This is a genomic window from Sphingomonas sp. NFR15 (assembly GCF_900103265.1).
Lineage (GTDB): Bacteria > Pseudomonadota > Alphaproteobacteria > Sphingomonadales > Sphingomonadaceae > Sphingomonas > Sphingomonas pollutisoli.
Genome location: NZ_FMWX01000001.1, coordinates 857,582 through 914,902, shown reverse-complemented (window position 1 = coordinate 914,902; position 57,321 = coordinate 857,582). Strand labels below are relative to the sequence as shown.

Annotated in this window: 48 protein-coding genes and 1 tRNA gene (2 of these 49 only partly in view); 28 read left to right on the top strand and 21 right to left on the bottom strand. The window is 66.6% G+C overall.

What is annotated here, in order from left to right:
• The 4 genes from BLS81_RS04255 to BLS81_RS04240 all read right to left on the bottom strand — a co-directional run.
• A protein-coding gene (locus BLS81_RS04255) for an amidohydrolase family protein (protein ID WP_093221066.1) crosses the window boundary here: on the bottom strand, positions 1 to 1,318 show its 5' portion. Its footprint begins 53 nt before the window's first position; only the first 1,318 of its 1,371 coding nucleotides appear in the window; the start codon lies at positions 1,316 to 1,318; its stop codon lies off the left edge, out of view.
• A 90-nt stretch (positions 1,319 to 1,408) separates the two neighbouring features.
• Complete coding sequence (locus tag BLS81_RS04250; RefSeq protein WP_093221065.1) at positions 1,409 to 2,755, bottom strand: AtzE family amidohydrolase; 1,347 nt, start codon at positions 2,753 to 2,755, stop codon at positions 1,409 to 1,411.
• Between the two features lie 2 nt (positions 2,756 to 2,757).
• Positions 2,758 to 2,958, bottom strand: coding sequence for a hypothetical protein (locus BLS81_RS04245; protein WP_093221063.1), 201 nt, complete (start codon positions 2,956 to 2,958; stop codon positions 2,758 to 2,760).
• 88 nt (positions 2,959 to 3,046) lie between these two features.
• On the bottom strand, positions 3,047 to 3,889 hold the full coding sequence (locus BLS81_RS04240) for a DODA-type extradiol aromatic ring-opening family dioxygenase (protein WP_093221059.1): 843 nt from the start codon (positions 3,887 to 3,889) through the stop codon (positions 3,047 to 3,049).
• Between the two features lie 178 nt (positions 3,890 to 4,067).
• Between BLS81_RS04240 and BLS81_RS04235 the strand changes: the two genes are divergently transcribed.
• Positions 4,068 to 5,318 carry an MFS transporter gene (locus BLS81_RS04235; RefSeq protein WP_256326054.1) on the top strand — a complete coding sequence of 417 codons (1,251 nt, stop codon included), beginning with the start codon at positions 4,068 to 4,070 and terminating at the stop codon, positions 5,316 to 5,318.
• 104 nt (positions 5,319 to 5,422) lie between these two features.
• Here BLS81_RS04235 and BLS81_RS04230 read toward each other — a convergent pair whose 3' ends face one another.
• On the bottom strand, positions 5,423 to 6,514 hold the full coding sequence (locus tag BLS81_RS04230; RefSeq protein ID WP_093221054.1) for an acetamidase/formamidase family protein: 1,092 nt from the start codon (positions 6,512 to 6,514) through the stop codon (positions 5,423 to 5,425).
• A 220-nt stretch (positions 6,515 to 6,734) separates the two neighbouring features.
• Here BLS81_RS04230 and BLS81_RS04225 point away from each other — a divergent pair, with 220 nt between their 5' ends.
• The 3 genes from BLS81_RS04225 (at position 6,735) to BLS81_RS04215 (ending at position 10,906) form a co-directional block, all read left to right on the top strand.
• A complete protein-coding gene (locus BLS81_RS04225; protein WP_093221834.1) occupies positions 6,735 to 7,220 on the top strand; it encodes a VOC family protein in 486 nt (161 codons plus the stop codon).
• Positions 7,221 to 7,311: 91 nt separating this feature from the next.
• Entirely contained in the window at positions 7,312 to 8,502 is a 1,191-nt protein-coding gene (locus tag BLS81_RS04220) for an aromatic ring-hydroxylating oxygenase subunit alpha (protein WP_093221051.1), read from the top strand.
• Between the two features lie 97 nt (positions 8,503 to 8,599).
• Positions 8,600 to 10,906 carry an acetamidase/formamidase family protein gene (locus tag BLS81_RS04215; RefSeq protein WP_176787022.1) on the top strand — a complete coding sequence of 769 codons (2,307 nt, stop codon included), beginning with the start codon at positions 8,600 to 8,602 and terminating at the stop codon, positions 10,904 to 10,906.
• A gap of 252 nt (positions 10,907 to 11,158) precedes the next feature.
• Here the strand turns inward: BLS81_RS04215 and BLS81_RS04210 are convergent, their stop codons facing one another.
• Genes BLS81_RS04210 through BLS81_RS04200 form a run of 3 tightly spaced genes read right to left on the bottom strand, consistent with a single transcriptional unit; the run spans position 11,159 to position 14,061 of the window.
• Positions 11,159 to 12,505 (bottom strand): MFS transporter, encoded by a 1,347-nt coding sequence (locus tag BLS81_RS04210; protein WP_093221049.1) that lies wholly within the window; start codon positions 12,503 to 12,505, stop codon positions 11,159 to 11,161.
• A gap of 19 nt (positions 12,506 to 12,524) precedes the next feature.
• A complete protein-coding gene (locus BLS81_RS04205) occupies positions 12,525 to 13,544 on the bottom strand; it encodes a FecR family protein (RefSeq protein WP_256326053.1) in 1,020 nt (339 codons plus the stop codon).
• Positions 13,474 to 14,061 (bottom strand): sigma-70 family RNA polymerase sigma factor, encoded by a 588-nt coding sequence (locus tag BLS81_RS04200; protein WP_256326052.1) that lies wholly within the window; start codon positions 14,059 to 14,061, stop codon positions 13,474 to 13,476. The genes BLS81_RS04205 and BLS81_RS04200 overlap by 71 nt, the downstream gene beginning before the upstream one ends.
• Before the next feature lie 224 nt (positions 14,062 to 14,285).
• On the opposite strand from BLS81_RS04200, the gene BLS81_RS04195 reads away from it, so the two are divergent.
• The 7 genes from BLS81_RS04195 (at position 14,286) to BLS81_RS04165 (ending at position 23,512) form a co-directional block, all read left to right on the top strand.
• On the top strand, positions 14,286 to 17,144 hold the full coding sequence (locus BLS81_RS04195) for a TonB-dependent receptor plug domain-containing protein (protein ID WP_093221041.1): 2,859 nt from the start codon (positions 14,286 to 14,288) through the stop codon (positions 17,142 to 17,144).
• A gap of 16 nt (positions 17,145 to 17,160) precedes the next feature.
• Complete coding sequence (locus BLS81_RS04190; protein WP_093221037.1) at positions 17,161 to 19,269, top strand: penicillin acylase family protein; 2,109 nt, start codon at positions 17,161 to 17,163, stop codon at positions 19,267 to 19,269.
• Positions 19,270 to 19,292: 23 nt separating this feature from the next.
• Positions 19,293 to 19,763, top strand: a complete 471-nt coding sequence (locus BLS81_RS04185) for a hypothetical protein (RefSeq protein WP_093221034.1) — start codon at positions 19,293 to 19,295, stop codon at positions 19,761 to 19,763.
• Positions 19,760 to 21,019, top strand: a complete 1,260-nt coding sequence (locus BLS81_RS04180) for a dipeptidase (protein ID WP_093221032.1) — start codon at positions 19,760 to 19,762, stop codon at positions 21,017 to 21,019. Before BLS81_RS04185 ends, BLS81_RS04180 begins: the two co-directional genes overlap by 4 nt.
• 38 nt (positions 21,020 to 21,057) lie before the next feature.
• Entirely contained in the window at positions 21,058 to 22,590 is a 1,533-nt protein-coding gene (locus tag BLS81_RS04175; RefSeq protein ID WP_093221029.1) for a CRTAC1 family protein, read from the top strand.
• A 182-nt stretch (positions 22,591 to 22,772) separates the two neighbouring features.
• A complete protein-coding gene (locus BLS81_RS04170; protein WP_256326051.1) occupies positions 22,773 to 23,132 on the top strand; it encodes a type II toxin-antitoxin system Phd/YefM family antitoxin in 360 nt (119 codons plus the stop codon).
• On the top strand, positions 23,129 to 23,512 hold the full coding sequence (locus BLS81_RS04165) for a type II toxin-antitoxin system VapC family toxin (protein WP_093221026.1): 384 nt from the start codon (positions 23,129 to 23,131) through the stop codon (positions 23,510 to 23,512). Before BLS81_RS04170 ends, BLS81_RS04165 begins: the two co-directional genes overlap by 4 nt.
• A gap of 78 nt (positions 23,513 to 23,590) precedes the next feature.
• On the opposite strand, the gene BLS81_RS04160 is transcribed toward BLS81_RS04165, so the two are convergent.
• Complete coding sequence (locus BLS81_RS04160; protein WP_093221024.1) at positions 23,591 to 24,421, bottom strand: oxidoreductase; 831 nt, start codon at positions 24,419 to 24,421, stop codon at positions 23,591 to 23,593.
• 289 nt (positions 24,422 to 24,710) lie between these two features.
• Here BLS81_RS04160 and BLS81_RS04155 point away from each other — a divergent pair, with 289 nt between their 5' ends.
• From BLS81_RS04155 to BLS81_RS04140, 4 genes are read left to right on the top strand one after another with little or no spacing between them, the layout of a single operon-like run.
• Positions 24,711 to 25,766 carry an LLM class flavin-dependent oxidoreductase gene (locus BLS81_RS04155; RefSeq protein WP_093221827.1) on the top strand — a complete coding sequence of 352 codons (1,056 nt, stop codon included), beginning with the start codon at positions 24,711 to 24,713 and terminating at the stop codon, positions 25,764 to 25,766.
• A complete protein-coding gene (locus BLS81_RS04150; protein WP_093221021.1) occupies positions 25,759 to 26,403 on the top strand; it encodes a cysteine hydrolase family protein in 645 nt (214 codons plus the stop codon). The genes BLS81_RS04155 and BLS81_RS04150 overlap by 8 nt, the downstream gene beginning before the upstream one ends.
• Positions 26,404 to 26,459: 56 nt before the next feature.
• A complete protein-coding gene (locus BLS81_RS04145) occupies positions 26,460 to 27,803 on the top strand; it encodes an amidohydrolase family protein (protein WP_093221825.1) in 1,344 nt (447 codons plus the stop codon).
• A 45-nt stretch (positions 27,804 to 27,848) separates the two neighbouring features.
• On the top strand, positions 27,849 to 29,093 hold the full coding sequence (locus BLS81_RS04140) for an MFS transporter (RefSeq protein WP_093221019.1): 1,245 nt from the start codon (positions 27,849 to 27,851) through the stop codon (positions 29,091 to 29,093).
• Positions 29,094 to 29,156: 63 nt separating this feature from the next.
• Here the strand turns inward: BLS81_RS04140 and BLS81_RS04135 are convergent, their stop codons facing one another.
• From BLS81_RS04135 to BLS81_RS04125, 3 genes are all read right to left on the bottom strand, one after another.
• Positions 29,157 to 30,008, bottom strand: coding sequence for a TauD/TfdA dioxygenase family protein (locus BLS81_RS04135; RefSeq protein WP_093221823.1), 852 nt, complete (start codon positions 30,006 to 30,008; stop codon positions 29,157 to 29,159).
• 4 nt (positions 30,009 to 30,012) lie between these two features.
• Positions 30,013 to 30,951 (bottom strand): ribokinase, encoded by a 939-nt coding sequence (locus BLS81_RS04130; RefSeq protein WP_093221016.1) that lies wholly within the window; start codon positions 30,949 to 30,951, stop codon positions 30,013 to 30,015.
• A 192-nt stretch (positions 30,952 to 31,143) separates the two neighbouring features.
• Positions 31,144 to 33,522, bottom strand: coding sequence for a TonB-dependent receptor (locus tag BLS81_RS04125; protein WP_176787019.1), 2,379 nt, complete (start codon positions 33,520 to 33,522; stop codon positions 31,144 to 31,146).
• 572 nt (positions 33,523 to 34,094) lie between these two features.
• Here BLS81_RS04125 and BLS81_RS04120 point away from each other — a divergent pair.
• Complete coding sequence (locus tag BLS81_RS04120; protein WP_093221820.1) at positions 34,095 to 35,174, top strand: TauD/TfdA family dioxygenase; 1,080 nt, start codon at positions 34,095 to 34,097, stop codon at positions 35,172 to 35,174.
• A 426-nt stretch (positions 35,175 to 35,600) separates the two neighbouring features.
• Here the strand turns inward: BLS81_RS04120 and BLS81_RS04115 are convergent.
• The 5 genes from BLS81_RS04115 to BLS81_RS04095 all read right to left on the bottom strand — a co-directional run bounded on the left by BLS81_RS04115 (position 35,601) and on the right by BLS81_RS04095 (position 41,054).
• Positions 35,601 to 35,675 (bottom strand) — tRNA-Glu (locus BLS81_RS04115).
• Positions 35,676 to 35,737: 62 nt separating this feature from the next.
• Positions 35,738 to 37,324, bottom strand: a complete 1,587-nt coding sequence (locus tag BLS81_RS04110; protein ID WP_093221012.1) for a class II 3-deoxy-7-phosphoheptulonate synthase — start codon at positions 37,322 to 37,324, stop codon at positions 35,738 to 35,740.
• A gap of 241 nt (positions 37,325 to 37,565) precedes the next feature.
• Positions 37,566 to 38,999 carry a cysteine--tRNA ligase gene (gene cysS, locus BLS81_RS04105; RefSeq protein WP_093221009.1) on the bottom strand — a complete coding sequence of 478 codons (1,434 nt, stop codon included), beginning with the start codon at positions 38,997 to 38,999 and terminating at the stop codon, positions 37,566 to 37,568.
• 37 nt (positions 39,000 to 39,036) lie between these two features.
• On the bottom strand, positions 39,037 to 39,843 hold the full coding sequence (locus BLS81_RS04100) for a hypothetical protein (protein WP_093221007.1): 807 nt from the start codon (positions 39,841 to 39,843) through the stop codon (positions 39,037 to 39,039).
• Positions 39,816 to 41,054: a TIGR04063 family PEP-CTERM/XrtA system glycosyltransferase gene (locus tag BLS81_RS04095; protein ID WP_093221818.1), complete on the bottom strand. Its 1,239-nt coding sequence runs from the start codon at positions 41,052 to 41,054 to the stop codon at positions 39,816 to 39,818. Before BLS81_RS04095 ends, BLS81_RS04100 begins: the two co-directional genes overlap by 28 nt.
• Positions 41,055 to 41,154: 100 nt before the next feature.
• Between BLS81_RS04095 and BLS81_RS20675 the strand changes: the two genes are divergently transcribed.
• The gene (locus BLS81_RS20675; protein WP_176787018.1) at positions 41,155 to 41,322 is read left to right on the top strand and encodes a hypothetical protein; all 168 of its coding nucleotides are present in this window, start codon (positions 41,155 to 41,157) and stop codon (positions 41,320 to 41,322) included.
• Positions 41,315 to 42,679 (top strand): putative O-glycosylation ligase, exosortase A system-associated, encoded by a 1,365-nt coding sequence (locus tag BLS81_RS04090; protein ID WP_093221815.1) that lies wholly within the window; start codon positions 41,315 to 41,317, stop codon positions 42,677 to 42,679. Before BLS81_RS20675 ends, BLS81_RS04090 begins: the two co-directional genes overlap by 8 nt.
• 447 nt (positions 42,680 to 43,126) lie before the next feature.
• On the opposite strand, the gene BLS81_RS04085 is transcribed toward BLS81_RS04090, so the two are convergent.
• On the bottom strand, positions 43,127 to 43,678 hold the full coding sequence (locus tag BLS81_RS04085) for a type 1 glutamine amidotransferase domain-containing protein (RefSeq protein WP_093221004.1): 552 nt from the start codon (positions 43,676 to 43,678) through the stop codon (positions 43,127 to 43,129).
• A 117-nt stretch (positions 43,679 to 43,795) separates the two neighbouring features.
• On the opposite strand from BLS81_RS04085, the gene BLS81_RS04080 reads away from it, so the two are divergent.
• The 3 genes from BLS81_RS04080 to BLS81_RS04070 all read left to right on the top strand — a co-directional run bounded on the left by BLS81_RS04080 (position 43,796) and on the right by BLS81_RS04070 (position 46,545).
• A complete protein-coding gene (locus BLS81_RS04080; RefSeq protein ID WP_093221002.1) occupies positions 43,796 to 44,800 on the top strand; it encodes a DNA topoisomerase IB in 1,005 nt (334 codons plus the stop codon).
• Between the two features lie 5 nt (positions 44,801 to 44,805).
• Positions 44,806 to 45,987 (top strand): mechanosensitive ion channel family protein, encoded by a 1,182-nt coding sequence (locus tag BLS81_RS04075; RefSeq protein ID WP_093220999.1) that lies wholly within the window; start codon positions 44,806 to 44,808, stop codon positions 45,985 to 45,987.
• 78 nt (positions 45,988 to 46,065) lie between these two features.
• The gene (locus BLS81_RS04070; protein WP_093221813.1) at positions 46,066 to 46,545 is read left to right on the top strand and encodes a pyridoxamine 5'-phosphate oxidase family protein; all 480 of its coding nucleotides are present in this window, start codon (positions 46,066 to 46,068) and stop codon (positions 46,543 to 46,545) included.
• Between the two features lie 162 nt (positions 46,546 to 46,707).
• Here the strand turns inward: BLS81_RS04070 and BLS81_RS04065 are convergent, their stop codons facing one another.
• A complete protein-coding gene (locus tag BLS81_RS04065; RefSeq protein WP_093220997.1) occupies positions 46,708 to 47,922 on the bottom strand; it encodes a polyhydroxyalkanoate depolymerase in 1,215 nt (404 codons plus the stop codon).
• A 141-nt stretch (positions 47,923 to 48,063) separates the two neighbouring features.
• Here BLS81_RS04065 and BLS81_RS04060 point away from each other — a divergent pair, with 141 nt between their 5' ends.
• The 4 genes from BLS81_RS04060 (at position 48,064) to BLS81_RS04045 (ending at position 53,127) form a co-directional block, all read left to right on the top strand.
• The gene (locus BLS81_RS04060; protein ID WP_093220995.1) at positions 48,064 to 49,845 is read left to right on the top strand and encodes an ABC transporter transmembrane domain-containing protein; all 1,782 of its coding nucleotides are present in this window, start codon (positions 48,064 to 48,066) and stop codon (positions 49,843 to 49,845) included.
• A gap of 214 nt (positions 49,846 to 50,059) precedes the next feature.
• Positions 50,060 to 50,977 carry a 4-hydroxybenzoate octaprenyltransferase gene (ubiA, locus tag BLS81_RS04055; RefSeq protein ID WP_093220992.1) on the top strand — a complete coding sequence of 306 codons (918 nt, stop codon included), beginning with the start codon at positions 50,060 to 50,062 and terminating at the stop codon, positions 50,975 to 50,977.
• A 31-nt stretch (positions 50,978 to 51,008) separates the two neighbouring features.
• A complete protein-coding gene (locus tag BLS81_RS04050) occupies positions 51,009 to 52,355 on the top strand; it encodes a TldD/PmbA family protein (protein ID WP_093220990.1) in 1,347 nt (448 codons plus the stop codon).
• Entirely contained in the window at positions 52,348 to 53,127 is a 780-nt protein-coding gene (locus BLS81_RS04045) for an inositol monophosphatase family protein (protein ID WP_093220987.1), read from the top strand. The genes BLS81_RS04050 and BLS81_RS04045 overlap by 8 nt, the downstream gene beginning before the upstream one ends.
• Positions 53,128 to 53,327: 200 nt before the next feature.
• On the opposite strand, the gene BLS81_RS04040 is transcribed toward BLS81_RS04045, so the two are convergent.
• On the bottom strand, positions 53,328 to 54,194 hold the full coding sequence (locus BLS81_RS04040) for an acyl-CoA thioesterase (RefSeq protein WP_093220985.1): 867 nt from the start codon (positions 54,192 to 54,194) through the stop codon (positions 53,328 to 53,330).
• Between the two features lie 130 nt (positions 54,195 to 54,324).
• Here BLS81_RS04040 and BLS81_RS04035 point away from each other — a divergent pair, with 130 nt between their 5' ends.
• The 3 genes from BLS81_RS04035 to BLS81_RS04025 all read left to right on the top strand — a co-directional run bounded on the left by BLS81_RS04035 (position 54,325) and on the right by BLS81_RS04025 (position 56,528).
• A complete protein-coding gene (locus BLS81_RS04035) occupies positions 54,325 to 55,674 on the top strand; it encodes a hypothetical protein (protein WP_093220982.1) in 1,350 nt (449 codons plus the stop codon).
• 80 nt (positions 55,675 to 55,754) lie between these two features.
• On the top strand, positions 55,755 to 56,018 hold the full coding sequence (locus tag BLS81_RS04030) for a hypothetical protein (protein ID WP_093220980.1): 264 nt from the start codon (positions 55,755 to 55,757) through the stop codon (positions 56,016 to 56,018).
• Between the two features lie 168 nt (positions 56,019 to 56,186).
• Positions 56,187 to 56,528 (top strand): hypothetical protein, encoded by a 342-nt coding sequence (locus tag BLS81_RS04025; protein ID WP_093220977.1) that lies wholly within the window; start codon positions 56,187 to 56,189, stop codon positions 56,526 to 56,528.
• 250 nt (positions 56,529 to 56,778) lie between these two features.
• Here the strand turns inward: BLS81_RS04025 and BLS81_RS04020 are convergent, their stop codons facing one another.
• Positions 56,779 to 57,321, bottom strand: partial view of an NAD(P)/FAD-dependent oxidoreductase gene (locus BLS81_RS04020; protein ID WP_093220974.1) — the final stretch only. It continues 1,080 nt past the right edge of the window; 543 of the gene's 1,623 nt are visible here — the last part of the coding sequence; its start codon lies beyond the right edge, outside the window — the gene reads right to left on this strand; the stop codon is at positions 56,779 to 56,781.

Genomic DNA, 57,321 nt, shown 5'->3' with positions numbered 1-57,321 from the left:
CGGCGGCGGCGGCCCGCCCCTCGGCGTACAAAGCTTCCTCGTCGATCGTCGTGCAGCGGAAGCCGTCGACGACGCGGCGGCCGCCGACCCATACCGAATGCACGCCGCGCCCGTCGGCGGACCACACGAGCTGCCGCACCGGATCGTTGACCGGCTGCCATTCGGGCCGGAAACTGTCATGCGCGACGATATCCGCCTGCATGCCGACCGCGATGCTGCCGATCGAACCGGCGCGGCCCACCGCCTTCGCGGCGTTGATCGTCGCCATCTCCAGCACCTCATGTGCCGGAAAGATCTCGCGATCTTCGCGAGCATCCTTGAACAGCCCGGCCATCAGCATCATCACGCGCATCATGTCGTGATTGGCGGCGCCGTCGGTGCCGAGCAGCAGGTTGATCCCCGCCTTCGCCATTTCGGGGAACAGACCGTGCGCGGTCGTGCCAATCCCGGTTCGGATGGCAGCGCCGGGGCAATGCGTGACGTTAGTGCCGGTCGCCGCCAGCAGCGCGATCTCCTCAGCATCGACATGCACCATATGCACCAGATTGAGATGCGGGCCGAGCACGCCGAGCGCATCGAGATGCACGATCGGCCGCTTGCCGGTGTTCGCGAGGTACCACTTCGCATCGTCGGCGACCGGGCTCATATGCGCGGAGACGCCGCACCCCGTCTCACGCGCCAGCGCGCTCGCCCGCTGCCACAAGGCATCGGACGCGGTGTTGTGGCCAATCAGGATCGGCCACGCCGCGATCAGCCGGCCGTCCTGCGGATAGCGGACGAGGTCGGCCGCCAGCGCGGCGGCGGCGGTTTCGGTCAGAGCGATCTGGTCGGCATTGGGATCGAACGCGCGGTCCATCGTCCAGCGCCCGGTGATGCCACGGATGCCGCTGTCGGCGATCGCGTCCATCACATCGTCGAACGCGATGATCGTGCCCGCTTCGAGGAAGGTGGTGGTGCCCGATCGCAGCATCGCCGCGATCGCGAGCTTGGTGCTGACGATCTGCTCGGCCGCGGTGTGCGCTTCGTACAGCGGGATCACCCAGCGGCCGATCTCCTCGTCGAACGGTAGCGCTTCGGGCAGGAACCCGCGGATCAGCGTTTCGGTGACATGGACATGGCCGTTGATGAAGCCGGGCGTCAGCACGAAGCGTCGGCCGTCCACGGTCTCGCGCGCCTGCACCTGCGCCGCGACATCGGCGCGTTTGCCGACCGCGACGATCGTGTCGTCGACGATCGCCACCGCACCGTCGGCGATGACACGGCGTTCGGCATCGACCGTGATGACGGTCGCGCCGCTGATGAGCGTATCCACGTGCATTCGCGCCCCCAAAGCCGCCGGTCGATGTCGTACCTTAGCGACCGACCGCCACGACGCTTGAGCACGAGCGGCCCAATAGTTGATCGGCGATCACCGCGCCGGCAGGCCCGGCACCGCGCACAGCCCCTGGTCGATCAGCTCGCGCGCCGCACGGAACAGCACCGGCTCGTTGCCCGCCGCGCTGATCAACTGGATGCCGAGCGGCATCGGAAAGTCCCCGGCGAGCGGCAGCACCAGCGCGGGCAGCCCCATCAGACTGATCGGTTGGGTATAGATGCCGAGATGGCTGCGCGCCGGGATCGGCTCGCCCCCGAACAGCATCACCGGATCGGCGATGGTTGGCGCGTAGCCTGGCGCCGCCGGCGTGAACAGCACGTCGCACAGCTCGAACTGGCGCCGCAGCCGTTCCTGGATCCACGCGCGGAAGCGCTGCGCGCGCAGATAATCCTCGCTCGGCAGCAGTATGCCCGCCAGCATGCGACCGCGCACCGGCGCCTCGAACGCCATCGGGTCTTGCTCGATCCCCGGTCGGTGCAGGCTCCCGCCCTCGGCGGCGATGATGACCGAGGCGGCGGCGCGCGCGATCTCGGAATGTTCGAGTTCGAAGGTGATGCGGCCGAGCCGGTTCCAGAAGGCGTGCAGCGGCGCGCGCATCTCCTCGGCGATATTGTCGTCGAACCAGCTCATCAGCCGGCCGAAGCGGACCGGCTCGCGGCCGGCCTCGCGCTCGGACGCGCCGTCGCGGAGGATGGCGTAAACCAAAGCGAGATCGTCGAGATCGCGGGCGAGTGCGCCCACCACATCGAGGCTTTCGACGAAGGGAAAACAGCCGCCGCGCGGCAAAGCGCCATAGGTCGGTTTCAGCCCGATCACACCGCACAGCGCCGCCGGCACGCGTAGCGACCCGTTGGTGTCGAACGCGAGCGAGAACGGTACCACCTGCGTCGCTACCGCCACGGCGGATCCGCCCGCAGCACCGCCTGCGACCCGCGTGGGATCGTGCGGGTTGCGGGTCGTGCCGAAATGCGCGTTCATCGTGACGAAGCCGTAGCCAAATTCGTCCATGTTCTGCGTGCCGATCAGCACGGCGCCCGCCGCCTCCAGCAGCCGGATCGCGGTGGCGTCGCGGCTGGCGAACGGGGCATCGTGGCGTGTGCCCGAACCGGCGGTGGTGATCTCGCCCGAGACGTCGAACAAATCCGCGGCGCCGAATGGCACCCCAGCCAGCGGCCCGGGATCGAGCCCCGCCTCCACCAGCTTGTCGACCGCTTCGGCGCGCAGCATCGCGCGCCGCCGCAACAGCCGGGTGAAGCCGCTTCGGTCGCCACCGAGCGCCTCCGCATGGTCGAGCGCCTGTCGGCACAGATCGGCGGCCTTGACCCGGCCGTCGCGAACCGCCTGCGCGTGCGTGACCGCGGTGGGCGGCTGCGTCTCCATGCTCACGCCTCGAAGCGCAACGCGCTCGCACTGCGCGGATCGAGCGGAAACGCGCGCAGCGTCGCGACGTGATCCTGCAACACGAGCAGATTGGCCAGCGTTTCGGTAACGCACGGGTCGGGCACGTCGAGGCCGGCTTCGGCGAGGCGCGTCCTTACGCTCGCCTCGGTGGGACGGGCCGCGTTGGGCTTGGTTTCGGCCATCGGGCGCCCTCCTGACTGCAAGCTGTTGGCACACTGGCGCCCACCTCTTACAACCTTGGCGCGCGGCGGCAAGCCACCGGAAGGGGGGTCAGCCGAAGCGGAACGCGGAGATATCAGCCATCATCACGTTGTCGGTAAACACTCTGGCACCCGACGAGTCCGCGCCCGCGCCAGCCGCGACCATCAACGGCAGGAGATGCTCCTCGCGCGGATGCGATTCGCGACCCGCCGGTGCGTCGGCCCATTGCACCAGGGCGGCATCGCGCTCGGCGACCGGCGCCTCGATGACCTGCGTCAGCCACTGATCGAATGCCGCTGAGGGCCGTGTCGCGGCGGGCGTGCGGAAGGCACGCATATTGTGATAGCTCATGCCCGACCCGACGATCAGAATGCCCTCGTCGCGCAGCGGCGCGAGCGCGCGGCCGGCGGCGAGATGCTCGGCCGGATCAAGATCGGCCTTGAGCGACAGCGGCACCACCGGGATCGTCGCGTCGGGATCGACGACGAGCAGCGGCACGAACACGCCATGATCGAAGCCGCGTGCCGGATCGGTACGCGCCGGCAGCCCCGCCTGCTGGAGCAACGCGACCACGCGCGCCGCGAGCGCCGGGTTGCCCGGTGCCGGATATTGCAGTTGGTAGGTGTGCGGCGGGAAGCCGTAATAATCATATATCATGCCGGGATCGACTGCGGTCGATGCGGTGAAGGCCGGCTCCTCCCAATGGCCCGAGATTATAACGATCCCCTTAGGCCGCTCGGGCAGGGTCGAGACCAGCGCGCGCAGCCACGCCTCGGTCTTGTCCCAGGTGTCGGCGGGACCACCCATCATCGCGCTCCAGTCCATGAAGAAACACGGACCACCGCCGTGGGGGATGAACAGGGTCGGCATCGTGGATGCCGGATTACGCGTCGCGCTGGTTTGTGCGGTCATGATATCGGTCCCTTCGCGCGATCTCGCATCTGGTACGCTTACCCTTCGGTGGACGCGCGTTCGCGTGCAAGTCCACAGACTTGACAGCGCGCGAAGGAAATCTTGCGGGCCGCGTTATTCGCTTGGGATCGCCGCCGATCGGGGATGTACTTGTCGCCTGGACAACGGAGGACGCGCCTTGCAGACTGTCGCTCGGGATAGAGCCGCGACCCGGCTCGCCATTGCCGCCACGACCGGCAACTTGGTGTGCATCACCGCCGCTATCAGCGCGACGTTCGGCACCTTTCTCGTACCGATCTCGCAAGAATTCGGCTGGCCGCGCGCGGCGGTGTCGGGCGTGCTCGGGTTGATCGCGATCCTGTCGGCGCTGAGTTATCCGCTGATCGGGCGGGCGATGGACCGCGTCGGCGCACGGCCGATCATCCTTACCGGTAACGCGCTGCTGGCGCTGTCGGTCGCACTCCTCGCGCTCACCAACGGCAACATCTGGCTGTTCTATTTCCAGTTCGGCATCGTCGGCCTCGCCGGCGCGATGTGCGCGTCGCCGATGATCGCCAAGGTCGTCTCCAACTGGTTCGACGAAAGGCGGGGGCTGATGTTGGGCGTAACCGCCGGCGTCGGCAACGGTGTCGGTGCGACGGTCGTGCCGATCGTCGCTGGCGTGCTGTTGCCGCTGCTCGGCTGGCGCGGCACCTATGTGGCGATCGGGGCGATCGTGCTGGTGGTGGGTGCGCCGGTGCTGTGGCTGTGGCTGCGCGACAGCCCGGATGTCGAGCGCCACCGCGTCGAGAAGTCCCAGACGCTGGCGAAAGGCATGACGCCGGCCGAGGCGGCGCGAACCGCGCGCTTCTGGCTGCTGCTGATCGCGGTGGCGAGCGGCGCCGGCGCGATGACCGCGGTCTTCACCCATGTCGTGCCGATGATGATGGACCGCGGCTTCGGACTCGGCGAGGCGACCGGAATCGTCGTGATCTTCGCGCTGGTGACGGCGGCTTGGCAGGTCGTGACCGGCGGTCTGCTCGACACGTTCCGATCGCCGATACTGATCGTGCCGATGTACGTCGCAGCGATGCTTGGTCTCGCACTGCTCGAATTCGGACATGGTGGGATGACGATGACGGCGGCGGGGGTGTTGCTCGGCATCGGCATGGGCGCGGAATATGCGGCGCTATCGTATTTCTGCTCGCGGTATTTCGGGCTGCGGCATTTCGGCAGCATCAACGGCATCCTCTACGCCGCCGTCATTCTCGCGCAGGGGCTGACCCCCGCGCTGATGGACATGAGCTATGACCGCACCGGTTCGTACGACCAGGCCGCGACTGCGCTGATCGGAACTCTGGCGGCGGGCATGGTGCTGCTGTTCTTCCTGCCCTCGCTCGGCCGGCGGGGCAGCGACGCGGAGATGCCGGGGCTTGCCGCGGCGGAATGAGCATCACGCCTCCGTGACAGGGGCGTGGGATGGATCAACATTCGAACGCAAAAAGGCCCGATCGAACCGACCGGGCCTTTGCCTTTCTCGTCGTTACGTCCACCTCAGCCCGGATCGATGACCGAGCCCTTCTGCGGGAACATCCGCCGCTCCACCCGTGCGTGAACACCCACGGTGCCATCGACCACCTGGGTCACGCCGAAATCGGTCGCGACGCTCATCAGCGAATAGGCGTCGTTCTTGCTTAGCCCCTGATGCTCGTGGAGCAGATGCAGCATGTCGAGCGATGCCGCCTTCATCGCCGCATCGAGATCGGCGCCGAAGCCGTGGACGATCCAGTTCTCGGGCGTTTCCAGTAGTGGTGAGGGGAAATCGAAATCCTTGCGCAGGATGATCTGGAACAGGCAGTCGAGCGACGCCTCGATCGCGGTGCCGGAGATCTCGCCGTCACCTTGGCTGACGTGCGGATCGCCGATCGAGAACAGCCCGCCTTCGACTTGGCATTTGTAGAACATCGTCGATCCGGCGCCGATCCGCCAGTTGTCGATGTTGCCACCGTGCAGGCCGGGGGGAATTGTCGAGACCGGTTCGTTGACCGCCGGCGCCACCCCGGCGGTGCCGAGATGCGGGCGCGCCGGAATCGTGATGCCCGGTAGCGCCGGCTGACGATCGCACACCGGGCAATTGGTGATGGTGCCCGGCACGAGATAATCACCGGGGAAATCGTAGGCGTAGAGCGCGTGCGCGGTGTTGGCGTTGGCGTCGAGTTCGTAGATCGTCACCCGCTCCTTGCGGCCGAACTCCTCGTAGAGATGCCCCCAGTTCGCCGCGAGGTTCGAGCCATAGGCGTTGCGCGGCACCATCTGGAGGTAACGCACCTCTATCATGTCGCCGGGCTCGGCATCCTCGATGTAGATCGGCCCGGTCATGATATGGACGCCCGGCGCGCGGGTGGCGGGGTCGACCTCCCGGAAGATCCGCTCGATGCCCGCGTCGAACATCAGTTCGGGCGCGTCGCCTGCGTGGTGGGTCACCGCTTCCGCGTGGATCAAATCGCCGCTGCGGACGCGCAGCGCCGGTTTGATATCCGGGGAAAAATACCCCCAGTGAATGGTCTCCGGTGTGGCTTTGAGATGCCAGAACGCGGCTGGCCGGCTTTGCGCCTTCGCCACGCCTAGAGTGGTCACGGAAGCCATTAACTGCCCCTTTGTTGCTTGCAGGATCGACCATGGTGATGTCGAACCGATGCCTCCGATGGTCTTGCGCCGGCGCGCCCTAGAATTTGCCGAGCAGGCGGCAGCGATGAACTCGGTCAACAAAGTGATCGTCCCAGACCAAGCGCGCGGCGCACGCCTCGCGCACAGTCCGATCACCCGAGCCGGCGCCGCTGGCGGTACGCGATACGAGGAACAGTCCATGCCCAACACGCTCATCTTCGTCGATATGCCGAGCGACGATCCCGCTGCCGCCGGGCGGTTCTACGCGGAGGTGTTCGGCTGGCGCGACGACGAGAAGCCGGCGGGCGTTTATCACCGCATGGTCCCGGGGGGCATGTTCCCCAACCCCGACGGCAGCGATAGCGCGATCGGCAACCTCCACCTCGGCATTTTCAAGGCCGACAACGCTCGCCCGCATCCCGAAGCGGAAGGCGTCGCTCCGCGCGAACTCTCGACCGAAGGCCGCAAGCCGCGCATCTGGGTGCTCATCAGCGACGACGACACGCCCGAACGCATCCTGTCGGCGGCCGAAGAACGCGGCGCGACGATCCTGTGGCGCAACCACTTCTGGTCGACCTTCAATGGCCTCAACCACGCCTTCCGCGATCCGTGGGGCAATGAGATCATCCTGTGGGGGAAGGCGGGCGATCCGCCCGTCATACCCGCCGACTATACACGCGAGTAAGTACGCCGCCTCGATCACCCGATTGCCTTCCCGCCGCCGTCGTGCAGGTTGGCAGTCGATCCACATACCGCTTTTTCCCAGGAACATCCCGATGCCCGCGCGCCTGTCCGATAGCTTCATCGAATCCCTCTCGTCTTCCGCGGTCGATCTCGCCGAGGCGGTGACGCTGCCGCCGGCCTGCTACACGAGCCGGGATTTCTATGAGTTCGAAAAGGAAGCGCTTTACTACGCCGAATGGCTGTGCGCGGGCCGTGAATCCTGGATCCCGGAACGCGGCGACTATTTCACCACGCGCATCATCGGCGAGCCGATCATCGTCGCGCGCAACCAGGCGGGCGAGATCAAGGCGATGTCGGCGGTGTGTCAGCACCGCGCGATGCTCGTGGCGGAAGGCAGCGGCAACGCGCGCGGCTTCCTGTGCCCGTATCACCACTGGAGCTATTCGCTCGACGGCGCGCTGGTCGGCGCGCCGGCGATGAACAAGACCTGCGATTTCGATCGCAAGGCGAACGGCTTGCCCGCCTTCGCGGTCGAGGTTTGGAACGGCTTCGTCTTCATCAACTTCGACAAGCACGCCGCGCCGCTCGCGCCGCGTCTCGCCAAGGTCGCGGAAGCCATCGCCGGCTATGATCTCGCGAGCGCCGAAGGCCCGCGCCCCGAGCCGGCCGCGAAGCTGCCGTGGAACTGGAAGGTGATGTTCGAGAACAACAACGACGGCTATCACGCGAGCCGGCTGCACCAGGGGCCGTTGCACGATTTCGTCCCCTCGGGCCGCGCCGAATTCCCGCCGTCGGAGCCGGAGGATGCCGGCTTCCTGCGCTTCAACGGCACGCTGCACCCCGATGCCAGCTTCAACGCGACACAGCGCGCGGTGCTGCCGGTGTTCCCCGGGCTGACCGACGCGGACCGGTCGCGGATGACCTTCGCCAACGTGCCGCCCTCGCTCAGCCTGGTGATGATGAGCGACATGGTGATTTACCTGATCCTGCGCCCCGACGGCCCGGAATCGCATGAGCTGGAAACCGGCTTCCTGTTCGCCCCCGGCGCGATGCGAGCGCCCAATTTCGACAACCTGCTCGACATGAACATCGCCGCATCGGGCAAGATCATCGCGCAGGACATGCACGTCGACGCCTTGGTGCAGGAAGGGTTGCGGTCTCGGTTCGCGCCGCGCGGTCGCTATTCCTGGCAGGAGGGCGCGCAGGGCCAGTTCAACAAATGGCTGGTCCACCGCTACCGCGCGGCGCACCAGCGTCTGGGTGCCCAGGACGGAATCGCGTAGATTTAGCGTCCCGGCGACGCGTGGACATTCTGCCACCATATTTTTCCGCGACGGTCCCCTGTGGACGATGTGGGGCTGCTGAAGGGGAAATGCGGGCATGACCGGAGTGCGACTGACGACCAATGCCTATCCGCACGACCAGCGGTTGGAGGCATGGCGGTTCGCATTGCGCCGGGTTTCGCTGACGCTCGAGATGGCCGCAGAGGACATCTATGGCGATCTTGTCAGCTTCACCAGCGGGCAGCGGCTTCAGTTCATTCGCATCACCGGCACCGCGCAGACGATCGCGATCGACTTCCGGCAGGAAGCGCGCTGCTTCTGGCTCGTTCTCCTGCTCGAAGGCGCGTTGAGCGCGACCGGCGGTGCCGCGAGGCTGGAGATCGGTGAGGGCGACATGGTCTATGGCAGCGGCGATACGCCGTGCGAGATCGCTCTGACCGGAGAATTCCGGCTGCTCGTCGTCAAAGTCCCGCACAATCTGCCCGCGCTGAAAGCGCGCTCGCCGCTGCCGACCGATATCAGCAACCTCATCTCCGATACCGCGACCGGGCGGATGCTGTCCGGTCTGCTGCGCACTGTCGCCGACACGATCCTCGACATTTCCGACGATCAGATCCGACCGGTCGAACTCGCCCTGCCCGAACTGATCGCCGCGACCCTGCTCGACCGCGCGCCCACCAAGGCGCTCGGCGGCGCGGCGGGCGGACGCGCCGCGATCCTGGAGCGCGTGTTCCAGTCGATCGAGATGCGATTGTCCGACGCCAATCTCAACACCCACCAGATCGCCGCCGAGCACGACATCTCGCCGCGCTACCTCCAGAAGCTGTTCGAGGCGCATGGCGAGAGCTTTGGCCATTACGTGAAGCTTCGCCGCCTGGAGCGATGTCGGCTCGACCTGCACAGCCCATTGCACGCGCAGCGTTCGATCTCGGAAATCCTGTTCCAATGGGGCTTCAACGACAGCGCCTCGTTCAGCCGCGCGTTCCGCGAGCAATATGGCATGAGCCCGCGCGAATATCGCAAATCGCCCGAGGCCGACGCCACCGCCGCCGGCCTTCCCCGGCGCGGACGCCCCGAAAAGGCCCGCGACGTGCGGTTGGACGCCGCCAAGACCGGCGCCGCCATCGCCACCTTGCCGCCGCTCGACGATGCCGCGCGTACCGTGCGGCATCACTTGCTGCCGGTCCGCCCCGACACGATCCACTGGGGGTATTTCAGCCGATCGCTCAAGCCCGTGCTCGAAATCCGCTCGGGCGATTATGTGACGGTCGAGACGCTGACCCACCATGCCAACGACGATGCCGAAAGGATGGTAGAGGGCGATGCCGGCGCGGAAAGCGTCTATCACTGGACGGCGGACGGCAAGGCGGTCGAGCGGCGCGGCGCGGGGCCTATCGACGCTTCCGCGTTCGGGCGCGGCCCCGGCGAAGGGTATGGCGTGCATATCTGCACCGGCCCGATCGCGATCGAGGGCGCGCGGCCCGGCGATGTCGTCGAGGTCCGCATCCTCGACATGGCGACGCGTCCGAGCGCCAACCCGCGCTTCGCCGGGCGCTCGTTCGGCAGCAACGCCGCCGCCTATTGGGGTTTCCACTACAGCGATCTCATCACCGAGCCTAAGCAGCGTGAGGTCGTCACGATCTACGAGATCGGCAACGAGCCGGGCCGCACCACCGCGCAGGCGGTCTATTCGTACCGCTGGACTCCGCAGACCGACCCGTCGGGCGTGGTGCATGACCGGATTGACTATCCCGGCATCCCGGTCGATCCCGAGACGATCACGCGCAATTACGACGTGCTGCGCGACATCACCATTCCGGTGCGCCCGCATTTTGGCGTGGTCGCGCTCGCGCCGGCGCATTCCGAACTGGTCGATTCGGTGCCGCCCGCCAATTTCGGCGGCAACATCGACAATTGGCGGCTCGGCGCGGGCGCGAGCGTGTTCCTGCCGGTGAGCGTGCCGGGCGGGCTGCTGTCGCTTGGCGATCCGCATGCCAGCCAAGGCGATTCCGAACTGTGCGGCACGGCCATCGAATGCTCGATGACCGCGACCATCCAGGTCATCCTCCACCCCGCCAAGGCGAGCGCCAAATTTATCCGCGACCTCGATTATCCGATGATCGAGACGCGCGACGAATGGGTGATCCTTGGCTTTTCGAACCCCGATTACCTCAAGGAATTCGGCCCGAACGCGCAGAGCGAGGTGTACAAGCAATCCTCGATCGACCTCGCCATGCGAGACTGTTTCCGCAAGGCGCGTCGCTTCCTGATGACGCTGCGCGATCTCACCGAGGACGAGGCGATCTCGCTGCTGTCGGTCGCGGTCGATTTCGGGATCAGTCAGGTCGCCAACGGCAATTGGGGCGTCCACGCGATCATCCGCAAGAGCCTGTTCTCGGCCTGAACGGGCGTCATGTTGGGCGCCGACGATGTCCAAGAGTGCGCGGGAATATGGCCGAAGCTGTGCGTGTAGGACAGACCAACACGGGCGCGTCCTGAACGAGGAGAGTTGCTGGAAGCACGAAACCGCTGCGCGGAGGGGCGCTCGGGGCACGGTAGAGGTGACAGACTGAGTGCCGCGCGACGTTTGAGCGCTCAGGGAGACAGGCAGAGCATCGGGGCTTCACCGGGAGGAGCTGCCATGACTATCCCATCCCTACGCCTTAGGCCCGCTCGCCTCGCGCGCCCGTTTGAGCTGTCGATCGACTACGATCTCGCTGGTTTCGCTCATGCGCAAATAGACGGTCAACGAGATCGCGATCATGCCCGAGACGTACCAGTAGAAGCCGCGCTCCAGCCCCGCCGATTTGAACGCCAGGGCGACATATTCGGCCGTTCCGCCAAAGATCGTGTTCGCCAGCGCATAGGGCAGGGCGACGCCCAGGGTGCGGATGTTTGCGGGGAACAGTTCGGCCTTCACCACCGCGTTGATCGCCGTGTAGCCGGTCACGATCACCAGCGCGCCGAGCACGAGCAGGAACGCCTCGAACGAGTTCGCGACCGTTTCGAGCCGCATGAAGATCGGCACGGTCAGCGTCATGCCGGCAACGCCGAAGCCGATCAGCAGCGGCTTGCGGCCAACCCGATCGGACAGCCAGCCGGCCACCGGCTGCAGCAGCATGTAGATGAACAACGCCGCCGCCATGATGCCGGTCGCGGTATCGCGCGCGAACCCGACCGAGTTGACGAGGAACTTCTGCATGTACGTCGAATAGGCGTAGAAGGCGAGCGTGCCGCCGGCGGTGAGCGCCATCACGATCAGCACCTGCTTGGGGTGATGTCGGAACAATTGCAGCCCGCTCGAGCGTGGCGCGGCGGCGTCGGCCTCGACGGACTTGAAATCCTGCGTCTCGAGCAGGCCGCGCCGGAGATAGAACACGCTGATCGCCAGCATCCCGCCGATCGCGAACGGCACCCGCCAGCCCCATTGCTCGAGCGCCGCCTCGGGCAGCATCGTCTGAAGCAGCAGCAGCACGCACAGCGCGATCAATTGCCCGGCGATCAGCGTGACATATTGGAAGCTGGAGAAGAAACCGCGATGCTCGCGCTGCGCCATTTCGGACAGATAGGTCGCGCTCGCGCCATATTCGCCGCCGACCGACAGACCCTGCAACAGCCGGGCGAGCAGCAGCAGTGCCGGCGCGCCCGCGCCGATCGTCGCATAGCCTGGCGTCGCGGCGATCAGCAGCGAACCGCCGCCCATCAGCATCACCGACAGCGTCAGGCCCGCTTTGCGGCCGTGGCGATCGGCGTACATGCCCATCAGCCACGCCCCGAGCGGCCGCATCAGGAAGCCGACCGCGAAGATCGCCGCGGCGTTGAGCAACTGCGCGGTGCGATCGTCGGCCGGGAAGAAGACCGGCGCGAAATAGAGCGTGAAGGCCGAATAGACGTACCAGTCGTACCATTCGACGAGGTTTCCCATCGACCCGCCGAAGATCGAGCGGATACGGCTGGAGGTCGAAGGGGCGGGGGCGCCGGGCGCGAGAGGTGAAACTGTCATGCGCCCCAGAACGGATGGCTCAGCGATCTCTGCCACCGCCCGCCGCGGCCCGTGGCGGATTTCCGGCAGGCAGCAGGATGACCGAATTGTCCTTGCCCGACACCGAACGGATGTCGAAGCTCTGCGACAGCGCGGTCACGAACTGATCCGAACTGCCGGCCTTGAAGGTGCCGCCGACCCGCAGCGAGGCGATCTGCGGATCGCCGATCACCAGCGGCGCGGTGCGATAGCGGTTGAACTCCTCGACCGCCTGCGCGAGCGTCTCCCCGTCGAACTGGATCACGCCGTCCTGCCAGGCGGTGCGCTGCGCGATCTGACCGGGCAAGAGCGCCGTCGTCGAGACGGTTCCGCTGCGGATCGCCGCCGCGGTGCCGGCACCGACCATCTGTGTCGGCGCGGCGCCCTCATGCACCGCGACCCGGCCTTCGATCACGGTCAGTTCGGTCAGATCGTTGCGCAGGCGAACGGCGAAGGCCGTGCCGACCGCGCGCACGGTGGCGTCGCCGGCCTGCACGATGAACGGGCGTTGCTTGTTGTGGGCCACATCGAAGCGCGCCTCGCCCTTGAGCAGATGGACGAGCCGCTCCCGGTCGCGCATCGCGACCTCGACCGTGCTGTCGGTGTTGAGATGGACGAGACTGCCGTCCTCGAGCCGGTAGCTCTTCTCCTGGCCGACGGCGGTGTGCAGGCGCTCGACCGCGGCCCATTTCTGCAAACCGATCGTCCCGGCGGTCGCGACCAGCATCGCCGCGACCATGCCGGCGACGATCCGGCGATCGAAGAACGCTTCGAAGCGGCCCGCCGGTCCGGCGATCTCCTCCGGTGCGACCGAGGGGGTGATCTCGCTCAGGCGTTCGCTGAACTCCCACGCGGATTCGGCTTGCGCGAACGCGAAGCCATGCGCGGGATCTTCGGCGATCCAGGCGTAAACGGCGTTCCAGGCATCGGGCGTGTCGAGCGTGCGCGCCTCAAGAAAGCGCCGTGCCGCTTCCTGGTCGATCGCTTGCCGTTCCTCGGCGTTTTTGTATCGACCATCCAAAACCCAGATCCTCATATTGGCCGATGGCCTGCATGATCTTCAACGCGGCGCGGCCGATATGCTTGTCTACGGTCGAAACGGACAGACCCATCTCGTCTGCTATCTCCTGGACCGATTTATCGTGGACGCGCCGCAAAATAAACGCGCGACGGCATTGGATCGGCAAGGTTTCGATGATCGCTTCCAGCCGCCGCAATTCGTCGCGCGCCTGTAGCCGCGCCTCGGCGCCGCTGTCGATCGCGATCAGATCGAGATCGGCGACAAGGGAGAGCGACACGATCTTGTCGCGGCGGACCTCGTCGATGATCATGTTGCGCGCGATCTGAAAAAGATAGGCGCGGCCGTGAACGATGTGGTCGAACTCGACGGTGGCGAACGCTCGCGTCATCGCCTCCGAGACGAGATCGTCGAGATCGTCACGGCGCGGCAGGATGCGGCGAACCCGTTCGCGCAAGGCCGCCTGATGCGGCAGGATCGTCGCCTTATACCAGTCCAGACGCTTTCTGACCAACTCCACCGCGACCCCCAACTGACCGTAAGCCCCATCTCATGCCCGCGATTCGCACCACCCGAACATTATTACGAGGCAACATGGTTGCCGCGGATGAATGCGTTGTCCAGCGTTTTGCGGCGGCGACCTATTTGCAATGCGGTGCAACATATTTGAAATCCGCATTGGCAGAAGTGCGCCTGCCCTCCGTTATAGCAACCCGAACATAGCAAATTCGGGGGGTCACAATCATGAAGCGGGGCAATCGGTCACTCATCGTCGCGGCCATGCTGTTCTCGACCGCCATCGTCGCGACGCCGGTCGCGGCGCAGGCTACGATCAAGGTCAGCGCGCGCTCGTTCGACATTCCGGCACAGCCGCTCGCGAGCGCGATGAGCGTCTTCGCCCGGCAATCGGGCGTGCAGATCCTGTTCCCGTACGATCGGGTGCGAAACATGCGCACGCACACGGTCAGCGGCATCATGACGCCCGAGGTGGCGCTCAACCAGATGATCGAGGGGACCGGCCTCAAGGTCGCGCGCTCGGGCAAGGGTGTCGTGGCGCTCGCCGCGACGGCCGACACCAGCATGGCGAGCGCGATCCGAAAGGCCAGCCTCGACATCGAGGGCGGTCGCGTCGCGGCGCTCGCCCCGGCACCGGTCGCGCCGCAGGCCTCCGCCCCAGCGCCCGAGGCAGCCGATGCCGCCATCGACGAGCCTGAAACGGTCATCGTCACCGGCAGCCGCGGCATCCAGCGCAGCGTCGCCAAGAGCCCGACCCCGATCGACGTGATCTCCGCGACCGAACTGGAGAAGACCGGCAAGCCCGGCGTGCTCGCGGCGCTGAACTCGCTGGTGCCCTCGTTCAACGTGCCGACCCGCGCCGGCGGCGGCACCTCCACGGTGATCTCGACCGGCGGCCTACGGGGACTCAACCCCGATCAGACGCTGATCCTGGTCAATGGCAAGCGCCGCCACAAGACCTCGCTCATCAACGCGGTGTCGTCGCTGTACAACGGCTCGGTCCCGGCCGACCTCGACATGATCCCGACCTCGGCGGTGGACCATATCGAAGTGTTGCGCGACGGCGCGGCGGCGCAATACGGATCGGACGCGATCGCTGGCGTCATCAACATCATCCTCAAGCACGGCACCGGCGGCGGTTCGGCCAGCTTCACGGCGGGGCAGAACATGGACCGCTCCGACGGCGAGAATTACCTCGCGCAGCTAAGCTATGGCACCAAGATCGGCGAGGCCGGCTTCGCGGACGTTTTCGTCAACCTCAAGAAGCAGGAAGCCTCGAACCGCGCGGTGCCGATCGCGGGTTGCACGACGCTGGGGGGATCGACCTGCCTCTATTACCGCGCCGGCGACACCGCGATCGATCCGCGCGAGGCGAGCGCGGACCGGCTCGTCACCAAGAATTACGGCGCGTTCCCGACCCGGCAGATGAACCTCGGCTACAATGCCGGCTATGATCTGGGCGGGGTGCAGGTCTATTCGTTCGGCACCTACAGCCAGCGCAACTCGCAGCTCGATTTCACCTTTCGGTACCCGAACAACGCGGCCTCGCTGCCCAACGTCTATCCCGACGGCTTCCGCCCGCGTCTCAACATCTCCGAGGAGGATTTCGAGTTCGCGCTGGGGGTGAAGGGCACGCTATCGGGCTGGAACTGGGACATCAGCAGCACCTATGGCAGTAACCGCGCCGGCCAATATGGCAGCAAGACGCTCAACCCCTCGCTCGGGCCGACCAGCCCGCATGACGTCTATGTCGGCACGCTGAAATCGACCGAATGGGTCAATTCGTTCGATATCACCAAGGGCTATGCGCTGGGCGGCGGCAACCTTCAGGTGTCGGCCGGCTTGCAGCATCGGCTCGAAACCTATGCCGTGATGGCGGGGGAACTCGCCAGCTATCAGGCGGGGACGTACACCTATGTCGTCAACGGGCGCACGATCCGACCGGCACCGGGCGCACAGGCGGCGGCGGGCTTCACCCCGGCCGACGCCGGCAGCAAGAAGCGCAACAACATCGCCGCCTATGTCGATCTCGCCTATGATCCGACGCCGAGCACGACGATCGGCGTGGCGGGCCGGTTCGAACATTACGACGATGCCTCCGGCGACACCGCGATCGGCAAGGCCAACATTCGGCAGGCGATCACGCCCTGGCTCGCGCTCCGCGGCGCGGTCAGTTCGGGCTTCCGCGCGCCGGCGCTCGCGCAGCAAATCTATGCGTCCACCACCGGCCAATTCCGTAACCTCCCCGATGGCAGCCTGAACCTGTTGCAGATCAAGACGCTGCCGGTCGGTTCGCCCGCCGCGATCGCGCTCGGCGCGACGCCACTCAAGCCCGAGACCTCGACCAACTTCAGCGCTGGGTTTGTGTTGAACCCGATCCGCAACCTCAACATAACGGTCGATGGCTATCAGGTTTCGGTCAAGGATCGTATCGCGATCACTTCGACGCTGACCGGCACGGCGGTATCGAAGATCCTCGTCGCCAACGGGCTGTCGCCCGATATCAGCGCGCAATATTACACCAACGCGATCGACACCCGCACGCGCGGCATCGACGTCGTCGCGACGTACCGGCACAAGGTCGCGGATTTCGCGACGATGTCCTGGAACATCGGCTATAATTACAACCAGACCGACATCACCCACATCAAGGCCAACCCGTCGCAGCTCGCCGCGCTCGGTTCGAACTTCGTGTTGTTCGATCGGCTATCCCAAGCGAACCTGACCACCAACCTGCCGCGCACCAAGCTGTTCCTCGGCAACCTCACCAATCTCGGCAAGTTCACGATCAATACGCGTGTGGTGCGGTACGGGAAGTTCGACGGGATCGCCAATCTGGTGAACGGGGCAAATCCGACCGCGAACGATCGTCACTTCGGCGCCAAATGGATCACCGATCTCGAAGTCGGCTATGATCTGACGCCGAAGATCAATCTCGCGGTCGGCAGCAACAACCTGTTCAACGTGTACCCCGACTATACCACGGCGTCGTTCAACGCGACGCTCGGGTCCAGTCAATATCCCACCACCGGCGGCTACGGCTTCACCGGCGGCTATTATTATGGCCGGATCACGGTCGGCTTCTAAGCACGAGGACGAGACGATGCGGAAAATGCTCTTGAGCCTGGCGTTGGCCGGCGTCGCGCTGGGCGCGGCCTCGGCGCCGCTGCAATCGAAGACGGCCACGCCGGCGTGGGCGGGGGGTGAGATCCTGTGGGACAGCTTTGGCGTGCCGCACATCTACGCCAAGACCGAGGCGGGCACCTTCTACGGCTTCGGCTACGCGCAGGCGCAGAGCCACGGCGATCTGCTGCTTCATATGTATGGCGAATCGCGGGGCCGGGCGGCGGAATATTGGGGCGCCAGCTTCGAAAGCCAGGACAAGTGGATCGTCGCCAACGACGTGCCGAGCCGCTCGATCACCTGGTACAAGGCGCAGACCCCGCAGATGCGCGCCGATCTCGACGCGTTCGCCGCCGGGATCAACGCCTATGCCGCCGCGCATCCCGACAAGATCGACCCGGCGGTGAAGGTCGTCCTGCCGATCACCGGGCTGGATGTCATCCAGCACGCGCACCGGCTGATGAACTATCTCTACATCGCCTCCGACAAGCGCGTCCTCGTCAGCCCCGCCGTCAACGAGGCGGGCGGGTCGAACGCCTGGGCGGTCGCGCCGGCGCGCTCGGCGAGCGGGCATACGATGCTGCTCGCCAACCCGCATCTGCCCTGGGCGCCGAGCCTGCTCACCTATTACGAGGCGCAGATGACCGGCCCGGGGATCAGCATCTACGGCGCCACGCAGGTCGGGCTGCCGGTGCTGCGCTTCGGGTTCAACAACGATCTCGGCTTCACCAACACCGTCAACACGATCTCGGGCTACACGAGCTACATCCTGAAGCTCGCCGATGGCGGCTATACGTTCGACGGCAAGGTGTTGCCGTTCAAGACGGTCGAGAAAAGCTACAAGGTCAAGCAGCCCGACGGCACGCTCAAGACGGTGAGCTTCACGCAGCGCTATACGGTGCAGGGGCCGGTGTTCGATCTGCCCGACGGCAAGACGACGATCGCGCTCAAAGTGGCCGGGCTCGACCGGCCCGGCGTGCTCCAGCAATATCTCGACATGGGCAAGGCGCACACTTGGGCGCAGTTCGAGGCGGCGCTCAAGACGCTGCAGGTGCCGATGTTCAATATCGTCTATGGTGATCGCGCCGGTAACATCCTGTATCTCGACAACGGCATCCTGCCCAAGCACCCCGACGGAGGCGATTTCGCGCACTGGAGCCACCCGGTGCCCGGCGATACCTCGGCGACGCTGTGGAAGGATGTCCATCCGTATGCGGACATGCCGAAGGTGTTCAACCCGGCGGGCGGATTCGTCCAGAACACCAACGATCCCCCCTGGGTCTCGACCTGGCCGCGCGTGCTCGATCCCAAGAAGTACCCGGCCTATGTCGCCGTCGTCGGACCGATGAGCCAGCGCTCGCAAATGTCGAACCGGCTGCTCGCCGGCACCAACACGATCCGCTTCGACGATTTCGTCGCCAAGAAGGTGACGACCACCGCGCTGATGGCGGACCGGATGCTGCCCGATCTGCTCAAGGCCGCATCGACCAGCGACGATCCCGACATCAAACAGGCGGTCGCGGTGCTGTCGGCCTGGGATCACCGCGACGAGCCGGACGCGCGCGGCGCGTTGCTGTTCGAGACCTGGGCGCTGATCTTCGCGCCCAACAACTTCACCAGCCAGGCGAATTATGCGGAGAAGTGGACGCTCGACAATCCGCTGGAGACCCCGCGCGGTCTGAAAGACCCCGCCGCCGCGGTGGCGATGCTCAAGCAGGCGGTCGCCAAGACGAAGCAACTCTACGGCGCGATCGATCGCCCCTATGGCGACGTCTCGCGCTTCCACATCGGCGACGTCAATTTGCCGGCGAATGGCGGCATGGGCAACACCGGCATCTTCCGCACCATCACCTGGGGGCCGATGAAGAACGGCGAGCGCACGCCCGTCGCCGGGGAAACCTGGGTGTCGATGGTCGAATTCGGCACGCCGATGAAGGCGGTCGGCATGATGAGCTACGGCAACAGCAGTCAGCCGGGTTCGAAGCATGCCAGCGACCAGTTGAAGTTCCTCGCCAGCAAGACGTTCCGCACGCTGTGGATCAACCGCGCGGACGTGGAGAAGAACCTCGAAGCGACCGATCGTTTCTAATCTCTCAGGACAGGACCCAACCCATGAAGATGCTCTTTGCGCCGTTACTGCTTGCCGCCGCGATCACCTCGCCGGCGTTCGCCGCCGATCACAGCGGCACGTATCATTCGGTCGAGTCGAAAAGCTTCTGGAGCAACGGGGAATTCCCCAAGGGGTTCAGCCTGACGATCGATCTGAAGTTCAGCCCCAACACACTCGAATACCACGCCGTCAACGACACGGTGAAGGGCAAGCCGCCGTACAAGAACGATTTCGTCGCCACGCTCGACGATCAGGTTGGGCCGCTCAACGACAATGCGCGCTTCAACCAGATCCGCATCAAGACGCTTGGGCCGAACACCTACCAGGTGCTCGAGCAGAAGGATGGCGACGTGATCGTCGGGCAATATTGGGAATTTTCGAAAGACGGTAAATCGCTGGTGCGCTGGGGCGTGGGCAAGGCGCCGGATGGCAAGTCCAAGGCGTTCCTGGAATGGTTCGAGAAGGTGAAATGAGACGGCGCTCCCGCCGCACGGCGGCGTCGCTGGCCGGTGCCGCGTTGATGCTGGGCGGCGCCGCGACCGGATCGGCGAAGGCGTCCGACCCGGCGCGGGCGGTGCACGAGGCGCTGATCGTGCTCGACACGCATTTCGACACGCCCGCCAACCTCGGCCGTCCCGGCTGGAGCATCATGGATCGGCACGCCACCGTGACCGATGGCGACCAGGTCGATTACCCGCGCATGGTCGATGGCGGCGTCGATGGCGGCTTCTTCGCGATCTATACGCCGTCCGGCCCGCGCACGCCCGAGGGCGACCGGGCCGCGCGCGATTTCGGCATCCAGCGCGCGGTGCAAATTCGCGAGATGGCGGCGAAGCACAGCGACGTGTTCAGTCTGGCGCTCACCGCCGATGACGCGGCGAAGGCGGTGGCGGCGCGCAAGCGCTTCGTGTTCCTGAGCATGGAGAACGGCTATCCGTTCGAGGGCGACCTGACGCTGATGCACACCTTCCGCGCGCTCGGTGTGACGATGATGAGCCCGGTCCACTTCAAGAACAACGATCTCGCCGACAGCGCGACCGACACCCCCGAGTGGCACGGCCTGTCGCCCAAGGGGAAGCAGTTCATCGCCGAAGCCAATCGGCTCGGCGTCGTCATCGACGTGTCGCATGCCTCGGACGAGGTGCTGCGCCAAGCGGTAGCACTCTCGAAAGCGCCGATCATCCTGTCGCATTCGGGGATGCGCGCGATCCACGACCATCCGCGCAACGTCTCCGACGCGGATGCCAAGCTGGTCGCTGCGAAGGGCGGCGTCATCCAGATCAACGCCTATAGCGCCTATATGGTCGCCGCGCCCGCGCCGGACCCGGCGCGCGATGCCGCGATGAAGGCGCTGATGGCCGGCTTCATGCGGATGGACAGTATGAGCGTGGCGGACAAGCGCGCGCTGATGGCGCAGCGCAAGGCGTTCGAGGCGCGCTATCCCGCGCCGCGCGCGACGTTCGAGATGTTCATGGCGCATCTGCTCCATGCGATCCGGCTGGTCGGGATCGACCATGTCGGGATCAGCGGCGATTTCGATGGGGGCGGCGGAATCGACGGCCTCGACGACATCACCGATTATCCCAAGGTGACGGCGGCGTTGCTGGAGGCGGGCTACACGCCGGCGGACGTCGGCAAGGTCTGGGGCGGTAACGCGCTGCGCGTACTGCGTCAGGCGCAGGCGCTCGCCGATCCGGTGGCGGTGCCGAAGATTCCCGTTACCAACTGATCGAAGTGGCATCCGGCATAAGGCGAGGGGAGCACAGGATGGGCAAGACATGGACACGCGCGCGGATCGGCTGCGCGGCGGCGGCGATCGCGGCGGCTTTCGTCGGCGTGCATGCGATCGCGGCGGCGCCAGCCGATCAGCCGCCGCCATTTTCCGAGCGGCAGCCCGAGACGTTTCACGTGCCGGGCTCGCTTTCCAACGCCTGGGCGGATTTTGATCGCGACGGCGATCTCGATCTCGCGGTTTCGCTCAAGAGCGGCGAGATCCGGCTGTACCGCAACGATGCCGGCACGCTCGTCGATGTCGGTGCTGCGGTCGGCCTACCGCGCGCGGCACCCAAGCAGGAGGCGCGCGGGCTGAGCTGGGGCGATTACGACGGTGACGGCTACCCCGATCTGCTGGTCGGCTCGTCGGTGCCGACGGGTGCGAGCATGCTGTTCCACAATCTCGCGGGCAAGCGTTTCGTCGATGTCGCGCCCACCGTCGGGCTGACCATGCCCGGCCGTTCGTCGCGCCAGAACACTTGGGTCGACTATGACAATGACGGCGACCTCGATCTCTACGCGACCGACCGGATCGGCGCGAACCGGCTCTACCGCAACGACGGCGGACGGTTCGTCGATGCCTTCCCCGGCGCAGGCCCGACCGACGCGCGCTCGACCGTCGGCGCGTGCTGGTTCGATTATAACAAGGACGGCTATCTCGATCTGTTCCTCGCCAACCAGTCGGGCAAGACCGACGCGCTGTGGCGCAATGACGGCGGCAAGGGCTTCACCGATGTCGCGCCGGCGCTCGGCATGGCGATGCCCGGCCGCACCAAGGAAGAGGGCGGCGTCGGCTGCGCGATCGGCGATTTCGACAATGACGGCAATCTCGACATCTTCGTCCCCAATTACGGCCGCAACGTGCTGTGGCACAACAATGGCGATGGCACCTTCACCAACGTCGCCGATCAGATGGGCGTCGGGGTCGAGAACCATGCGGTCGGCGCGTCATGGGGCGATTACGACAATGACGGCTATATCGACCTGATGGTGATGTCGTATCACGGCGAACCCGGACAGCAGCAGCCGGCCGACGCCTTGTTCCACAATCTGAAGGGCAAGGGCTTCGTCAACGTGCTCAAACCCGGCGATCTGCTCAGCGCGGGGGACCACGGTGTCGAATGGATCGACTACGATCGCGACGGCGCGCTCGATCTGTCGATCACGCGTGGCTACAGCCCGGTCGGCGGCCATTATCTGTTCCACAACGATCTGCCGCGCGCGGCGGCGCGGCGCAGCCTGAACGTGCTCGTGCTGGGCGCGAATGGCCGATACAACCAGCAGGGCGCCGAAGTGCGGCTCTACGATGCGGCGGGCAAGCTCCTCGGTGCCGCGCAGGTCTCGACCGGCGGTGGCTATGGCGTGCAGAATGAACAGCCGGTGCATTTCGGGCTGGCGAAGCTTGCACCCGTCACGGTCGAAGTTGTGTTTATGAGCCGGAAAGGGCCTACCACGCAGCGTATCGTCGGGGTGGACCCGCGCAAATACTTTCGCGGTGATCTTGTGATTAAGCGCCAGGATTTGTGATAATATTTCAACGACGTGACGCAAGCATGCGAAAATTCTGAAGTCGGCCCCGCTGATGAACGAGCGGCAGTTTTGCAGAGTGAGGCAGGAAAGCCGAATGGCGCGTTTTGGTCGTCTGCTGCCGGTGACGAAGACCCAGAAGGGGCCTGTCAGCGGAGCTTAGGCGCCCCGGGAGCGGACTCTTGTTCAAGCACTTTGCGCCCGTCGTCGTAAGTACGGGCGCAAGGCCGGTCATTGATTTGGACTATCAGATGGTCTATCCTGACAGAACAGGAGTTATGATCATGGAAGTTTCTGTAAGTGAAGCGAAGGGGCAACTGACGGACCTCGTTCGCCGCGCGGAGGCAGGCGATGAGATCGTGCTCACACGACACGGTCGTGCCGCCGTGCGATTGGTGCCCGTAGCGCAAAAACGCACCGCGGCCGATCGCCGCGCCCTTCTGGAGGCGGTACGACACAGCGCCGCGAGCCACGTCACACCAGGGCCGAGCGCTGCCCATAGCCAGGACGAGTTGTACGGTGAAGACGGGCTGCCGCAGTGATTGTAGTCGACACCTCGGCGCTGATGGCAGTCCTGCTGGACGAGCCTGCAGCGGCAGACTGCATGGACGCGCTTTCGACCGCGGAAGCCCTGTCGATGTCGGCGGGGACCGTTGCGGAAGCGCTAATCGTCGCAGACCGCCGCGGGTGCGGCCAAGAGATGCGCCGCCTGCTTGACGGCTTGGGCATCAACATCTCCCCCGTCACTCCCGCGATGGCCCGTCAGGTTGCAGACGCCTATGGTAGATGGGGCAAAGGTATCAACCCAGCCGGCCTCAACTTCGGCGATTGTTTCGCTTACGCACTTGCAAACGAGATGGCGGCGCCACTCCTGTTCGTCGGTGATGATTTCTCAGCGACTGATCTGGCGCGAGCTGCTTGAGGAGCCAATAGGCGACACTCGCGGGCTCTTTCGCCTTACCAACTTCGGCCAGAAGTTCATGTACTGCCAAGCGCCCCGTCAGCGCGGCACGGCGACCGAGGTGGTGAGGCCGACCCACCGCTCCAGCTCACCGCCGAGCATCGCGAACTCGCGTTGCGCGTAGCCCAGGGCATCGGTGCCGAGCAGCAGCACCAAAGGCGGCTCGGGTGCGGCGAGGGCGGTCAGGATCGCGTGCGCGATCAGATCGGGGTCGCTTGGCTCCTCGCCGTAATGGCCCAAGAGCACTTCGCGCGCCAAGTGCGCGGTCTCGGCATAATCGGCGATCGTCGGATCGGCGCCGCACAGTCGCGTCGCGGCGAACTCGGTGCGCATCCCGCCCGGCGCGACGTTCGTAACCTTGATGCCGAGCGGCCCCACCTCCTGCGCCAGCGTGCGGCCGATACAGTCGAGCGCGAATTTGGACGCGCCATAGAGTCCGGTGCCGTGCCAGCACGCCAATCCGCTGATCGAACCGATGTTGACGATATGCCCGGCGCGGCGCGCGCGCAGGTGCGGGAGCGCCGCCTGGATCACCGCGAGCGGCCCCCAGACGTTCACGTCGAACAACGCCTTGGCATCGGCGATGGGGGTCTCCTCGATCGCGCCGGTATAGCCGAGGCCGGCGTTGTTGACGACGATGTCGAGGCCGCCGGTGCGCCGTTCGGCGTCGTTCACGGCCACGGCGATGGCATCGAGATCGGTCACGTCGAGCGGCAGTCCGGTCGCGCGACCGGGCGCGAGCGCCTCGAACGCGGCCAGCGCATCGGCCGAGCGCGCCGTCCCCACGACCGCGTCGCCGGTAGCGAGCGCCGCCTTTGCGAGCGCCCTGCCGAGCCCCGTGCTCACGCCCGTGATGAACCAGTTCCGCATACGCGCCGCCCCCTTCTTGTCTGCCCTTGCCACGGTACCGCGCGCGGGGCCGCCGCATCTTGCCCCGCCACGCCCCAAGGCTTGATCCCGACGTGTATCTCGCCGACCTATCGATCGCGGCGTGGGCGAGACAACAGCATGGGCGTGCAGCGACAAGAACCGCGGCGCATCCCATCATACCTTGCCACGGCGACGCGATGAGCAGGGGACTAGAGTGTCAAAGACGTATCCACGGCCCGCAACCTTCGGTTTGCCCTCGGACAGCGGCGGGCGGGATCTCGGCATCTTCATGCCGATGGCCAATGGCGGCTGGATTCTGTCGTCCAACGCCCCGCCGCTCGACGGCTCCTACGATTACAACCTGGCGGCGGCGCGGCTGGCCGACGAGATCGGCCTCGACTTCATCATGGCGATGGCGAAATACCGCGGCTACGGCGGCCGGACCGAACATTGGCGCCATACGCTCGATTCGCCGATGATGATGGCGGCGCTCGCGCAGGCGACCAGCCGGGTGAAGGTATGGGCGACCGTCCACACCCTGCTCCAGAACCCCGCCGTCACCGCGAAGATGATCGCGACGCTCGACCAGATCAGCCACGGCCGCGCCGGGCTGAACGTCGTCACCGGCGCCTATAAGGGCGAGTTCGCGCAGATGGGCGCCTGGCCCGAGGGCGTTGATCATGACGAACGCTATGTGCTCGCGACCGAATGGATTCAGGCGATCAAGGCGCTGTGGAACGAGGATTCGGTCACGCAGCACGGCAAGTATTTCACGCTTGAGGATTGCATGTCCGATCCCAAGCCCAAGACGCCGCCGTTCCTGGTGTGCGCGGGCACGTCAAAGGCCGGCGTGCGTTTCACCGCGCAGGAGATGGACGCGCTGTTCCTTTCGGGCGGCGATGTCGCGCAACTCGCCAAGGCCAGCGCCGACGCCAAGGCCGGCGCGGCGGAGCTTGGCGAGACGATCCGCACCTATTCGATGATGACGATCGTGTTCGGCGAGACCGACGAAGCCGCCGCGGCCACCGCCGAGCATTTCCGCGCCGGGCTCGACGAAGAGGCGCTGTACGGCATGATGCGGGCCTATGGTTTCCTCGATGCGGAGATCGGCAAGGAGAATGCATTCGTTCAGAAGGCGCGCTCCACCTTCATGACGCCGCACGTGATGGGTACCCCCGAGACGGTGATCGCGCGGTTGAGCGAAATCTTCGAGAAGACCTCGCTCGACGGGTTGATGCTGATCTTCCCCGATTACCTCACCGCGCTGCCGATCTTCGGCGAAAAGGTGCTGCCGGTGCTGCGCGAACGCTTCCCGGCGAAGGTGATGGAAGCGGCCGATGCCTGACACCGCCCTGCCGCACGTCACCGACCTGGGCGACATGATCGCGCCCGCGCGCACCGCCCTCATCGTCGTCGATGTTCAGGTCGATTTCGCCTCCAAAGACGGATTGATCGGCCGCTACGGCACCGACATGAGCCCGGCCGAAAACGCGATCGACCGGATCGAAGCGCTGATCGCGGCGGCGCGCCGCGCTGGCGCGACGGTCGGCTTCATGCGGGTGATGACGCGGCCGGAAACCGATTCGAACGCGCTGAAGACATGGATGGCGCGCAAGGGGACGCCGGGCGACGCCGGGATCTGCCGTGTCGGCGGCGGCGGCGAGGCGTATTACCGCGTCCAGCCCGAACCCGGCGATATCGAGGTTGAAAAGCTCGTCTATTCGAGTTTCCACGGCACCGATTTCGAGCAGAAATTGCGCGCGCGCGGCATCGATACGCTGGTGTTGACCGGGCTGACCACGGACTGCTGCGTCGACTCGACCGCCCGCGACGCGTTCCATCGCGATTTCCACACCTTCGTCGTGTCGGACGCCTGCGCCAGCTTCGAGCCGGATGTGCATAGCGGCGCGCTCAAGGCGCTGGCGAGCCACACCTCGCTGCTGGTGACGACCGACGCCGTGGTCGCGGCCTGGCTGGCGTGAGCGACCCGCACGCCACGCCCGTCGATCTGCTCATCCGGGGCGGCTGGGTCGTCACGATGGATGCCGAACGCCGCATCTACCGCGATGGCGCGGTCGCGGTGGTCGGCGACCGCATCCACGCGGTCGGCCCGAGCGCCGAGGTGGCGGCGGCGGTGTCGCCGCGCGAGACGATCGACGGATCGCGCTTCGTGCTGACGCCGGGCTTCGTCAATTGCCACGTCCACATCACCGGCGAGCCGATCACGCGCGGCGCGGTGCCCGACGATGCCGATTGGGAAACCAACGTGCTCGGCTGGCTGATCCCGACCTATCAGGCGCAGACCCCGCAGGAGGAACGGCTGTCGGCGCGCTTCGCCGCGCTCGAGATGCTGCGCACCGGCACCACCTGTTTCATCGAGGCGGGCACGATTCTCGATCTCGACGCGGTCTATGATGGCCTCGCCGAAACCGGCATCCGTGGCCGGATCGGGCGCTGGACGCAGGATCGCGCCTTCGCGCCGCATGAAAATCAGGCCGCGCTCACCCGCGCCGCGATCGCGGGGCTTCATAGCGAGGTCGAACGCTATCCGTGCCACGGCGATCCCTTGCTCGCCGCCTGGCCCGCGCTGGTCGGCCATTCGCTCGCGACCGACGATCTGTGGCGCGCCGCGACCGCGCTCGCGCATGAATTCGGCGCTGGCGTCACCGCGCATATGAGTCCCGATCCCGCCGATCCCGACTTCTATCTCGCCACCACGGGCAAGCGCCCGATCGCCCACCTCGCCGATATCGGCGCGCTCGGCCCGCATCTCTCGCTGACGCACGCGATCTATCTCGACGTGCACGAGGTCGATTTGCTCGCGCAGAGCGGCACGCACGTCACGCATTGCCCGATGACGGCGATGAAGGGCGCCTATGGGGCCAGCCACTCGGGGCTGTTCCCCGAAATGGCGGCGGCGGGCGTGCCGATCCAGCTCGGCACCGACGGCAACAACAACGGCAATTCCGCCGACATGATGCGGGCGATGTTCGTCACCGCCGGGCTGTTCAAGGATTCGCGCCGCGATGGCAGCCTGTTCTCGGCCTATGACGTCCTCGAATGCGCGACGCTCAACGGCGCCGCCGGAGCGCGGATGAGCCACCTGATCGGTTCGCTCGAACCCGGCAAGAAAGCCGATTTCGTCGCGCACGATCGCGACCGGCCGGAGTGGACGCCGCTGCTCAACGTCGTCAACCAGCTCGTCTGGTCGGCGGACGGGCGTGGCGTGCACAGCGTCTGGGTGGACGGCCGGCGGGTCGTCGAAGACTATCGCGCGGCGCTGATCGACGAGGCCGAACTGCTCGCCGAGGTCGAAGCGACCGCCCCCGCCCTGCTCGCGCGAGCGGGCAAGACCGTTCCAAGCGCATGGCCGGTGCTGTGATGCGCCGATCCTTCCTTCTTCGACCCGCTGTGAAAGGCGCCAGGCATGAGTAGCAAGCCGATCAACTACGCCGTTCTGCTGATCCTCAGCCTGCTCTATTTCCTGCTGACCGCAGGCACCTTCAACTCGCTGGGCATGGTGTTGCCGGCGATGGTCAAGGATTTCGGCATGAGCTGGGCGCAAGCCGGGTTCGGCTTCACCTTGCTCGGGGTGGCGTGCGGCCTCCTCAGCCTCGCGCCCGCCTATACCGTCCGCAAGCTCGGCGTGGCGCGGACCATGCTCGCCGGTACGGCGGTGTTGCTGGCCGGGTTCGGGTTGCTGTACCTCGCGACCGGCGTCGCCGCTTATTATCTCGGCACGACGCTACTGGGCGTGGGGTTCTGCTTCTGCGGCACCGTGCCGGCGGTGCATGTGCTCTCCAGCATCTTCAACCGCCGCTCGACCGCGCTGGGCGTGTATTTCACGATCGGCAACCTCGGCGCGGTGTTCGGCCCGCTGCTCTATTACGTGTCGCAATCCGCCGGCCTGTCGTGGCGGCTGTACTGGCTGATGCTTGGGCTGGGCGCGGTGGTGATCGGTGGACTGTCTGTCCTTATCACCAGCCGGCTCGCCATCGCGCGACCGACTGCGGAGCAAAGCGCCGAGCCGGCGCCCGCGTCCTCCGGCTGGAAAGTCCGCGATGCGCTCGCAACGCCGCAATTCTGGGTGGTGATCTTCGCCTATACCGCGTGCCTCGCGATCAACACCACGACGCACAGCTTCGCCTATCAGCATCTGCTCGAGCACGGCTTGGCGGCGGATCAGGCGACCCAGTTCATCAGCCTGTCGGCATTGGTCTGCGCGATCGGCTCGGCGCTTGCCGGCGTGATCGGCGAGAAGACCTCGCCGCGCGTGCTGACAATGTTCTCGCTCGGCACGCTCGCGCTTTCGGCGGCGACATTGGCGCTGGCCAACGGCTCAGGCGTGCTGGTCGTCTGGCTGCTGGCGTTCGGCGGGGGCCTCGGCTTCAGCTATGTCAGCACGATCATGCTGCTTCAGGAATATTTCGGCCGTCGCGCCGCGCTGGAGCTGTATTCGATCATGACCGCGGTTTCGACCTCCGCCGCGCTCGGACCGGCCTTGGGCGGCATGGTCCGCGATCAGACCGGCAGTTTCTCGGGCATCTTCTATGCGCTGGCAGGCGTGAGCCTGGTCCTGTTCGCGCTGGTCGCGATGCTGCGCAAGCCGCAGCCGCGCGGCGTAACCGCGCATCTCGCCGGGTTCGGCGCCGCCGAACCGCTGGAGGGCTGAAACGAAAGAGGGCAGCCGGATCGTGCCGGCTGCCCTCCTTTGAGCGACGCGCGATCGCGTACGTTATTCGGGAACCTCGCCCTTGACCTGGATGCGGTAACCCGACCGCACCTGCGGGAAATAGTCCCAGATCGCCATGTGCTGGCTGCAGCGATTGTCCCAGACCGCGATCGCGTGGGGGCGCCAGGTGAAGCGGCACTGGAACATCGGGTTCTGGACATGCTCGTTGAGGAAGGCGAGCAGCGCGTCACTCTCGCGCTCGGACAGGCCTTCGATCCGCGTCGTGTAGCTGCGGTTGACGTAGAGCGCCTTGCGCCCCGTCACCGGGTGCGTGCGCACCACCGGATGCGACGAGCGTGGCAGCGCCATGCCCTCGGGCACGATATCGCCGAACGCCTTTACGCCGTCATGGACCGCGCGCAGCCCGGCGATCCGCGCCTTCATCCCCTCGGACAGCGCATCATAGGCGGCGTACATGCTCGAAAACACCGTGTCGCCGCCGAGCGTGGGCAATGTGTGGAGGTACAGGATCGATCCCATCGGCGGAGCGGGATCGCAGCTCATATCCGAATGCCAGTCCTCGCCGGCGACGAAGGTGGAGTTGGCGTCGGCGTGCATTTTGGTGATCTCGGGATAGCCCGGCACCTGCCACGGCACCGTGCTGGGCGCGACATGCGCCTCGCCGAACACCGCCGCGAGCCGGCGATGCGCGTCGAAATCGATCGGTTGATCGTGGAAGAAGATCACCAGATGCTCGGCGAGGACACGGCGAAGCTCATCGGCGACATCTTCGCCAAACGGCATGGTCAGGTCCACTCCGCCCACCACCGCGCCGATCGTCGGATTGAGCGGTGCCACGCTGATGTGCCGATAGCGCGTGGCGGCGTGCGGGTGTTCCTGCAAGGCAATGTCCATCATTTCATCTCCCACCATCCAAATGCTTGATCGCGGCGCCGAGCAGCGCCGCCACTTCGGCGCGCTTCGGCATCGATGGCGCGGCGCCGTGCCGGCCGACCGCGATCGACGCGGCGGCGTTGGCCAGACGCAACGCCTGTTCCGGCGCGGTTCCCTGGTCGATGCATGCCGCCACGACGCCGCAGAAGCAGTCGCCCGCGCCGCTGGTGTCGATCACCGTCTCCGCCGGAAACGCCGGTGCGAAGACCGAGCGCTCGGCCCAGACCATCGCCGATCCGATCGCGCCGAGCGTGACGATGACCGCCTGGTCGGGACGGGTGAGCAGGCGGCGGGCGACCAGTACGTCGTCGATACTCGCCGGCTCGCGATCGAGCGCCAGATAATCGGCGAACTCGGTCTGATTGAAGATCAGCACGTCGGCCAGATCGAACAGTGCCGCGCCCGCTGGTATCGCCGGCGCGGCGTTGAGGATCTTGCACAACGACGCGGTCGCTGGGTTCGCGAACATCGCCGCGCCCGCATCCACGTCGGTCTCCAACTGGACCAGCAGCACCCGGCTGTCGCGATCGAGCGCGGCCAGTCCGGTCTCGGCGCGCGCATGCGCGTTCGCGGCCGTTTCGACCACGATCATGTTGTCGCCCGCCGGTTCGATCAGGATCGTGGCGCGTCCGCTGCCGACCCCGTCGAGCATCTCGACATTCGCGATATCGACACCCTCGGCCGCCAACGCGGCGCACAGCATCTCGCCCGCCGCGTCTCTGCCCACCGCGCCCGCCATCCGCGTCGATGACCCGAAGCGCGCGGCGGCGATCGCCTGGTTCAGTCCCTTGCCGCCGACCGCCTGCGCGCTCTCATCGACCAGCAGGGTCTGCCCCCAGGCCGCCCTTGCCGGCAAGCGCAGGGCGATATCGAGATTGAGAGAGCCGAACACCGTGACGCTCATGCGAAGCCCTTCGAGGCAATGGGATCATTCCCGGTCGCCATCCGCGATTCACCGCCGGTGCCGATCACGACAAATTTCAATTCCGTTACCATCAAAACGGGAGACCATCGGCCGCTGCGCCCCAAAAAAGAGTGGCCGCCGCCCGAAGGCGGCGGCCATAAGCGACGCGGGAGCAGGCTTCCCGCGGGTCGGTCAGAACCGGTATCCGAGCGAAAAGATCGCCTGGCGCGGCGGGATGTAGGTGTTGGACACCTGGCCGCTCCCATAAGGATCGGTGAAGCGTGAGTTGACGCCGGCCTCGTCGAACAGGTTGGTCACCGTCACCGAGGCGTGGAATCCGCTGTTGGCGAAGTCGTAATTGGCGAACAGATTGACCTGCGAATAGTTCGGCGTCTTGTCGGCGACCGGATCGGCGAACACGCGTGAATTGTAACCGCCACGATAGATGTACTGAGCGCGCGCGGTGAACTCGCCGGGGCCGACCTCTCCGGTCCAGGATGCCGCCACCGAGCCTTGCACGGTCGGCATCTTGGGCAGCTTGTTGCCGTTGATATTGACCCGCGCCGCTTCCCGCGCGAGCGTTGCGAGGTAGAAGTTGGAGTAGAACCCGCCGACGCCGGCATAGCCAGCGGCGATTTGCGCGTTGCGCGCTTTGGTGGGATCAAGCGCGTAATAATCGCTGGTGAACTCGCTGTGCAGCAGCGACAGCGATCCTTCGAAGCGCAGATGCCGGGTGGGGTGCCAGTCCGCTTCGATCTCGGCGCCGAGCACCTGCGCTTCGGGCGCGTTGCTGACGCCGTTGCCGAAGAGCACCGCATCTTCCTCGAGGAACTGCATATTGTGGTACAGGTAGAAGAAGCCCGATGCGTTGAGCTGAAGTGTGTTGTTGAAGAAGCGGTTCTTTGAACCGATTTCGAATGAATCGAGTTCTTCGGGCTTGAAGGTCGGCTTGGTCCCGTCCTTGAAGCCGAAAATCGTATATGAGCTGTTGCCGACCGCGGCCGAGCTGTTGATCCCGCCTGGTTTGAAGCCACGTGTATAGCTCGCGTAAACCATGCTCGTGCCGGTGATATCGTAGTTCAGCGCCGCCTTGCCGGTGACGCGATTGGTGCTGGTGCCGACCCCGGGCTTCGGCTGGAGATAAGCGCCGGACGTGTTGCTCGAGGTCGGCCCCGACTGGCTGGCGCTGACGCCGCTATAGGTGTCATGATTGTAGCGGATGCCCGCCGTGAACGAGAGCCGGTCGGTCAGCTTGTAGGTGCCCTGCGCGTAACCGGCATAGGCCTCACGCGTGACCGCCGAGAGTTCGGCATATGTAATGGTCTTCACCAACGGGTCGTTATACGCCGCCGAGACGGGCAGCGCGGCATTCAGCCCGTTCCCCTCATTCGATCGGAACTCGTTGATGTAGCTGTTGTTCGTCGAATGCAGATACACGCCGCCGACGATCCAGCGCAGCCGTCCGTCCGTGTTGGAAGCGAGATTGTACTCCTGCGTCCAGCTTTCGGTGTTCTGCGTCCATGTCGCGATGTGATCGTACTTTACCCCCGCGCCCGGCGCCTGACCGTTGGTCAGCGCGTAGAACAGATCAGTGTCGAGACCGTCGCCGTCCCAGGACTGGATGCTGCGCAGCTTCTGATACCCGGTGATCGAATTGAACACCACCGGCCCCATGTCGAACTTGAGCACGCCGTAATAAAGCTGCGTGCGGATGTACGACTTGCCAGGGTAATCCTGCGTCAGCACACGGGGATCGGGTTCTGGATCGAGGATGTTCTTCTGCGCCGGCGCGTTCGCGTCGCCGCGATACTGGATCGTGCTCAGCAGCAGCGAAACGTTATCGGCCGGCTGCCATTTGAGCGACAGTTTGCCGCCGAGATCGTTGGCGTTGTCGAGCTGGTAATCGGGCTGGCCGGCGACCTTGGTCGCCTTGGCGTACCCGTCGTGATTGTAATATTGGATCGCGCCACGGATGGCGATCGTGTCGCCGATCGGCACGTTGAGCGCGCCATCGGTCTTGACGAGGTTGTAATTGCCATAGCCGGCATCGACGTTGCCGGTCCATTTGCCGAGCTCGGGCTGCTTCGACACGATGTTGATCGTGCCGCCGGTCGATCCCTGCCCGTACATCGTGCCCTGTGGCCCGCGCAGCACTTCGACTTGCGCGACGTCGATGAACGCGGCGTTCGCGGCGATCGAGTTGAAGATGTAGACGCCGTCGACATGGACCGAGACGCCCGGCTGGGTTTGCGGATTTTCAGGCGTTTCGGAGCCGATCCCGCGGATCGAAATCTGCCGCTCGCCGCCCCCGCTTTTGGCGACGACAAGCCCCGGCACCGCGCCGTTGAGGCCGGTGATCTCGGTGATGTTGCTCTTGGCGAGCGTGTCCGCCGTCACCGCCGTCACCGACAGATTGGTCTTTTGCAGCGTGACGTTGGTGCGTTCGGCCGTCACGACGATCTCGGGCGGTGCCGCCTCCGACGTATCGGGTTCTGGTGCCACGGCCGCCGGCATCGGAACCGCCGCCGGAACATCCTCCGCCGCCGCCATCGCCGGGCACGCCGCCGCCATCAGCGCCAGGATGGAGACGCTTGCGGATCCAACAATTCGATATTTCGTGATCACAAAAATCCCCCACTCTCGTGCGCAGCCTTCACGGCCACGCATGCCAGCGCCTTCTCCAGGCCCTCATCCCAGTATCGCGCCCAGCCCGCTGTCCCGCCGGCTTGACCGCTCGCTGCCCGTGGCGACAGCATGCCGCGTCCTTGCGACGAACCACCGGGCAACTGCCTTGTGATTCGCCGGTAAACGTGCATGAGGGCCAAGCTGGGGGCAACGCCGCAAAATTTGATCCCCAGCGCCCGCCACCGCCAAACCCCGGCAAGCCGGCACCGCCATGCACCGTCCCTAGGCGCCGCTTCGCTCGCGACGGATCATGGGGCGTGTGGGGATGCTATCGAGCCGCGCGCGGCAAAACTTGTCGCCAGGCGTAGAAATTCCAGCCAAGGTTCGCTTTTCCGGGGCATCGCGCACCGCAGCCGCAGCTTCGATGCATGTTTGGCGCTGCTGCAATGTCACTGTGCGCGGTGGAACAAGACTGGGTCGGGCTGCCGCTCGATACAGGCTGGCAAATGGAGACCATCATGCGCGTTGCCGACATCCCCGACCCCGTCCACACCGAAGCAGCCTGGCGTGGTGACCGGCTTATGACAGGCGAGGACTGGGTCTACACGCTCGATGACCGGCAGGTCGCCGAACTCGAGGCGCTCGGCACGCGCTTCCTCGCCGACGATCCCGATCTGCGTTTCGTGCAGGCGGCCGACTATCCGCTCGATGCGGCCGCGGACGCGGTGCGGTCATGGCGGCGCGATGTCGATTTCGGGCGTGGCTTCGTGCTGGTGCGCGGGCTGAAGTCGCACCTCTATTCGGACGCACTCTCCGCCGCGATCTATTATGTGCTCGGCCTCCACATGGGCGATCCGATCCGGCAGAACGAAATGGGCGATCTGCTCGACCATGTCTATGCCACGTCCGACAAGACGATGGACGACCCGACCGCGCTGTCTTCCAAGGTGCGCGACAAATTGGTGTATCACTCCGACAGTTCGGACATCGTCGCGCTGATGTGCCTGCGCGGGGCCAAGCAGGGCGGCCTGTCTTGCCTCGTGTCGGGCGCGGAAATCTACAACGAGATCCTGCGTCGACGGCCGGATCTCGCCGGGCTGTTGCTCGAGCCGTTCCACTGGGACTGGCGCCGGCAGGACCATAACGCGCCCGCCGACACCTACACGTCGCCGGTAGTGAGTGTCGAGGAAGGCGTATTCAGCATGTACGCGGGGTCACTCTACATCCTCACCGCGCAGGAGTATCCCGGCGTTCCCAAGCTGAGCGACGACCAGATCGAGGTGCTGCGGCTGTTCGATGAAATCACCTACGAACCCGGCATGGCGATCGAGATGGATTTCCGCCCCGGCGATATCCAATGGCTCTCCAACTATGCGGCGCTGCACGCGCGCACCGCGTTCGACGACTGGCCCGAGCCGCAGCGCAAGCGGCATCTGCTGAGGCTGTGGCTGTCGAGCCATACCGACCGCCCGGTCGTCCCCGGTTTCGGCAAGAACGGCGTGGTCCAGCACCGCGCCCAGAGCCGCGACGGCGCTTCGGAGCATCCCGACGCCCGCTTCTCGATCCGCGAGATGTCCGTGCCGAGGTTGATCTCATAATTTGTCTCGAGGCCAAGCGGACAGGGGTGTCCTGCCGTGAACCGCGCCGGGTTTGCCGGGGGGCCAACGCCTCACATTCGGCTTCGCCGGTAAGACCGTTCGATTCGGCTTGGCTGTAGGATTTGCTTCCATTCACCTGACGCTAGGCGGGTTCCGGTACGTCCTCGAAAGCGAACGTGTTGATTGCGTAGAACCACATGACAGCGACGCGTGTTGATCTGGGCTCCGACCCCGCTGGTGAGTTTAGATTCCGCGTCGAGCAAGAGCGAAGAAACGCCGAGTTTCGATTGATGCAGATGTGAGCCCACGGTGGGGCGTAGCTAGTCGCCGACCTTGCGCCCCTCGGGCTTGGCCGCAGGGACAGAGGTGGGATTGTGATAGGCGTCCGCGATCATGGTCGCGGCATGTCCGACGAGTTGATGGCGATGGTGACCCCTACGAGAATCGAACTCGTGCTTACGCCGTGAGAGGGCGTCGTCCTAACCGCTAGACGAAGGGGCCGTATGCGTTGGAGGCGCGGCTTTACGGTGTGCGCCGCCAACGGTCAAGATGGATTGTCGCGGTTACGCCGCCGCGCGGCGGCGTTCGGACATTTCGGCGTTGAGCATCTCGGCGAGCAGGAACGCGAGCTCCAGGCTCTGCCCGGCGTTGAGGCGCGGGTCGCAATGCGTGTGGTAGCGATCGGCGAGCGACTGTTCGGTCACGTCGACCGCGCCGCCGGTGCATTCGGTCACGTTCTGTCCGGTCATCTCGGCGTGGATGCCGCCCGCGATCGAGCCTTCCGCGCGGTGGACCGCGAAGAACCCGCGCACTTCGGCGAGGATGCGGTCGAACGGCCGCGTCTTATAGCCGTTGGCGGCCTTGACGACGTTGCCGTGCATCGGGTCGCAACTCCACACCACCGGATGGCCCTCGCGCATCACCGCGCGCACCAGCTTGGGCAGGCCCTTTTCGATCGTATCGTGGCCATAGCGGGTGATGAGCGTCATCCGACCGGGCGCGCGGCCCGGATTGAGCGTGTCGAGCAGCCGCAGCAGCGCGTCGGGCTCAAGGCTCGGGCCGCACTTCATGCCGATCGGATTGCCGATGCCGCGCAGATACTCGACGTGTGCCGATCCCTCGAAACGGGTGCGGTCGCCGATCCAGAGCATGTGCGCCGACGTGTCGTACCAGTCGCCGGTCAGCGAATCCTGCCGGGTCAGCGCCTGTTCGTAGCGCAGCAGCAGCGCTTCGTGGCTGGTGTAGAAATTGGTCTGCGCGAGCTGCGGCACCGTCTCGGGGTTGATCCCGCACGCTTCCATGAAGTCGAGCGCCTCGCCGATCCGGTCGGCAACGTCGGCATATTTCTGCGACCACGGGCTGCGACCCATGAAATCGTGCGTCCAGCGGTGGACCTGGTGGAGATTGGCATAGCCGCCGCCCGCGAACGCGCGCAGCAGGTTGAGCGTCGCCGCCGACTGGCTGTAGGCGCGCACCATCCGCTGCGGATCGGGAATGCGGCTTTCCGGCGTGAACGCGATGTCGTTGACGATATCGCCGCGATAGCTCGGCAGCTCGACACCGCCGACCGTCTCCATGTCGGCCGAGCGCGGCTTGGCGAACTGGCCCGCCATGCGGCCGACCTTCACCACCGGCAGCTTGGACGCATAGGTGAGCACCACCGCCATCTGGAGGATGACGCGGAAGGTGTCGCGGATGTTGTTGGCGCTATGCTCGGCGAACGATTCGGCGCAGTCCCCGCCTTGCAGCAGGAACGCCTTGCCCTCGGCGACCTTGGCGAGATCGGCGGTGAGATTGCGCGCCTCGCCCGCGAAGACGAGCGGCGGGAAGCTGGCGAGCGTGTCGGTCGCCGCGTCGAGCGCGGCGGCATCGGGATAGGTCGGCATCTGCCGGGCCTCGGCGCGCGTCCAGCTATCGGGCGACCAGGTGCTCATGTCGTTCTCCGTTCGAATTTGGACGTACCAGTCGGCGTGCGTGGCGATGCCGTTCGCGGCGATCTGGTTGACGATCTGACTGCCGGCGCGTTTGCCGTCTTCCTCCCAGCCCTGCACCGTGCTGCCGGGCGCGCCATACCACGCGCCGAACGCGGCCCGACTGAGGGTGCGTTCCTCTCGGAAGCGCTTGATCTTGATGCCTGCGAGTGTCGTCATGGGAGGCGCGCTTTACCCGGATGGGGTAAGCGGCGCAAGAGGCGTTTACGCGTTTTGGGTAAGTGGCCGAACGTCAGAAAAAGAAGATTTTGCACGCGGAGGCGCGGAGGCGCGAAGAGGGAGGCACGCTGTCGACAGGTCACTGGCTCCAAATCGCGGATTATGCGGCCTTTGGCCGCCTTGTCTTTCCTCCTCTGCGCCTCCGCGCCTCCGCGTGAACCAACTCCCCGCCACGGCGGACTCAGTCGATCACTGGCTTCCAGTCCCAACCCAGCGGATCGCCATCCATCACCTCGACGCCAGCAGCGGCGAGTTCGTCGCGCAGCGCATCGGAGCGGGGGAAGTCCTTGGCGACTCGCGCGGCTTTGCGCTCGACGAGGCGGTCCTCGATCTCGGCGGGGATGATGGTCGCGCCCGCTGGCATCACGCGCAGGTCGGCGCGCGACAGCGTCAGCAGCGGCAAGCCGAGCACATCGACGAACGCGCCCAACGCCGCGAGCCGGGTGGCGGGCGACAGCTTCTTGTCGGCGAGCAGATCGTCCAGCACCGGCAGCGCGCGCGGCGTGCCCAGATCGTCGGACACCGCTTCGTCGAGCCGCGTGAGATACGGCGCGGCGTCGCCCTTCTCGGTGCCGTCGTCACGCGCGCGCAGCGCTTCAACCGCCATCACCAGCCGCTTCAACCGGGTGAACGCCGCCGCCAGATTCTCCCATGAGAATTCAAGTTCGCTGCGGTAATGCGCGGACAGGCACATCAGCCGATAGGCGAGGGGGTGGAAGCCGCGATCGACCAGCGTCTGCAACGTCGTGAAATCGCCCGACGATTTCGACATCTTGCCCGCGCGCTCGACGAGGAAATTGTTGTGCATCCACACCCTCGCGCCGGTGTCGGCGCAGTCGCAATGCGCCTGGTTCTGCGCGATCTCATTGGGATGGTGGATCTCGCGGTGATCGATCCCGCCGGTGTGGATGTCGAAGCCGTCGCCGAGATATTTGCGGCTCATCACCGAACATTCGAGATGCCAGCCTGGCGCGCCGCGGCCCCACGGCGAGTCCCACTCCATCTGCCGGTTCTCGCCGGGTGCCGAGGTGCGCCAGATCGCGAAATCCTGCGGGTTGCGCTTGCCCGCGACCGGATCGATCCGGCCTTCACGCGCATCGTCCGCCACGCGTGCGAGCCGGCCATAATCGGGCACGGTCGACACGTCGAAATAGAGGCCGCTTTCCAGCCGGTAGCAATGTTTGGGCGCGATCTTCTCGCCGAACGCGATCATCTCGGCGATATGATCGGTCGCGAGCGGGAACTTGGCCGGCTCGCGGATGTTGAGGTCACGCAGGTTCTGTTTGAACGCCGCGGTATAATGCGCGGCGATGTCCCAGATGCTCATGGCGCGCGCGCGCGCGGCGGCTTCCATCTTGTCGTCGCCGGCGTCCGCGTCCGAGGTGAGGTGGCCCACATCGGTGATGTTGATGATATGGGTGAGCGGATAGCCTTTCCACGTCAGCACCCGGCTCAGCGTGTCGGTGAAGACATAGGCGCGCAAGTTGCCGATGTGGGCGTAATTGTAGACGGTCGGCCCGCACGAATAGACACGCACGTTGGCCGGGTCGATCGGCACGAACGTCTCGGTCGCGCGGGTGAGGCTGTTGTAGAGGGTGAGGGGGCTGCGGGTCATCGCACGGGCCTTAGCGGCAGGCGCGTGGGCGGGCAAATCAGCCGGCGCGCGTGGCGAGGCCGCGCAGCGTATCGAGCGTATCGCGGATCGAATCCGGCCGGCCCGGCGTAGGCGCGGTGCCGCGCTGCGCGACGCTGCGTTCGAGCCGGTCGAGCAGCGCGCGGATCGAGGCGGGCGATTCGGCCTCGGCGCGGCGCACCGGCGGGGCGGATCGCATCGAGGCGGCGATCAGGCCGAGCACGTCGGCGGTGTCGCGCCGGATCGGGATCGGCGCGGTGTCACGCTGTTCGCGGGCGGGTTCGAGGATTTCGACCGGATCGGGCGCGGGCGCGGTGCGCGCGGCGAACGAGACCGGATCGAACAGCGCCAGCGGCACGTCGAGATTGGCAGGCAGCGGCCGCGCGCGTGCCGCGCCCATCGGCACCGCGGCGGGCGCCTCGGCGCGGACATCGAGGAAGGGTGTGCCAAGGTCGCGGTTGGCGAACACGGGCTGGCGCGGCGGCGCGTCGGGATGCGCATCCGCACGGCGCTGGGGCGGCACCGCATCGCCGTGCGCGATCGACCCGTTGAGGATCACCAGCCGCGTGCCGAACGCGACGAACAGCGCGATCCACGCCAACAGCGCGCCCGCGCCGCCGCCCGAGAGCGCCAGCACCGCGCGCGCGGTGAGCCCAAGCGGCGGCCGCGCCGCGTCGAGCAGGGTGGCGACACCACTGTCGACGACGAGCGATTCGAGCGCATCGGTCGGCATCAGGAGGAACAGCAAGGCGGTGAACGCGCCGGTCACGCCCGCGCCGAGCGGCGCGATGGGCAGGATCAGACGCTGACGGGGGGACGCGACCATGGGCGGGGTGATGCCACCGCACTGGTAAGTTTTTGGTAAACAGGTTCGTAACGACCGACGTTGACCGCCCAGTTGCGCTCGGCCTCGACGAAGGCGCGGCCGCGGTCGCGGCGCTCCTCCCAGCCGTCGCGGTCGCCGAGCAGACCGGCGAGCGCGGCGGCGATCCCGGCGGGATCGCCGGGCGGGAACAAGGTGCCGGTGATCCCATCGCGGATCAGCTCGCGGTGCCCGCCGACATCCGACGCGGCGACCAGCCGGCGCTGCGCCATCGCCTCCAGTGGCTTGAGCGGCGTGACGAGGTCGGTCAGCCGCATCCGTTTGCGCGGATATGCGAGGATGTCGACGAGGCTGTAATAGCGATCGACTTCATCATGCGGCACGCGGCCGACGAAATGGATATGGCTCGCCACCGGAGAGGCCGCCGCCTGCGCGCGCAGCGCCGCTTCCATCGGCCCGCCGCCGACCAGCAGCAGCCGCGCGGTCGGGCGCGCCGCGACGAGGGCGGGCATCGCCGCGATCAGATCGTCGATGCCTTCGTAATCATAGAAGCTGCCGATGAAGCCGATCACCTCGGCTCCCGTGACGCCGATCCGCCGCGCAAGCGCATCGTCATAGGCAAGCGGGGTACCGAACAGCGCGAGATCGACCCCGTTGGGCGAAACCAGGATCTTGTCCGGCGCGATGCCGCGCGCGATCAGGTCGCCGCGCAGGCCCTCGCAGATCACCGACACGGCATCGGCGCGGCGCACCGCCCAGGTCTCGAGCATCTTCGTCGCCCGGTAGCGCGCCGATCCCTCGCGCCCGGTGCCATTGCCGACCGCCGCGTCCTCCCAGAAGGCGCGAATCTCATAGACCAGCGGCAGCCGCGTCGCCCGCGCGACGCGGAGCGCGGCCAGCGCGCCGAGCACCGGCGAATGCGCGTGGAGGATGTCCGGGCGGAACGTCTCCGCCACCTCGGCGACGCGGCGCGACAGCGCCCGGATTTCGCGCAGCTCGCCCAGCACCGGCGGCGAGGCGCCGATCGGCGCGGTACGGTGGAAGTCGATGCCGTCGACCGTCTCGGCCGCCGCCGCCGATGCGCCCTGGCGCGTGCCCGTGACGGCGGCGACCTGCCAGCCGCGTGCCTGCTGCGCCCTCAGGATCGCGCGGGTGCGGAAGGTATAGCCGCTCTGCAACGGCAAACCGTGGTCGAGAACGTGGAGGATTTTCATCACCGCCACCCTCGCACGCCAGTGCTTAACGGAGCCTCAACTCGCGGCGCGTATTCGCGGTGCCGGCGAAGCCGCGAAGCGCGTTCCAGGGGTATCAAGCATGATCGACAATTTCGCGCTTCTGATCAGCCACGGGTTGATGCTGCTCGCGATCTGGGCACTGCTCAAGCGGCCCGATCTCGATCACGAACCGGGGCCGTTCGACCGCGACATCCGCGGCCGCCCGCGTGCCGCCCGGCGACCGGAAGAGGACCGGCCCGGTGCGTGACCTCGTCTTCGTCGCGTTCCTCGGCGCCTTCTTCCTGGCGGGCCTGCGCAAGCCGTTCATCTTCATCCTCGCCTATATCTATATCGACATCGTCAGCCCGCAGCGGCTGACCTATCTGCTGCTCAATGCGATGCCGATCTCGCTGATCGCCTTCTGCGCGGCGGTGCTGAGCTGGGCGCTGATCGACGACAAGCGCGACGTGCGGATCGCGCCGCGCCAGATCATCATCCTGTTGCTGCTGCTCTATTGCGGAATCACCACGCGCAACGCCGACTTCCCGCTGGAAGCACTCGATAAATGGGATTGGGTGTGGAAGGCGCTGGTGTTCGCCGCCTTCCTGCCGCTGACGCTGCGCACCAGGCTCAGGATCGAATCGCTGCTGCTGTTCATGGTGCTTTCCGCCTCGTCGATCATCATCGTCGGCGGCATCAAGACGGTGGTGTCGGGCGGCGGGTACGGCTCGCTCAACCTGATGGTGTCCAACAACAGCGGTCTGTACGAAGGCTCGATCATCTCGACCGTGGCGGTGGCGATCGTGCCGCTGGTGCTGTGGTTCTCCAACCACGGCACGGTGTTCCCGCCCGACTGGAAGGTGAAGCTGTTCTGCTACGCGTTGGTATTCGCATGCTGCATGATCCCGGTCGGCACCTCGGCGCGCACCGGGCTGCTGTGCGTCGTGCTGGCGGCGGTGCTGATGCTGCGCGACGTGAAGCGCAAGATGCTCTACCTCGGGCTGATCGCCGCGATCGGGCTGGTCGCGGTGCCGTTCCTGCCCTCCGCCTTCGTCGCGCGGATGGGAACGATCAAGACCTACAAGGCCGACGAATCCGCCTCGACCCGGCTCGCCGTTTGGCAATGGACGTGGAATTACGCGAAGACGCATCCGTTCGGCGGCGGCTTCGACATGTACCGGCAGGACGTGCTCAACTATGATCTCGTCACCACCGAGGGCAGCGGCAACAGCCTGACGATCAAACACACCCCGACCACCGACCGCGCGCGCGCCTATCACAGCTCCTATTTCGAGATGCTCGGCGAGCAGGGCTGGCCCGGCATCATCCTGTGGGGCGGGCTCAACATCATCGGCATTATCCGCATGGAGATGCTGCGCCGCCGCTACCGCAAGGCGCCGCCCGAGGAGCAATGGATCGCGCCACTGGCCGGCGCGCTGCAATCGGCGCTGCTGATCTACCTGCTCGGCGCGTCGTTCGTCGGCATCGCGTTCCAGCCGTTCATCTACCAGTTGATCGGCGCGCAGATCGGGCTGGACACCTATCTCGCGCGCAAACGCTCGGAGGCGGCATGGCGCCCGTTCCGCAAGGCGAAACAGCCGCTGTCCGACGCTGCGCTCACATAATATCCGCCCGTCCCGAGCGAAGCCGAGGGAGGCCCCGCGTGGCGTGTGGTGTCTCGACTTCGCTCGACACGAACGGTTTGGATCGCGCGCTGCCGCCAGCCGTGTGCAAGCGAGGCGGCAACTGTTCCGCAGGAGCAAACGGAGGCTCTGCCCCCGGACCAGGCTAACGCAAACCTCCGTTCGTCCCGAGCGAAGTCGAGGGAGGCCCCGCGTGCCTTGTGGTGTCTCGACTACGCTCGACACGAACGGTTTGGATATCGCGCTGCCGCCATCGCCGTGTGCAAGCGAGGCGGCAACTGTTCCGCAGGAGCAAACGGACGCTCTGCCCCGGACCAGGCTAACGCAAACCTCCGCTCGTCCCGAGCGAAGTCGAGGGATATGCCCCGCGTGCCGTGCGCGGTGTCACGACCGCGCTCGACCCGAGCGGCTCAGAACTGCGTGTGCCGCTTATGCGTTGGCGGTTTCTTCCGCCAGCGCCGCGAGGATGGCCTTGTTGAACGCCGGAATGTCGTCCGGCTTGCGGCTGGTGATGAACTGGCCGTCGCGAACGACTTCCTCGTCCACCACGTCCGCGCCGGCGTTTTCCAGATCGGTGCGGATCGAGGGCCAACTCGTCACGGTGCGGCCATCGACCACATCGGCCTCGACCAGCAGCCAGGGGCCGTGGCAGATCGCCGCCACCAGCTTCTCGTCGTCGACGAACTCCTCGACGATCTCGACCGCGCGGTCGCTGGTGCGCAGCGTGTCGGGGTTGGCGACGCCGCCGGGAAGCAGCAGCGCGGTGTAATCCTGCGTGTCGACGTCATCGACGGTCAGGTCGGGCGTGATCGTGTCACCCTTCTCGTCGTGCTTCATGCCCTGGATCGGATCGGTCGAGAGCGAGGCGAGCGTCACCTTCACCCCGGCATCGAGCAGGGCCTGGCGCGGTTCGAACAGTTCGGACTGTTCGAAGCCGTTGGTGGCGACGATCAGGACGTGCGCTTGCGATAGGTCGGTCACGGGGAAGTCTCCTTGCCAAATGGCGTCGCGAATGCCGTCCAAACCCGCGGCCGATGCCGCCCGTTCCGGAACGAAGCGACCGACCGCGCATTTTTAGAGACTTGACGAGGGAGCGCGATGGACGGCGAGATCACCTATTGCGACGATACCGAACCGGGCATCACCCGTCGGAAATTGCGCCACGGCTGGGGCTATTGGGATGCGGCGGGCAAGCGCATCACCGATCGCGACGAGATCGACCGGCTCAACGCCATCGGCCTGCCGCCCGCCTATCGCGACGCCTGGTTCAGCCCGGACCCCTATGGCCACATCCAGGCGGTCGGCTGGGACGAGCGCGGCCGCAAGCAATATCGCTATCACCTCGAATTCCGCGCCGCGCAGGAATGCGCCAAATATGATCTATGCGCGCCGTTCGGCCACGCGCTGCCCCGCCTGCGCGCGCGTGTCGAGGCCGATCTGGCACGGCGCGGGCTGGGCAAGGCCGTCGCCGTCGCGGCGATCGTGCGGCTGCTCGATCTCGGCCATATCCGCATCGGCAACGAAGGCTATGTGAAGGCGAACAAGAGTTACGGCGCGACCACGCTGCGCCGCCGCCACGCGGTGCTCAAGGGCAAGACGATCAAGCTCCAGTACAAGGCGAAATCGGGCAAGATCCGGCTGCTGACGATCACCGACCATTCGCTCAGCCGCTTCGTCAAGAAATGCCAGGATCTGCCCGGCCAGCATCTGTTCCGCTGGGTCGATGACGATGGCGCGACGCATCCCGTCACCTCGTCGGACGTCAACGCCTATATCCGCGAGGCGATGGGCGGGCCCTACACCGCCAAGCATTTCCGCACCTGGGGCGCGAGCGTGATCGCGTTCGAGACGTTGATCGCCGCGACGCACGACATCGGCCTCAAGACGATGCTCGAACCCGTCGCGGAGGCGCTGGGCAACACGCCGGCGATCAGCCGAAAATCCTACGTCCATCCGCTGCTGATCGCGGCGGTGAAGGACGGGCAGGCGGCGCTGCGCGCGACGCGCCTGCCGCGCGCGACCCGCTATCTCACTCGCGCCGAGCGCGGCCTGATCGCGTTTCTCGAAAAGGGCGGCGCCCCCGACATCGCAGAGGCAGCATAACCGCTATGAGCAACACGACGACGGCGATCCTTCCGCCGGTGAAGGTGCGCGACATCAACGCCCAACTGCGCGACCTTGTCGGCGCGACGGTGGACTGGCTCGCCACGCACTGGCTGCAAATCCTGATCGCGCTCGCCATCGGCGCCGTGATCGTCATCGCGCTCGCCACCGCGCGCAAACTGGGCCAGCGTTTGTGCAGCACCCGCATCGGCATCGCCGGATGGGGCACGGTGCTGGGCCGCGCGGTCGTCAAGACCAACAATTTCTTCATCGTCATGGTCGCCGCCAAGCTGGTGCAGGGCTATGCCGGCGCCCCGCCCGAGGTCGCGACGACGATCCGCTTCCTGTTCACCATCGCCAGCGTGTTTCAGGTGGCGATCTGGGCGCGCGAGATCATCCTCGGCGCGATCGAGCACCGCACCCATTCGGAAAATTATTCGGGCGAGGCGCTGCAGAGCGCGATGGGCATCATCAGCCTGCTCGTCACCTTCGCGGTGTTCGCGATCGCGTTCATCGTCGTGCTCGACAATCTCGGCGTCAACGTCACCGGGCTGGTGGCGGGGCTCGGCGTCGGCGGCATCGCGATCGGCCTTGCCGCGCAGGGCATCTTCGCCGATCTGTTCGCCGCGCTCGCCATCCTGTTCGACCGGCCGTTCAAACGCGGCGATCAGATCAGCTTCGGCGATTCGAGCGGCGTGATCGAGAGCATCGGCCTGAAATCGACCCGCATCCGCGCCTATACCGGCGAGGAACGCGTAATCGCCAACAAGAACCTGCTCGACAAGGAAATCCTCAACGTCTCGCAGCGCAACCACATCCGCATCGGCTTCACGCTCGGCGTGGCGTATGAGACGCCGCACGAGACGCTGGAGCGGCTGCCCGGCATCCTCAAGGAACTGATCGAGGCCGAGGGTGCCACGGTGGCGCGCGCCGGCTTCGAATCGTTCGGCGCGAGCACGCTCGATTTCGCGGTCCAGTTCGACACCGCCGGCAACGATTGGGCCACCGCGCACGCGACCCGCGACCGGCTGCTGGTCACGATCCTGCGCCGCTTCGCCAAGGAGGGCATTTCGCTCGCCTATCCGACCCAGACCACCTTCACCGCCGCGCCCGACGGTACGCTCATCATGCCCTATCCCGATCCACAGAAGGTCGAGCGCGTGGATGGCGAGGCGAACAAAGCTTGATCGTCCGCGCGCCGCGCCCTCGCAACCAAGCCGGGGTTGCGTCGTTCATTGGACGAAATCCGAGGCAAGGAGAGCGACATGACCGAAACGCACGCGATCAAGCAGACGATGTGGGACAAGATGGCGCAAAGCCCGTTCCTCATGGTCGGCCTGACCGGCACCAGCCAGCACAGCGAGCCGCTGACCGCGCAGCTCGACCGCGATCAGGTCGACACGCTGTTCTTCTTCGTGGGCAAGGACAACCGCCTCGCCGGCGGCGGCAGCGCGATGGCGCAGTTCGTCTCCAAGGGGCATGATTTCTTCGCCTGTCTCGCCGGCGAGATCCGCCAGGACAATGACCGGGCGCTGATCGACAAGCTGTGGAATAATCAGGTCGAGGCGTGGTTCCCCGGCGGCAAGGACGATCCCAACCTAGCGCTGATCCGCCTCGACATCGCGAGCGCGGAACTGTGGGAGACCGACATCTCGCTCACCGGCCGCATCAAGATGCTGTTCGGCGGCACGATCAAGAGCGACGAGGACAGCAGCCACGCGGTGGTCGAGACGACCGCGGTCTGAATGGGTGAGGGCGGGGAGACCCCGCCCTCGCTTAACCGTTAAAGCCCGTTCGCACTGAGCCTGTCGAAGTGCGTGCCCCAGGTGTCACCGTGTGGGGCCGTCCCTCGCCACGCTCAGGACGAACGGGATCTTGGGGTGCGCGAGCCACGCCACCCCCGCCAATCACGCGTTCGCGGCCATCCACTGCTCGACCACCGGCGCCACCTGATTGCGCCATTTGCTGCCGTTGAAGATGCCGTAATGTCCGGCATCGACGCTGAAATAGCGCTTCTTCTCCTCGGGCAGGCTGGTCGCGATCGTGAGCGCCGCCCGCGTCTGGCCGACACCCGAGATATCGTCGCGCAGCCCTTCGATCGCGAGGATGCCGATGTCGGTGATCGCCGCCGGATCGACCTTGCGCCCGCGATGCGTCATCTCGCCCTTGGGCAGCGCGTGGTTCTGGAACACCAGGTCGATCGTCTGGAGATAGAATTCGGCGGTCATGTCGCAGACCGAACGATATTCCTCGTAGAAGCGCTTGGTCGCATCGGCGCTCTCGTCGTCGCCCTGGACGAGATGTTTGAACATTTCCCAATGCGACATCAGGTGATTGCCGAGGTTCATCGACATGAAGCCGGCGAGCTGGAGGAAGCCCGGATAGACCTTGCGGCCCGCCCCCGGATAGGTGAGCGGCACCTTGACGATCACATTCTGCTCGAACCAGCTATGCGGCCGCTCGGTCGCCAGCGTGTTTACCGCGGTCGGCGCCTCGCGCGTGTCGATCGGCCCGCCCATCATCGTCAGCGTCTTGGGGCGGCAGGGGTTTTTGTCCGCGCTCATCACGCACGCGGCGGCATAGCACGGCACCGACGGCTGGCAGACCGCGAGCATGTGCGTGTCCGGCCCGATCGCCTCGAGGAAGGCGATCACGTAATCGACATAATCCTCGAACCCGAACGCACCGTCGGACATCGGCACCAGCTTCGCGTCGCGCCAGTCGGTGATGTACACGTCCGCGACTGGCAGCATCCGCTCGACCGTGCCGCGCAGCAGCGTGGCGAAATGGCCCGACATCGGCGCGACGATCAGGAGCTTGGGGCCGCCCTCGACGCCACGACGCGCGAAATGCTTGAGCTGTCCGAACGGCTTGCGCAGCACGATCTCCTCGATGACATCGACCTCCTTGCCATCGACGATCGTGCGGTCGAGCGCGAAATGCGGCTTGCCGCGCGGCGCGGCGGCATGGGCGAACACCTCCAATGCCGAGGCGATCACCGGACCGCCGCCGAAATAGGCGAAGGGGTTGACCGGGTTCTGGAGCAGCTCGGCGCTGAAATCGGCCATCGCGCTCGCGCCAGCCAGGAGGGAACGTTGCAGTTCATAGGCATTGTACAGCATGGGGTGCCCTGTAAGCTGTTTTCAGCGAAATAAACATACGCAACATCAATGTGGGTCCACGGCGATTTTTTGTTTCGGTGATCGACCCTATCGATCGCCGGGGCAGTGGCGCGCGCGCGGCGGCTTTGCTAGGCGACGGCAATGGCTGAAGTCGACAACGCCGAGCCGCGCGGATCGCGCAAGTTGAGCAATCTCGGCATGGTGTGGCGTCATGCCACGCGCTACCCCGGCCGGATCGCGACCGCGCTGGTCGCGCTCGTGGTGGCGGCGGGGGCGACGTTGGCGTTCCCGGCGACCTTCAAGCAGATCGTCGACAACGGCTTCGCCGAACACGCCGATGCGGCGGCGGTCGCGCCCTATTTCCACCACCTCATCATCGTCGTGCTGGTGCTCGCGGTCGCGACGGCGGTGCGCTTCTACAGTGTCTCTTGGCTCGGCGAGCGGACGGTCGCGGACATCCGCACCGCCGTCCATCACAACCTGCTGACGCTGTCGCCCGCGTGGTTCGAGGAGAATCGCCCGTCGGAGATAGCGTCGCGGCTCACCTCGGACACCGCGCAGATCGAGAATGCGGTCGGCAGCACGATCTCGGTCGCGCTGCGCAGCCTCGTCATCGGCATCGGTGGCATCGTCTATCTTTTCGCGCTCGCGCCCAAGCTCGCGCTGTCGCTGATCGTCGGCATCCCGATCATCATCACGCCGATCTTCCTGCTCGGCCGGCGCGTGCGGCAATATTCGCGCTCCAGCCAGGACCGTGTCGCCGATATCGGCGCGCTCGCGGTCGAGACGCTCGGCGCGATGAAGATCGTCCAGGCGTTCGGGCAGGAGCGCCGCGAGGGCGAGCGCTTCCGCACCGCCGTCGACCAGAGCTTCCAGTCGGCCAAGCGCCGCTTCCGGCTGCGCGCGATCATGACCGCGCTGGTGATGGGCCTGCTGTTCGGCGCGGTGACGCTGCTGATGTGGGACACGGTCAACGATGTCGCGAGCGGGCGGCTGTCGAGCGGGTCGCTCGCCGCCTTCGTGCTGACGGCGGGGATCGTCACCGGCTCGTTCGGGTCGCTCACCGAGGTCTATGGCGATCTGCTCCGCGCGTCGGGTGCCGCCGGGCGCCTCTCCGAACTGCTCGCCGAGCGGCCGACGATCGCCGCGCCGCCCGCGCCGCTCGCGTTGCCCGAGCCGGCGCGCGGCACGGTCGAATTCTCGCACGTCGAATTCCGCTATCCCACCCGCCGCGACGTGGCGGCGCTGCACGATTTCACGCTGAGCGTCGCGCCGGGCGAGACGGTCGCGATCGTCGGTCCGTCGGGCGCAGGCAAATCGACATTGTTCCAATTGCTCCAGCGTTTCTACGATCCCGACGGCGGCGAGGTGCGGATCGACGGCGTCGCGCTGCCCGCCGCCGATCCGGCCAAGGTCCGGGAACGGATCGCGATGGTGCCGCAGGATACGGTGATTTTCGGCGCGTCGGCGCGCGACAATCTCCGCTATGGCCGCTGGGACGCCAGCGACGCGCAGGTCTGGGCCGCCGCCGAGGCCGCCAACGCCGCCGAATTCCTCCGCAAGCTGCCCGACGGGCTCGATACGTTCCTGGGCGAGGGCGGGGCGCGGCTGTCGGGTGGGCAGCGCCAGCGCCTCGCGATCGCGCGCGCGCTGCTGCGCGATGCCCCGATCCTGCTGCTCGACGAGGCGACCAGCGCGCTCGACGCCGAGAGCGAACGCCTCGTCCAGCAGGCGCTCGAACGGCTGATGGCCAACCGCACCACGCTCGTCATCGCGCACCGCCTCGCCACCGTGCGCGCGGCGCGGCGGATCATCGTGATGAACGAAGGCCGCATCGTCGAAAGCGGCAGCCACGCCGAGCTGATCGGCGCCGGCGGCCTGTACGCGCGGCTGGCGAGCCTGCAATTCAGCGAGGCGGCGTGAGGGGGGGGCTGTCCGAGAACGCAACCGGCTCCCCTCCCTGGAAGGGAGGAGTTTCGGGTCGGTCATGCCCCCGGCATGACCTGAACAGTGCGGGGCACTGTTCACCCGAAACTGGGGGTGGGTTGCTGGCATGGGAGCGTGACGCGTGCCGCAACCGACCCACCCCCGACCCCTCCCTTCCAGGGAGGGGAGAAGGAAGGGGCGTGCGGGACGCATGACCGCCACCGATCTCACCCCTGACACCGAACACCGCGGCCTGGTCGCGCTGCTCCCCGCCGCCGCGCGCCCGTTCGCGTTGCTCGCGCGGTTCGATCGGCCGATCGGCTGGTGGCTGCTGTTCTGGCCCGGCGCCTGGGGCGTCGCGCTCGCCGGCGGCGCGATCGCGCACTGGGATCTGATCCTGTGGCTGCTCCTCGGCAGCATCGCGATGCGCGGAGCGGGCTGCGTCTATAACGACATCGTCGATCGCGATCTCGACCGGAAGGTCGCGCGCACGCGCAGCCGCCCGCTCGCGAGCGGCGCGGTCAGCCTCAAGGCGGCGTGGGTCTGGCTGGTCGCCCTTTGCCTGATCGGCCTCGTCGTCCTGTTCCAGTTGAACCTCTATGCCGCGATCGTCGCGCTGCTCAGCCTCGCTTTGGTGGCCGGCTATCCGTTCATGAAGCGGATCACCTGGTGGCCGCAGGCATGGCTCGGCATGGTGTTCTCCTGGGCGTGCCTCGTCGGCTGGAGCGAGATCGCGGGCAGACTGACCGTTCCCGGCCTGCTGCTCTACGCCGGATCGATCGCCTGGGTGATCGGCTATGACACGATCTACGCGTTGCAAGACCGCGAGGATGATGCGCTGATCGGCGTGCGCTCCTCGGCGCTGCGGATGGGCCGGCGCGTGCGGCTCGGCGTCGGTCTGTTCTACGCGGGGGCGCTGCTGCTGTGGGGCGCGGCGCTGTGGCTGGTCCGCCCCGATCCGCTCGCGCTCGCCGCTTTGCTGCCGGTCGCCGCGCATTTCGGCTGGCAGGTCGGCACGCTCTCGCCTGATGACGGCGCCGGCGCGCTCGCGCGGTTCCGCGCCAACCGCTTCGCTGGATTTCTCGTGTTCTGCGCGTGTTTCGTCGTCGGAACCGTCGCGACACTTTGACCTTCGCGGATCGCGCACCTAAGTCCGACCCATGTTGACCATCGAACAGGCGCAGGATCGCGCCGCCGCCATCGTAGACCGCGCCCGCGCCGCCGGCGCCGACGCCGCCGATGCCGTCTTCGCCGCCGATACCGCGCTCGACGTGTCGGTGCGGCTCGGCGCGCTCGAGGATGTCGGCCGCAGCGAGAGCGAGGAACTGGGCCTACGCGTCTTCGCCGGCAAGCGCTCGGCCAGCGTCTCCACCTCGGACTTCAGCGAGCATGCGCTCGCCGCTTTGGTCGAACGCGCGGTCGCGATGGCGCGCGAGGCACCCGAGGATGCCTGGGCCGGGCTCGCCCCCAAGGAACGGCTGATGCACGGTGCGCCGCCGCAACTCGATCTCGACGACGGCGGCGAAGTCTCCCCCGAATCCCTGCGTGAAGCCGCGCTCGCCGCCGAGGATGCGGCGCGTGCGGTGCCGGGCGTCACCAACAGCGAAGGCGGCTCGGCCAACGCGTCGCGCTCGATCTGGGCGCTCGCCACCAGCCACGGCTTCGCCGCCGCCTATGCCGCGACCGGCTACGGCCTGTCGGCGAGCGTGCTGGCGGGGGAGGGTGGCCTGATGGTGCGGGATTACGCCTATCACTCCACGCGCCGCCGCCGCGACCTCGACAGCGCCGAGGTGATCGGCACGCGTGCCGGGCAGCGCACCGTCGCCCGCGCCAATCCCGGCCGGGTCGAAAGCGGGGCGATGCCGGTGGTGTTCGATCCGCGCATCGGCTCCAGCCTGCTCGGGCATTTCATCGGCGCGATCGGCGGTCAGGCGGTCACGCGCCGCACCAGCTTCCTGCTCGATGCGCTCGGCACGCCGGTGTTCGCGCCCGGCGTCCGCGTGGAGGACGATCCGCACCGCCCGCGCGGGCTGCGGTCGCGCCCGTTCGACGGCGAGGGGCTGCCGGTGTCGCCGTTCGCGATCGTCCAGGACGGGGTGCTCGAAAGCTGGCTGCTCGACAGTGCCTCGGCGCGGCAGCTCGGGCTGGAGCCGACCGGCCATGCCGCGCGCGGTGTCGGCGGGGCGCCGGGCGTCGCGACCAGCAACCTCCACATGGCGGCCGGCCACATGTCGGTACAGGCGCTGACGGCGGACATCGCGCGCGGCATCTACGTCACCGAGCTGATCGGCATGGGGGTCAACCCTGTGACCGGTGATTACAGTCGCGGCGCCGCCGGTTTCCTGATCGAGAATGGCGAGATCACCACGCCCGTCGCCGAGTTCACGATCGCGGGCAATCTCAAGGATATGTTCCGCGAATTGACCCCGGCGAACGACCTCGAATTCCGCTACGCCACCAACGTGCCGACCATCCGCATCGACGGTATGACGGTCGCGAGTGGCTGACGCGCTCGCCGACCGGATCGCCGACATCGCGGCGGAGGCGGGCGCGCTGGCGATGGCGCGCTGGCGAACCGATTTCGCGCGCTGGGAGAAATCGCCCGGCAATCCGGTCAGCGACATCGATCTCGAAGTCAACGCGCTGCTCCACGCGCGGCTGTCCGAACTCGATCCCGATGCGGGCTGGCTCTCGGAAGAGACCGCCGACAGCGCCGCGCGGCTGTCGTGCCGCCGGCTGTGGGTGGTCGATCCGATCGACGGCACGCGCGATTATCTGCGCGGGCGGCCCGGCTGGGCGGTGTCGGTCGCGCTGATCGAGAATGGCGCGCCCGTGATCGGCGTGCTCGACGCGCCGGCGCGCGGCGAGGTGTGGCGCGCGACGCGCGGGCGCGGCGCGCATCGTAACGACACGCGCCTGCGCGCGAGCGCGCGCACCAATCTCGTCGGCGCGCGCGTGCCGACTGACGCCTTGCCCAAGGGCGACCGCGATCTCGTCATCGTCGACAAGCCCAATTCGATTGCGCTCCGCATCGCGATGGTCGCCGCCGACGAGGCCGATCTGGTCGCCACCGCGCGCTGGGGCAACGAATGGGACATCGCCGCCGCCGCGCTGATCGCGACCGAGGCCGGCGCGATCATCACCGATGCGCTTGGCGGCGCGCTCGCCTTCAACACCGAGGCCGCCGAAGCCTTCGGCATCCTCGCCACCGCCCCCGGCATCCACGCCGCCGCCTCCGCGCGCCTGCGCGACCGCGCGTTGGCGGCAAGCGGGCGCTGATCTCTACCCCGCGCGCGTCTCTACCCCGCGCGCGAGCGCGACGACCGGAGCACCCGCGCCCGGCGTGAACGGGTGGGGCGGGGGCGCGCTCACACTCCCAACCGTTCGCCCCGAGCGCAGTCGAGGGGCCGACCGGAGCGCGGCCATCTCGATTGTGCTCGACACGAATGGGACAGGGGATGCCGCCGCGCCCCGCCCGATCACCCGCGCCAGCGCATCAGCCCCTCCTGCGCGCTGCTCGCGACCAGGCGCCCGTCGCGCGTGAAGATGCGGCCGAGGCCCAGCCCGCGCGCGTGCCCCGACCACGGCGACTGAATCGAATAGAGCAGCCATTCGTCGGCGCGGAACGGCTCGTGCAGCCACAGCGCATGGTCGAGGCTGGCACCCTGGACGCGCGGGTCGAACAAGGTGATCGGGTGCGGCGAGCGCGCCACCGTGATCAGCCCGAGATCGGAGGCATAGGCGAGCACGGCGCGGTGCATCGCCGGATCGTCGCCGATCTCGCCGATCGCGCGCAGCCAGATGTTGAGCACCGCCGGCCCCGCCTCGGGCGAGGCCCAGAGCGCCGGCTCGACCGGCCGCACCTCGATCGCGCGCGCGAAGGCGGGCGGCGGCGTGCCCTCGGGCACGGCCAGCCCGCCCCGGAGCTGCCGTTCGTTGCGCAGCGCTTCGGGGCCGGGCACGTCGGGCATCGCATCCTGGTGGTGCAGCCCGTCCTCGGGAAGCTGGAAGCTCGCCGTCATGGTCAGGATCGGCACGCCCTTCTGCGTCGCGATCACCCGCCGCGTCGCGAAGCTGCGCCCGTCGAAATCGCGCACCACGCGGAACACGATCGGATAATCGTCATTGCCCGGCCGCATGAAATAGGCGTGGAGCGAATGCGCGGTCTTGGGCGGCTCGGTCGAGCGTTGCGCGGCCTGGAGCGCCTGCGCGATCACCTGGCCGCCGAACACGCGACCGACCGCACCGGCAAGCCGGCGGCCGCGAAACAGATCGGTGTCGATCTCCTCCACGTCGAGCAAGGTCACGAGTTCGGAGGCGACATCGGCGGAAGGCGGAACGGTCATCGGAGGTTTCCCCACTGCGATACCCCGCCGTCCGCGCCCGCGCGGCGCGAGTCAAGCCGGTGCCGTGCCCGCAGGCGTTTCCGTTAACACAGTTTCGCTACCGTCGCCGCGCAGCAGCGGGAGGGTGGCGATGGACATGGCGGCAGCGAACGTGATGGCGTACCCGCGCACGCGGCATGGCTGGGCCGGCGCGTTCGAGACCGCGCGCTGGATCGTGCCGGCGATCTTCGCGCTCGCGATCGTGTTGCGCCTCGCGCTGATGCTGCTGATGCCGCAGCAGCCGATGTCCGACGGCTTATGGTACATGGACCGCGCGGGCGAGATGGCGCGCGGGCTCGGTTTCCAGGAGCAGGGCCGCCCGACCGCCTTCTGGCCGGTCGGCTATCCCGCCGCGCTCGCCGCGAGCATGATCGTCGCCGGGCCGTCGCCGCTCGGCCCGATGGCGCTCAACCTCGCCGCCGCCGTCGCGATCCTCGTGCTGATGTTCCGCTTCGGCGCGCTGCTCGGGATCGGGCCGCTCGGCGTGCGGATCGCGGGGCTGCTCTACGCGCTCTACCCCGCGCATATCGCTTATGCCGGCGCGCCCTTCTCGGAAACGGTGTCGACCGCGTTGGTGATGGCGGCGTTCACGGTGATGGTCGCGGGACGCGCGCGCGCGGGCGGGCTGGTGGTGGCGGGGCTGCTGTTCGGCGCGGCGACGCTGATGCGCGCGCAGATCCTGTTCTTCCCGATCGGCGCGCTGATCGCGATGGCGCTGTGCTTGCGCGACTTCGGCTGGCGCGGGCTGCTCCGCGCGCTGCTGCCGGTTCATCTCGCGCTCGCGGCGGTGGTGCTGCCGTGGACCATCCGCAACAGCGCCGAGATGGGGGCGTTCATCCCCGTCTCCACCAACGGCGGCATCGCGCTCTATTACGGCGCGAACGACCGCGCGACCGGCGACTGGTATGAATGGGAGCGCACGCCGATCTGGGACGCGACCGGGGTCGGCATCTCGTACCGCGAGCACGTCCAGCGCCAGGTCGAGCTCGACCGGCGTTTCAAGGCGCTCGCCCGCGATTGGATCGCCCGTCATCCGCGGCAATGGATCGCGCTCGGCGTCCGCAAGGTCATATTGGTGTGGCGCAAGGATACGGACGGGCTGTGGGGGATCGACGCGAGCTACCCGGGGCTGCGCGGCGGGGTCGCCGTCGCGCAGGTGGGCAACCAGCTTTATTATCTGGGCGTGCTGCTGTTCGGCTTCGCCGGGCTGGCGGTCGCGCTGCCGTCGCTGTGGCGTGGCCGGGGTGGAGCGGACGAGCGGCGGCCGATCCTGCTGCTCGGCTGCATGCCCGCGTTCGTGACGCTCACCGCCTTCGCCTTCACCGGACAGGTGCGCTATCACTATCCCGCGATGCCGTTCCTGCTCCTCGCCGCCGGCTGGATGATCGCACGGCTGCTGCGGCGCGGGCAGGGAAGCGAACGGGGAGTGGAGCGGATGTGAGCGGGGGGCGGGAGTCGCCCACAATCCGACCTTGCGCCTTCGAAAGTCTGATCCGATAACCGCACGTAGGCCGCTCGGAGATGGCAGTGATGGTCGATGATCTATTGAGTTTGGCGGCAGTCCTCGGCGGGGTGATTGTCATCGTGTTTATGGTGGCGCGATCACAAAGCCTCCCTCCGTTGGCCAAATTTGCAGTTACTGGCTCCGCTTTCGGCCTGTTCACCGCAAGCCGTTATGTTGAAGCCGACCACAGCGTAGGAGCGCTCGTTTGGGTGGTCGGCTTTGGTGTGTTGATGATGACCGTAGCAATCAGACATCTCCGAGCTTTCCCGCCGGCCAATTAACGGTTGACTCGGCTTCCGTTTTGGCGGCTTTATTCTCTGCCCGCCCGAAAGCGGTCGAGCTGCCGACCACCACTTTCGCCCGTTCCCGCCGGCGATCGGCGCCGGGCCGAAGCGGTCTATCGGCAGCCGCCCATTTGCCGCCACGCAGCCTGATGATATCAAGTCGCGATGTTTGTGTTCGCGATCGCATGCATCTTCGCGTCCGTCCTCATCGGCTTGTCGGTGTGGGCCAATGCCCGGTTCCGCCCGCATGAGCGATTGCCGATGCAATGGTCACTTGCGGGAACGGTAAACTGGACCGCGCCTCGCGTTCTTGCGCTCAGCTTCACCCCGGCCTTGGCGGCTGTCACCTTGGGGTTTATCGCGCTTTTGGCGCTCAACGTTGCGCCGCGGGTCGGGCAAGAGGGCATCGTGTTGCCCGTGACGATGCTGATAGGGGCTAGCTTCGTCGGTATGCATCTCCTTCACTTTTGGCTGATCGAGAACAGCCTGAAGCGGAACGACGGCTGACCTTACCTCTGGACGCCTAATCAGCGTCACCGTCCGGCCTGTCCTACACGCGCCGCACGTGGCAAACTCCCGGCCACGCTCTTTGACAGTGTCAGCGCCACCGTACCGGTCACCTTCGCGGCGCGCGCGGGGTATGCCCCGCCGTGGAAGAAGCGCAAAAGTGACACCCCGCGCACCGTGCCGCCGATGGACAACTTTTGCGCCGTTTCGCCGCGCCGGTCGCATCCGCCGCGACCGAGCCGAACCTCCGCTATCCCGCCACGATGCGCGCCGCCACCGCTTCCGCCACCTTGATCCCGTCGATCGCCGCCGAGAGGATGCCGCCCGCATAGCCCGCGCCTTCGCCCGCCGGGTACAGTCCCGCGCTGTTGAGGCTCTGGAAATCCGCCCCGCGTGTGATGCGGATTGGCGACGAGGTGCGCGTCTCGACGCCGGTCATCACCGCGTCGGGATCGTCGTAACGCGCGATCTGCCGGCCGAACACCGGCAGCGCCTCGCGGATCGCCGCGATCGCATAGTCGGGCAGGCATGAGGCGAGATCGGTCGGGGTCACGCCGGGCTTGTACGACGGCGTCACCGCGCCGAGCGCGGTGGACGCGCGGCCGGCGAGGAAATCCCCGACCCGCTGGCCCGGCGCGTGGTACGACGATCCGCCCGCGACATAGGCCAACGACTCCCAGTGCCGCTGGAACACGATCCCCGCGAGCGGCCCGCCCGGATAATCGCGCGCGGGATCGATCGCGACGACGAGGCCCGAATTGGCGTTGAACTCGGCGCGCGAATATTGGCTCAT

What these genes read in the sequence shown, in the direction of transcription:
- BLS81_RS04230 (WP_093221054.1), bottom strand. Translation starts at nt 6,514, where the DNA reads ATGGCTTCCGTGACCACTCTAGGCGTGGCGAAGGCGCAAAGCCGGCCA.
- BLS81_RS04190 (WP_093221037.1), top strand. Translation starts at nt 17,161, where the DNA reads ATGCGGAAAATGCTCTTGAGCCTGGCGTTGGCCGGCGTCGCGCTGGGC.
- BLS81_RS04195 (WP_093221041.1), top strand. Translation starts at nt 14,286, where the DNA reads ATGAAGCGGGGCAATCGGTCACTCATCGTCGCGGCCATGCTGTTCTCG.
- BLS81_RS04040 (WP_093220985.1), bottom strand. Translation starts at nt 54,194, where the DNA reads ATGACCGTTCCGCCTTCCGCCGATGTCGCCTCCGAACTCGTGACCTTG.
- BLS81_RS04030 (WP_093220980.1), top strand. Translation starts at nt 55,755, where the DNA reads ATGGCAGTGATGGTCGATGATCTATTGAGTTTGGCGGCAGTCCTCGGC.
- BLS81_RS04250 (WP_093221065.1), bottom strand. Translation starts at nt 2,755, where the DNA reads ATGGAGACGCAGCCGCCCACCGCGGTCACGCACGCGCAGGCGGTTCGC.
- BLS81_RS04130 (WP_093221016.1), bottom strand. Translation starts at nt 30,951, where the DNA reads ATGAGCGTCACGGTGTTCGGCTCTCTCAATCTCGATATCGCCCTGCGC.
- BLS81_RS04220 (WP_093221051.1), top strand. Translation starts at nt 7,312, where the DNA reads ATGCCCGCGCGCCTGTCCGATAGCTTCATCGAATCCCTCTCGTCTTCC.
- BLS81_RS04110 (WP_093221012.1), bottom strand. Translation starts at nt 37,324, where the DNA reads ATGACGACACTCGCAGGCATCAAGATCAAGCGCTTCCGAGAGGAACGC.
- BLS81_RS04175 (WP_093221029.1), top strand. Translation starts at nt 21,058, where the DNA reads ATGGGCAAGACATGGACACGCGCGCGGATCGGCTGCGCGGCGGCGGCG.
- BLS81_RS04035 (WP_093220982.1), top strand. Translation starts at nt 54,325, where the DNA reads ATGGACATGGCGGCAGCGAACGTGATGGCGTACCCGCGCACGCGGCAT.
- BLS81_RS04120 (WP_093221820.1), top strand. Translation starts at nt 34,095, where the DNA reads ATGCGCGTTGCCGACATCCCCGACCCCGTCCACACCGAAGCAGCCTGG.
- BLS81_RS04135 (WP_093221823.1), bottom strand. Translation starts at nt 30,008, where the DNA reads ATGGACATTGCCTTGCAGGAACACCCGCACGCCGCCACGCGCTATCGG.
- BLS81_RS04145 (WP_093221825.1), top strand. Translation starts at nt 26,460, where the DNA reads ATGGATGCCGAACGCCGCATCTACCGCGATGGCGCGGTCGCGGTGGTC.
- BLS81_RS04160 (WP_093221024.1), bottom strand. Translation starts at nt 24,421, where the DNA reads ATGCGGAACTGGTTCATCACGGGCGTGAGCACGGGGCTCGGCAGGGCG.
- ubiA (WP_093220992.1), top strand. Translation starts at nt 50,060, where the DNA reads ATGACCGCCACCGATCTCACCCCTGACACCGAACACCGCGGCCTGGTC.
- BLS81_RS04240 (WP_093221059.1), bottom strand. Translation starts at nt 3,889, where the DNA reads ATGACCGCACAAACCAGCGCGACGCGTAATCCGGCATCCACGATGCCG.
- BLS81_RS04180 (WP_093221032.1), top strand. Translation starts at nt 19,760, where the DNA reads ATGAGACGGCGCTCCCGCCGCACGGCGGCGTCGCTGGCCGGTGCCGCG.
- BLS81_RS04075 (WP_093220999.1), top strand. Translation starts at nt 44,806, where the DNA reads ATGAGCAACACGACGACGGCGATCCTTCCGCCGGTGAAGGTGCGCGAC.
- BLS81_RS04185 (WP_093221034.1), top strand. Translation starts at nt 19,293, where the DNA reads ATGAAGATGCTCTTTGCGCCGTTACTGCTTGCCGCCGCGATCACCTCG.
- BLS81_RS04155 (WP_093221827.1), top strand. Translation starts at nt 24,711, where the DNA reads ATGCCGATGGCCAATGGCGGCTGGATTCTGTCGTCCAACGCCCCGCCG.
- BLS81_RS04065 (WP_093220997.1), bottom strand. Translation starts at nt 47,922, where the DNA reads ATGCTGTACAATGCCTATGAACTGCAACGTTCCCTCCTGGCTGGCGCG.
- BLS81_RS04215 (WP_176787022.1), top strand. Translation starts at nt 8,600, where the DNA reads ATGACCGGAGTGCGACTGACGACCAATGCCTATCCGCACGACCAGCGG.
- BLS81_RS04225 (WP_093221834.1), top strand. Translation starts at nt 6,735, where the DNA reads ATGCCCAACACGCTCATCTTCGTCGATATGCCGAGCGACGATCCCGCT.
- BLS81_RS04095 (WP_093221818.1), bottom strand. Translation starts at nt 41,054, where the DNA reads ATGAAAATCCTCCACGTTCTCGACCACGGTTTGCCGTTGCAGAGCGGC.
- BLS81_RS04245 (WP_093221063.1), bottom strand. Translation starts at nt 2,958, where the DNA reads ATGGCCGAAACCAAGCCCAACGCGGCCCGTCCCACCGAGGCGAGCGTA.
- BLS81_RS04070 (WP_093221813.1), top strand. Translation starts at nt 46,066, where the DNA reads ATGACCGAAACGCACGCGATCAAGCAGACGATGTGGGACAAGATGGCG.
- BLS81_RS20675 (WP_176787018.1), top strand. Translation starts at nt 41,155, where the DNA reads ATGATCGACAATTTCGCGCTTCTGATCAGCCACGGGTTGATGCTGCTC.
- BLS81_RS04150 (WP_093221021.1), top strand. Translation starts at nt 25,759, where the DNA reads ATGCCTGACACCGCCCTGCCGCACGTCACCGACCTGGGCGACATGATC.
- BLS81_RS04125 (WP_176787019.1), bottom strand. Translation starts at nt 33,522, where the DNA reads ATGGCGGCGGCGTGCCCGGCGATGGCGGCGGCGGAGGATGTTCCGGCG.
- BLS81_RS04210 (WP_093221049.1), bottom strand. Translation starts at nt 12,505, where the DNA reads ATGACAGTTTCACCTCTCGCGCCCGGCGCCCCCGCCCCTTCGACCTCC.
- BLS81_RS04080 (WP_093221002.1), top strand. Translation starts at nt 43,796, where the DNA reads ATGGACGGCGAGATCACCTATTGCGACGATACCGAACCGGGCATCACC.
- BLS81_RS04060 (WP_093220995.1), top strand. Translation starts at nt 48,064, where the DNA reads ATGGCTGAAGTCGACAACGCCGAGCCGCGCGGATCGCGCAAGTTGAGC.
- BLS81_RS04025 (WP_093220977.1), top strand. Translation starts at nt 56,187, where the DNA reads ATGTTTGTGTTCGCGATCGCATGCATCTTCGCGTCCGTCCTCATCGGC.
- cysS (WP_093221009.1), bottom strand. Translation starts at nt 38,999, where the DNA reads ATGACCCGCAGCCCCCTCACCCTCTACAACAGCCTCACCCGCGCGACC.
- BLS81_RS04050 (WP_093220990.1), top strand. Translation starts at nt 51,009, where the DNA reads ATGTTGACCATCGAACAGGCGCAGGATCGCGCCGCCGCCATCGTAGAC.
- BLS81_RS04140 (WP_093221019.1), top strand. Translation starts at nt 27,849, where the DNA reads ATGAGTAGCAAGCCGATCAACTACGCCGTTCTGCTGATCCTCAGCCTG.
- BLS81_RS04100 (WP_093221007.1), bottom strand. Translation starts at nt 39,843, where the DNA reads ATGGTCGCGTCCCCCCGTCAGCGTCTGATCCTGCCCATCGCGCCGCTC.